48 protein-coding genes, 1 tRNA gene and 1 pseudogene (1 of these 50 cut by a window edge) are annotated in these 57,671 nt (G+C 62.5%); 32 read left to right on the forward strand and 18 right to left on the reverse strand.

Annotated elements, in window-relative coordinates; genetic code table 11:
• The first annotated feature begins 205 nt into the window (after positions 1-205).
• On the forward strand, positions 206-493 hold the full coding sequence (locus P3T25_RS14860) for a hypothetical protein (RefSeq protein WP_154566144.1): 288 nt from the start codon (positions 206-208) through the stop codon (positions 491-493).
• A gap of 127 nt (positions 494-620) precedes the next feature.
• Positions 621-697 (forward strand) — tRNA-Met (locus P3T25_RS14865).
• A gap of 92 nt (positions 698-789) precedes the next feature.
• On the opposite strand, the gene P3T25_RS14870 is transcribed toward P3T25_RS14865, so the two are convergent.
• Positions 790-1,488 carry an aspartate/glutamate racemase family protein gene (locus tag P3T25_RS14870; RefSeq protein WP_154566145.1) on the reverse strand — a complete coding sequence of 233 codons (699 nt, stop codon included), beginning with the start codon at positions 1,486-1,488 and terminating at the stop codon, positions 790-792.
• Positions 1,489-1,702: 214 nt separating this feature from the next.
• On the opposite strand from P3T25_RS14870, the gene P3T25_RS14875 reads away from it, so the two are divergent.
• Entirely contained in the window at positions 1,703-3,004 is a 1,302-nt protein-coding gene (locus P3T25_RS14875; protein ID WP_154566146.1) for an amidohydrolase family protein, read from the forward strand.
• Positions 3,005-3,179: 175 nt separating this feature from the next.
• Here the strand turns inward: P3T25_RS14875 and P3T25_RS14880 are convergent, their stop codons facing one another.
• On the reverse strand, positions 3,180-5,288 hold the full coding sequence (locus P3T25_RS14880; protein WP_429358317.1) for a M3 family metallopeptidase: 2,109 nt from the start codon (positions 5,286-5,288) through the stop codon (positions 3,180-3,182).
• A gap of 332 nt (positions 5,289-5,620) precedes the next feature.
• On the opposite strand from P3T25_RS14880, the gene P3T25_RS14885 reads away from it, so the two are divergent.
• The gene (locus tag P3T25_RS14885) at positions 5,621-6,721 is read left to right on the forward strand and encodes an acyltransferase family protein (protein ID WP_154566148.1); all 1,101 of its coding nucleotides are present in this window, start codon (positions 5,621-5,623) and stop codon (positions 6,719-6,721) included.
• A 112-nt stretch (positions 6,722-6,833) separates the two neighbouring features.
• On the opposite strand, the gene folD is transcribed toward P3T25_RS14885, so the two are convergent.
• The 5 genes and pseudogenes from folD to fixL all read right to left on the reverse strand — a co-directional run bounded on the left by folD (position 6,834) and on the right by fixL (position 13,867).
• Positions 6,834-7,694 (reverse strand): bifunctional methylenetetrahydrofolate dehydrogenase/methenyltetrahydrofolate cyclohydrolase FolD, encoded by an 861-nt coding sequence (gene folD, locus P3T25_RS14890; RefSeq protein WP_154566149.1) that lies wholly within the window; start codon positions 7,692-7,694, stop codon positions 6,834-6,836.
• Between the two features lie 243 nt (positions 7,695-7,937).
• Complete coding sequence (locus tag P3T25_RS14895) at positions 7,938-8,879, reverse strand: DUF2950 domain-containing protein (RefSeq protein ID WP_429358318.1); 942 nt, start codon at positions 8,877-8,879, stop codon at positions 7,938-7,940.
• 20 nt (positions 8,880-8,899) lie between these two features.
• Positions 8,900-10,211, reverse strand: a pseudogene (locus tag P3T25_RS14900) (DUF3300 domain-containing protein).
• 498 nt (positions 10,212-10,709) lie between these two features.
• Positions 10,710-11,354: an oxygen response regulator transcription factor FixJ gene (fixJ, locus tag P3T25_RS14905; RefSeq protein WP_011488992.1), complete on the reverse strand. Its 645-nt coding sequence runs from the start codon at positions 11,352-11,354 to the stop codon at positions 10,710-10,712.
• Positions 11,351-13,867, reverse strand: coding sequence for an oxygen sensor histidine kinase FixL (gene fixL, locus P3T25_RS14910; RefSeq protein ID WP_154566152.1), 2,517 nt, complete (start codon positions 13,865-13,867; stop codon positions 11,351-11,353). The genes fixJ and fixL overlap by 4 nt, the downstream gene beginning before the upstream one ends.
• A gap of 275 nt (positions 13,868-14,142) precedes the next feature.
• Here fixL and aceE point away from each other — a divergent pair, with 275 nt between their 5' ends.
• From aceE to lpdA, 3 genes are all read left to right on the forward strand, one after another.
• Positions 14,143-16,839 (forward strand): pyruvate dehydrogenase (acetyl-transferring), homodimeric type, encoded by a 2,697-nt coding sequence (gene aceE, locus P3T25_RS14915; protein WP_154566153.1) that lies wholly within the window; start codon positions 14,143-14,145, stop codon positions 16,837-16,839.
• An 86-nt stretch (positions 16,840-16,925) separates the two neighbouring features.
• Positions 16,926-18,578, forward strand: coding sequence for a dihydrolipoyllysine-residue acetyltransferase (gene aceF, locus P3T25_RS14920; RefSeq protein WP_429358319.1), 1,653 nt, complete (start codon positions 16,926-16,928; stop codon positions 18,576-18,578).
• Positions 18,579-18,847: 269 nt separating this feature from the next.
• Entirely contained in the window at positions 18,848-20,623 is a 1,776-nt protein-coding gene (gene lpdA, locus P3T25_RS14925; RefSeq protein WP_154566155.1) for a dihydrolipoyl dehydrogenase, read from the forward strand.
• A gap of 334 nt (positions 20,624-20,957) precedes the next feature.
• Here lpdA and P3T25_RS14930 read toward each other — a convergent pair whose 3' ends face one another.
• A complete protein-coding gene (locus P3T25_RS14930; protein ID WP_054038013.1) occupies positions 20,958-21,530 on the reverse strand; it encodes a phasin family protein in 573 nt (190 codons plus the stop codon).
• 404 nt (positions 21,531-21,934) lie between these two features.
• Between P3T25_RS14930 and P3T25_RS14935 the strand changes: the two genes are divergently transcribed.
• A complete protein-coding gene (locus tag P3T25_RS14935) occupies positions 21,935-22,222 on the forward strand; it encodes a hypothetical protein (RefSeq protein WP_154566156.1) in 288 nt (95 codons plus the stop codon).
• An 87-nt stretch (positions 22,223-22,309) separates the two neighbouring features.
• Positions 22,310-23,494 (forward strand): D-alanyl-D-alanine endopeptidase, encoded by a 1,185-nt coding sequence (pbpG, locus tag P3T25_RS14940; RefSeq protein ID WP_154566157.1) that lies wholly within the window; start codon positions 22,310-22,312, stop codon positions 23,492-23,494.
• 102 nt (positions 23,495-23,596) lie between these two features.
• On the opposite strand, the gene P3T25_RS14945 is transcribed toward pbpG, so the two are convergent.
• On the reverse strand, positions 23,597-24,403 hold the full coding sequence (locus P3T25_RS14945; RefSeq protein ID WP_097389715.1) for an IclR family transcriptional regulator: 807 nt from the start codon (positions 24,401-24,403) through the stop codon (positions 23,597-23,599).
• 180 nt (positions 24,404-24,583) lie between these two features.
• Between P3T25_RS14945 and P3T25_RS14950 the strand changes: the two genes are divergently transcribed.
• Both P3T25_RS14950 and P3T25_RS14955 read left to right on the forward strand, forming a co-directional pair.
• Positions 24,584-25,306 (forward strand): (Fe-S)-binding protein, encoded by a 723-nt coding sequence (locus tag P3T25_RS14950; RefSeq protein WP_154565449.1) that lies wholly within the window; start codon positions 24,584-24,586, stop codon positions 25,304-25,306.
• 157 nt (positions 25,307-25,463) lie between these two features.
• A complete protein-coding gene (locus tag P3T25_RS14955; RefSeq protein WP_154565450.1) occupies positions 25,464-26,879 on the forward strand; it encodes a lactate utilization protein B in 1,416 nt (471 codons plus the stop codon).
• An 88-nt stretch (positions 26,880-26,967) separates the two neighbouring features.
• On the opposite strand, the gene P3T25_RS14960 is transcribed toward P3T25_RS14955, so the two are convergent.
• Positions 26,968-27,531: a hypothetical protein gene (locus tag P3T25_RS14960; RefSeq protein WP_154565451.1), complete on the reverse strand. Its 564-nt coding sequence runs from the start codon at positions 27,529-27,531 to the stop codon at positions 26,968-26,970.
• Between the two features lie 275 nt (positions 27,532-27,806).
• On the opposite strand from P3T25_RS14960, the gene P3T25_RS14965 reads away from it, so the two are divergent.
• From P3T25_RS14965 to iscX, 10 genes are all read left to right on the forward strand, one after another.
• On the forward strand, positions 27,807-28,046 hold the full coding sequence (locus P3T25_RS14965; RefSeq protein ID WP_154565452.1) for a hypothetical protein: 240 nt from the start codon (positions 27,807-27,809) through the stop codon (positions 28,044-28,046).
• Positions 28,047-28,154: 108 nt separating this feature from the next.
• Positions 28,155-28,652, forward strand: coding sequence for a low molecular weight protein-tyrosine-phosphatase (locus tag P3T25_RS14970; protein WP_154565453.1), 498 nt, complete (start codon positions 28,155-28,157; stop codon positions 28,650-28,652).
• A 142-nt stretch (positions 28,653-28,794) separates the two neighbouring features.
• Positions 28,795-29,328, forward strand: a complete 534-nt coding sequence (gene iscR, locus P3T25_RS14975; protein ID WP_154565454.1) for a Fe-S cluster assembly transcriptional regulator IscR — start codon at positions 28,795-28,797, stop codon at positions 29,326-29,328.
• A gap of 74 nt (positions 29,329-29,402) precedes the next feature.
• A complete protein-coding gene (locus P3T25_RS14980; RefSeq protein WP_154565455.1) occupies positions 29,403-30,626 on the forward strand; it encodes an IscS subfamily cysteine desulfurase in 1,224 nt (407 codons plus the stop codon).
• A gap of 76 nt (positions 30,627-30,702) precedes the next feature.
• On the forward strand, positions 30,703-31,116 hold the full coding sequence (iscU, locus tag P3T25_RS14985; protein ID WP_097389708.1) for a Fe-S cluster assembly scaffold IscU: 414 nt from the start codon (positions 30,703-30,705) through the stop codon (positions 31,114-31,116).
• Positions 31,117-31,277: 161 nt separating this feature from the next.
• On the forward strand, positions 31,278-31,601 hold the full coding sequence (iscA, locus tag P3T25_RS14990; RefSeq protein WP_028199494.1) for an iron-sulfur cluster assembly protein IscA: 324 nt from the start codon (positions 31,278-31,280) through the stop codon (positions 31,599-31,601).
• A 201-nt stretch (positions 31,602-31,802) separates the two neighbouring features.
• Complete coding sequence (gene hscB, locus P3T25_RS14995; RefSeq protein ID WP_154565456.1) at positions 31,803-32,330, forward strand: Fe-S protein assembly co-chaperone HscB; 528 nt, start codon at positions 31,803-31,805, stop codon at positions 32,328-32,330.
• Between the two features lie 120 nt (positions 32,331-32,450).
• Positions 32,451-34,322 (forward strand): Fe-S protein assembly chaperone HscA, encoded by a 1,872-nt coding sequence (hscA, locus tag P3T25_RS15000; RefSeq protein WP_154565457.1) that lies wholly within the window; start codon positions 32,451-32,453, stop codon positions 34,320-34,322.
• 141 nt (positions 34,323-34,463) lie between these two features.
• Positions 34,464-34,805 (forward strand): ISC system 2Fe-2S type ferredoxin, encoded by a 342-nt coding sequence (gene fdx, locus P3T25_RS15005; RefSeq protein ID WP_097389705.1) that lies wholly within the window; start codon positions 34,464-34,466, stop codon positions 34,803-34,805.
• A gap of 15 nt (positions 34,806-34,820) precedes the next feature.
• Complete coding sequence (gene iscX, locus P3T25_RS15010; RefSeq protein WP_007181290.1) at positions 34,821-35,018, forward strand: Fe-S cluster assembly protein IscX; 198 nt, start codon at positions 34,821-34,823, stop codon at positions 35,016-35,018.
• 130 nt (positions 35,019-35,148) lie between these two features.
• Here the strand turns inward: iscX and P3T25_RS15015 are convergent, their stop codons facing one another.
• From P3T25_RS15015 to P3T25_RS15035, 5 genes are all read right to left on the reverse strand, one after another.
• Positions 35,149-35,901, reverse strand: coding sequence for a glycine zipper 2TM domain-containing protein (locus tag P3T25_RS15015; RefSeq protein ID WP_154565458.1), 753 nt, complete (start codon positions 35,899-35,901; stop codon positions 35,149-35,151).
• A gap of 318 nt (positions 35,902-36,219) precedes the next feature.
• Positions 36,220-37,761: a lysine--tRNA ligase gene (lysS, locus tag P3T25_RS15020; RefSeq protein WP_154565481.1), complete on the reverse strand. Its 1,542-nt coding sequence runs from the start codon at positions 37,759-37,761 to the stop codon at positions 36,220-36,222.
• Between the two features lie 132 nt (positions 37,762-37,893).
• Positions 37,894-38,998, reverse strand: a protein-coding gene (gene prfB, locus P3T25_RS15025; RefSeq protein ID WP_154565459.1) for a peptide chain release factor 2 whose coding sequence is annotated in 2 segments (ribosomal slippage) — positions 37,894-38,916 and positions 38,918-38,998 — 1,104 coding nt in all. Because the reading frame shifts where the segments join, the coding sequence is not laid out codon by codon here.
• Between the two features lie 228 nt (positions 38,999-39,226).
• Positions 39,227-40,933, reverse strand: a complete 1,707-nt coding sequence (gene recJ / locus P3T25_RS15030; RefSeq protein ID WP_266237071.1) for a single-stranded-DNA-specific exonuclease RecJ — start codon at positions 40,931-40,933, stop codon at positions 39,227-39,229.
• Between the two features lie 28 nt (positions 40,934-40,961).
• The gene (locus tag P3T25_RS15035; RefSeq protein WP_154565461.1) at positions 40,962-42,107 is read right to left on the reverse strand and encodes a regulator; all 1,146 of its coding nucleotides are present in this window, start codon (positions 42,105-42,107) and stop codon (positions 40,962-40,964) included.
• A 68-nt stretch (positions 42,108-42,175) separates the two neighbouring features.
• Here P3T25_RS15035 and P3T25_RS15040 point away from each other — a divergent pair, with 68 nt between their 5' ends.
• From P3T25_RS15040 to ftsB, 10 genes are all read left to right on the forward strand, one after another.
• Entirely contained in the window at positions 42,176-42,472 is a 297-nt protein-coding gene (locus P3T25_RS15040) for a hypothetical protein (protein ID WP_154565462.1), read from the forward strand.
• Positions 42,473-42,818: 346 nt separating this feature from the next.
• A complete protein-coding gene (locus P3T25_RS15045; protein WP_171925471.1) occupies positions 42,819-44,072 on the forward strand; it encodes a lipoprotein-releasing ABC transporter permease subunit in 1,254 nt (417 codons plus the stop codon).
• A complete protein-coding gene (gene lolD / locus P3T25_RS15050) occupies positions 44,065-44,808 on the forward strand; it encodes a lipoprotein-releasing ABC transporter ATP-binding protein LolD (protein WP_154565464.1) in 744 nt (247 codons plus the stop codon). Before P3T25_RS15045 ends, lolD begins: the two co-directional genes overlap by 8 nt.
• Before the next feature lie 56 nt (positions 44,809-44,864).
• Positions 44,865-45,653, forward strand: a complete 789-nt coding sequence (locus P3T25_RS15055; protein WP_171925472.1) for a TatD family hydrolase — start codon at positions 44,865-44,867, stop codon at positions 45,651-45,653.
• A 121-nt stretch (positions 45,654-45,774) separates the two neighbouring features.
• Positions 45,775-48,675, forward strand: a complete 2,901-nt coding sequence (locus P3T25_RS15060; RefSeq protein WP_429358320.1) for a DNA internalization-related competence protein ComEC/Rec2 — start codon at positions 45,775-45,777, stop codon at positions 48,673-48,675.
• 107 nt (positions 48,676-48,782) lie between these two features.
• On the forward strand, positions 48,783-49,586 hold the full coding sequence (locus P3T25_RS15065) for an alpha/beta fold hydrolase (protein ID WP_429358321.1): 804 nt from the start codon (positions 48,783-48,785) through the stop codon (positions 49,584-49,586).
• Between the two features lie 152 nt (positions 49,587-49,738).
• On the forward strand, positions 49,739-51,412 hold the full coding sequence (locus P3T25_RS15070) for a CTP synthase (RefSeq protein WP_154565468.1): 1,674 nt from the start codon (positions 49,739-49,741) through the stop codon (positions 51,410-51,412).
• Complete coding sequence (gene kdsA, locus P3T25_RS15075) at positions 51,409-52,263, forward strand: 3-deoxy-8-phosphooctulonate synthase (protein WP_097389693.1); 855 nt, start codon at positions 51,409-51,411, stop codon at positions 52,261-52,263. The genes P3T25_RS15070 and kdsA overlap by 4 nt, the downstream gene beginning before the upstream one ends.
• 254 nt (positions 52,264-52,517) lie before the next feature.
• A complete protein-coding gene (gene eno / locus P3T25_RS15080) occupies positions 52,518-53,801 on the forward strand; it encodes a phosphopyruvate hydratase (protein WP_054038196.1) in 1,284 nt (427 codons plus the stop codon).
• A 108-nt stretch (positions 53,802-53,909) separates the two neighbouring features.
• Entirely contained in the window at positions 53,910-54,341 is a 432-nt protein-coding gene (ftsB, locus tag P3T25_RS15085; RefSeq protein ID WP_171925474.1) for a cell division protein FtsB, read from the forward strand.
• 196 nt (positions 54,342-54,537) lie between these two features.
• Here the strand turns inward: ftsB and P3T25_RS15090 are convergent, their stop codons facing one another.
• From P3T25_RS15090 to P3T25_RS15100, 3 genes are all read right to left on the reverse strand, one after another.
• Complete coding sequence (locus P3T25_RS15090) at positions 54,538-54,918, reverse strand: hypothetical protein (RefSeq protein ID WP_266237062.1); 381 nt, start codon at positions 54,916-54,918, stop codon at positions 54,538-54,540.
• 169 nt (positions 54,919-55,087) lie between these two features.
• Complete coding sequence (gene hslO / locus P3T25_RS15095; protein WP_168435911.1) at positions 55,088-56,038, reverse strand: Hsp33 family molecular chaperone HslO; 951 nt, start codon at positions 56,036-56,038, stop codon at positions 55,088-55,090.
• Positions 56,039-56,101: 63 nt separating this feature from the next.
• Positions 56,102-56,626, reverse strand: coding sequence for a gamma carbonic anhydrase family protein (locus P3T25_RS15100; RefSeq protein ID WP_168435912.1), 525 nt, complete (start codon positions 56,624-56,626; stop codon positions 56,102-56,104).
• Positions 56,627-56,973: 347 nt separating this feature from the next.
• Between P3T25_RS15100 and P3T25_RS15105 the strand changes: the two genes are divergently transcribed.
• On the forward strand, positions 56,974-57,671 hold the 5' portion of the coding sequence (locus tag P3T25_RS15105) for a ferritin-like domain-containing protein (protein ID WP_233468712.1). The gene runs 187 nt beyond the window's last position; only the first 698 of its 885 coding nucleotides appear in the window; the start codon lies at positions 56,974-56,976; its stop codon lies beyond the right edge, outside the window.

A 57,671-nucleotide genomic window follows, 5' to 3' on the forward strand; every position in this document is an offset into this window, starting at 1 on the left:
TCCGCTTTGTTTTTGCTTCAGCGACGACCCGTCTGGCGACCCGGATTCGGATTGGCAGGATCGGGGCGATTCCGATAGTCCCGCATCTTATCGCGCGAGGCGAGCGACGGTGAAAATTGCCCCGGCGGCCGTCGAAAATAAAAGCCCGACGCCGTCATGCCGCGGCGTATAGTGGGATCACCTTTACGCGCATCGGGAATGCATCATGGCCCAACTATATCCAGCCCTTTATAAGGACTTCGAAGTGCATCCGCTGGTGTTTTCGCGGCAGTTCGACAAGTTCGACGGTCACAAGCGTCATGCCGAAGGTTACGACGTGGCGGTACGTGTATGCCGGCCGGGCGCGATCAGCGGCTCGAAGGCAAGCCGCGTGTTTCGTCTGGTGCTGCCGTCCACGTTCTCCGATTTCGGCGTGGCGAAACGCAGCGCGAGCCAGTACGGCGCGGACATCATCGACGGCAAAGTGGACGGCGCGACGGTCGAGGATCTCTGAGTCGCCTGCTCATGCGCCGCATTCACTTGCTGCACGAGTGTGGACACGCGACGGGCACCTCATTTGAAATTATTTGATCCGATTGTTTGACGTCTCGCGAACGGCCCTATATACTCTTTTTCTCTGACGCGGGGTGGAGCAGTCTGGCAGCTCGTCGGGCTCATAACCCGAAGGTCGTAGGTTCAAATCCTACCCCCGCAACCAAGCATTGTTGAAAGCCCGCTAGCGCAAGCTACGCGGGCTTTTTAACTTCTGCCGTCTGCTCACATGCGTGCATGCGCCACGCGCGCTTGCATTCACTCCGACTCGATCGCCCAGTCCACCGCCGCTTGCGCATGCAATGCGGTCGTGTCGAACACGGGTAGCGCCGAATCTTCCGGCTTGATCAGCAAGGTGATTTCCGTACAGCCGAGAATCACCGCCTGCGCACCCCGCGCGGCAAGTGCTTCGATCACACGTTGATATACCGCACGCGAGGCGTCATTCACTTTGCCGTGGCACAGTTCGTCGTAGATGATGCGGTGCACATCCGCGCGTTCGGCTTCATCGGGAATCAGCGTCTCGAGGTCGTAGCGTTCGCGTAAGCGCCCTGTGTAAAACGTCTGCTCCATCGTATAGCGCGTACCCAGTAAGCCCACCCGCGTGATTCCTGCGGCGCGCAGCGCGTTGCCGGTCGGATCGGCGATGTGCAGGAAGGGCACGCCGATCGCCTGTTCGATCGATTCATACACGCGATGCATGGTGTTGGTCGCCAGTATCACCAGGTCGGCGCCGCCGCGTTCGAGTTGGCGTGCGGCGTCGGCCAGCTGATCGCCGAGCGCGGTCCAGTTGCCGGCGCGCTGGTTGGCCTCGATCGGCGCGAAATCGACCGTCAGCATCAGGCTGCGGGCGTTGTGGTGGCCGCCGAGGCGCGCCTTGGCGTGGCGGTTCAGGAGCCTGTAGTACTCGGTGGACGACTCCCAACTCATTCCGCCGATCACGCCGATGGTTTTCATGGTCTTGCTCCGTTGGTGGATGATGCAGGCGGTTGCGTGTCGAATGCCGGGCATCGAACGTGTGGAAAGTCGAGTATAGGCGGGCGTTGTCATTCGTAGCCGGTACGGATTGCTTTCCGCCCGCCGGTACGGCGTCTTGCTAAAACGCCGGCACGCAATTTCTGACGCCGATAGAATCGCAATCAGTCAAAGAGCGGTCAACAGGGAGCGAATCATGGATCTGATCATCCGCCGAGCGATGCTGCCGCCGGGCGCCACATCACAGCACAAGCAGCACAAACAGCCGGTCGACATCGGCATCGAAGCGGGCCGTATCGTCGCCGTCGAACCGAATCTGGCCGCGAGCGCGCACGAAGAAATAGACGCCGCCGGGTCACTCGTCACGCCGCCATTCGTCGATCCGCATTTCCACATGGACGCGACGCTGTCGTACGGTCTGCCGCGCGTGAACGCGTCGGGCACTTTGCTGGAAGGCATCGCGCTGTGGGGCGAACTGAAGCCGGACCTCACGCAGGAGGCGCTGATCGAGCGCGCGCTGCAGTACTGCGATTGGGCTGTCGCGCGCGGTCTGCTGGCGATTCGCAGCCACGTGGATGTGTGCGATCCGCGCTTGCTCGCGGTCGAGGCGCTGCTCGAAGTGAAGCGTCGCGTCGCGCCTTATCTCGATCTGCAACTGGTCGCGTTTCCGCAGGACGGCGTCTTGCGCAGCGCCGGCGCATTCGAGAATCTCAAGCGTGCGATTGCGATGGGCGTCGACGTGGTCGGCGGGATTCCGCATTTCGAACGCACGATGGCCGACGGCGCGCAGTCCGTGCGCATGTTGTGCGAGTTCGCGGCGGAGCAGGGCTTGCGCGTCGATATGCATTGCGACGAATCGGACGATCCGATGTCGCGCCATATCGAAACGCTCGCAGCCGAAACGCACCGGCTCGGCTTGCATGGGCGCGTCGCCGGTTCGCACCTGACTTCGATGCATTCGATGGACAACTACTACGTCAGCAAGCTCTTACCACTGATGCGCGAGTCGGGCGTCGCGGCGATCGCCAATCCGTTGATCAACATCACGCTGCAGGGTCGCAGCGACACGTATCCGAAACGGCGCGGCATGACACGTGTGCCGGAGATGATGGCAGCGGGCATCAACGTCGCGTTCGGCCACGACTGCGTGATGGATCCGTGGTACAGCCTCGGCTCGGGCGACATGCTCGAAGTTGCGCACATGGGTTTGCATGTTGCGCAGATGACGGGCGTCGACGGTATGCATGCGTGTTTCGACGCGGTCACGGTGAATGCCGCGCGTATTCTCGGACTGGAAGGCTACGGCGTCACGCCGGGTTGCGCGGCGAATCTCGTGCTGCTCGACGCACGCGACCCGGTCGAAGCGATCCGCTTGCGCGCCGCGCGGCTCGCGGTGGTGAGTCGCGGCAAGGTGGTGAGCCGCGCGCCTGCTGCGCGCGCGGCGTTGTCGCTGGAAGGGCGTCCTGCCGAGGTGGATTTCAAATTGCATCGCGGTTAGCCGCCGTGCACCGTTCGCGACATACGCGCGAATGGAAAATGCAGGTGCTTGCTCATGAAAAAACACCCCGCATCGTTGGACGGGTATCCAACGATGCGGGGTGCAGTTCAATCACCGGATTTTTAGCCGATGTCGGCGTTTATCTACAACGCCGCCGAATGCTTCAACGCAAGATTCAATGCGTCGCAGCAGGCGTCATGCCATTGTGGCGTAGCAGCGCATCGATACTCGGCTCGCGGCCGCGGAACGCCTTGAACGATTCCATCGCGGGACGGCTACCGCCCACTTCCAGAATCTCCTTGCGATAACGCATGCCGGTTGCCTGATCGAGCACACTGCCGCTCGCGGCTTGTGCGGCTTCTTCGAACGCGGCATACGCATCGGCGGACAGCACTTCAGCCCACTTGTAGCTGTAGTAGCCCGCTGCATAACCGCCCGCGAAAATATGGCTGAACGTATTCGGCCAACGCGAGAACGAAGCTTGCGGCACCACGTGGAAACGCTCGTTGATCTCGCTCGCGAGTTCAGTCGCGTTCTTCGTGCCGGACGCATCGAAACCGGTGTGCAGTTGCATGTCGAACATCGAGAACACGATCTGGCGCAGCGTACCTAGACCGCTCTGGAAATTCTTCGCTGCGAGCATCTTGTCGAACAGATCACGCGGCAGTGGCTTGGCGGTGTCGACGTGTGAGGTCATGTCGCTCAATACGTCCCACTCCCAGCAGAAGTTCTCCATGAATTGCGACGGCAGTTCGACCGCGTCCCACTCGACGCCGTTGATGCCCGACAGGCCCAGTTCATCCACACGCGTGAGCATGTGATGCAACCCGTGGCCGAACTCGTGGAACAGCGTGATCACTTCATCATGCGTGAAGCAGGCGGTCTTGCCGCCGACCGGCGCTGAGAAGTTGCAGGTCAGATACGCCACCGGCGTTTGCACGCTGCCGTGCGTGTGCTTGTGACGGCCACGCGCATCGTCCATCCATGCGCCGCCGCGTTTGCCTTCGCGTGCATACAGATCGAGATAGAACTGGGCGACGAGGCCGCCGTCCTGATTCTCGACGCGGAAAAAGCGCACGTCCGGGTGCCACACGGCTGCTTCGTCGCGACGGATGCGCACGCCGAACAGCGTTTCGGTGACCTTGAAGAGACCCTTGAAGACGGTGTCTTCCGGGAAGTACTGTTTGACTTCGTTCTCGGAGAACGAATAGCGCTTCTGACGCAGACGTTCAGCGGCAAACGTCATGTCCCACGGTTGCAGGTCGGCCATGCCGAGTTCGTTCGCTGCAAATTCGCGCAGTTCCTTCCAGTCCTGTTCAGCGTGCGGGCGTGCGCGCGTGGCGAGGTCTTCGAGGAAGGCCATGACCTGCGCCGGCGACTCGGCCATCTTCGGCGCGAGCGAGACTTCGGCGAAGTTGTTGTAGCCGAGCATGTGCGCTTCTTCGGCGCGCAGCTTCAACTGATCGGCGAGCACGGCCGTGTTGTCCCATTCCGGCTTGCCGTTGCCATATTGCGGGCCGAGTTCCGACGCGCGCGTCACATACGCGCGGTATATCGTTTCGCGCATCGCGCGATTTTCCGAGTACTGCATGATCGGGAAATACGATGGGAAGTGCAGGGTGAATTTGTAGCCGGTTTTGCCCTCGCGTTCGGCCGCTTCCTTCGCGGCTTCGATCACGTCTTCCGGCAGGCCGGCCAGTTGCGCTTCATCGCCGGCTTCGACGATATAGGCGTAAGCGTTGGTCGCATCGAGCACGTGATCCGAAAACGCTTTCGACAACCCCGCCTGCTTTTCCTGCAATTCGGCGAAATGCGGCTTCTGGTCTTCCGGCAATTCCGCGCCCGAGAGGCGGAAATCGCGCAGCGCATTGCCGAGGATCTTCTTGCGCTCGCCGGTCAGCGACGAAAAATCGCTGCTGGCGTGCAGTGCCTTGTACTTCTCATAGAGCGCGAGATTCTGGCCGACGCTCGACCAGAACTCGGTGACGCGCGGCAGATTCTCGCCGTACACGGCGCGCAGTTCCGGCGTATCCGCCACGGCGTTCAGATGGCCGACCACGCCCCAGGCGCGCGACAGCGGTTCGGTTGCGCGTTCGACCGGCTCGACCACATCGGCCCAAGACGCGGGCGTAATGGGCTGGGCGGCGCGTTCGACCGCGGCGGCCGCATCGGTGAGCAGGATATCGAGGGCGGGTGTGACGTGTTCGGGGCGGATTTCGCCAAAGCGCGGCAGGTCGGAGAAATCGAGGAGCGGATTGTCGTGCTTCGAGGGGGTAGTGGACATAAGGCTTCCTGTCTGACGCGGGTGAACGGGTAATCGGTGCATCGACGGGCGCGCGATGGCGCCCCAATGACACTCCATAGGGACATTATTGGGGCAGGGCGCGCCGATTCCAATCCGTCGGTAGACAAATTATCAGATGTCGCGTGACTGTGCCCGGAGGAGCGAATCCGGAATGCGGTTCAGACGGTGGCAATGCGCTAGCTGGTTGCCGCTGCTTGAACCGCTCCCGCTGTGCCGCGACGCTCTGTGGGAAAGCGAACGGTGCAAATTGCTGCCATGCCGCATTCTGGCGTGTCTGCACCCGTTAGTGACGCTTTCTGTAAGAGGTATCGATGAACCCGCTTTCGCACGCTCTATCGCGCAACGGTAACAACTTCGATCTCGTGCGGCTCCTTGCCGCCATCGCCGTGGTGTATGGCCATTCGTATCTGCTGCAGGCACCCGACGGCACGACGGATTGGGTCCAGAATGCGCTCGGCTTCGATGGTTTCGGCGCACTCGGCGTCTATGCGTTTTTTCTGCTGAGCGGCATGCTGGTGACCGCCAGTTTCGACCGGCAACGTTCGGTGCCTCGTTTCGCCGCGTTGCGCATCGCGCGCCTGTGGCCGGCGGTGGCGGGCGGCTCGCTGGTGACGGTGTTCATCCTCGGGCCGCTGTTGACGACGCTGCCGCTGCGCGACTATTTCGCCTCCGGCATGACGTGGGCCAACCTCGACAACTTTTCCACCATCGTGCTGAAAACCGGCTGGGCGCTGCCTGGCGTGTTTGAACACAACCGCTTTCCCGTCGACGTCTGCGCGCCGCTGTGGACGTTGCCGCTCGAAGTGCGCTGCTATCTGATCGTGATGGTGACCGGCATGCTGGGGTTGCTGTCTAGCGCGCGCGGCGTGGCGCTGGCGGCGGCGCTCGGGTGCGCTGCCTTCGTTCTGCGCGTGCATCTGCCGCATCTGCAGATCGGCCTGCGCGACTTCAGCGAAACGCCCGGCGGCTATTCGTTCTGGCCGGAACCGTTTTTCATGCTGGGAATGCTGCTGTACGGCTGGCGCGAACGGCTCGATATCAACGGCCTGACCGCGCTCGCGCTGGCGATGGTGTTTCTGGTGTTCCGCGACACGGCGGGCGCTCAACCGCTGTTCTATCTGGCTTTCGCATACGGCGTGCTGTGGGTGGGCGCGACGCCGCTCCTGCGGCGCTTCGTGCCGCGTCACGACTACTCGTATGGGATTTATCTGTACGGCTTCATGGTGCAGCAATGCGTCGCGAATATCGCGCCGCAGTTGAGCCATGTGACGGCGGTGCTGATCGCCGCGCCGTTCATCGTGCTGTGCGCGGCGCTGTCGTGGCACTTCGTTGAGCGGCCGGTGCTGAGGTGGTGCCGCGAGCGTCTTGCGCGCCGGTCAACGACGCTTGGCGCGGGGATAGCGACGCGGTGAGTGTCCTGTTTGGCGCCGATGTCTGCCACCGGCACTTGCTGCCCTGGTTTGACGCCGGAGTTTGAAGGTTTGCATGCCGGCGAAATCACTTCGCCGGCATGAGCCATCAGCGTTACGCCTTTGCTGCCGCTTCGCGCTCGGCGGCTTCGATCGTGTTGACCAGCAGCATCGTGATGGTCATCGGACCGACGCCGCCCGGCACCGGCGTGATGTAGCCGGCCACTTCCTTGACGCCTGCGAAATCGACGTCGCCGCACAGCTTGCCGGCTTCGTCGCGATTCATGCCGACGTCGATCACAGCCGCACCCGGTTTCACCATGTCTGCCGTGAGAATGTTGCGCAGGCCCGTGGCGGCGACCACCACGTCGGCGTTGCGGGTATGGGCAGCCAGATCGCGCGTCTTGCTATGGCAGATCGTGACGGTCGCGCCCGCTTCGAGCAGCAGCAGCGCCATCGGCTTGCCGACGATGTTCGAGCGGCCGATCACCACCGCATTCGCGCCTTGCAGCGGAATCTCGTAGGCCGCCAGCATTTTCATCACGCCGTACGGCGTGCACGGGCGGAACAGCGGGCGGCCGGTCATCAGCGCACCGGCGTTGGCAACGTGAAAACCGTCGACATCTTTTTCCGGGGCGATCGCCTCGATCACCTTGTGGCTGTCGATATGCGGCGGCAACGGAAGTTGCACCAGAATGCCGTGAATCCGCGGATCGTGGTTCAGTTCGTCGATGCGTGCCAGCAGTTCGGCTTCCGGCAGATCGGCCGGATAGCGGTCGAACGACGAACCGAGGCCGTTGTCATTACACGCCTTGACCTTGTTGCGCACATAGACTTCGCTCGCTGGATTGTCGCCGACCAGCACCACGGCGAGGCCCGGCTGATGCCCGCGGGCGGTGAGGGCTGCGGCGCGCGTGGCGACTTCGGCGCGCAGGGACTTGGAAAGGGCTAGGCCGTCGATCAGTTTGGCAGTCATGGTCGGTCGAGATGGGCGGTTTGGAAAGCGGAGCAGGGCGCAGGCGCGCGTGCGCGGCACGTGCGATGGCGCTTTTCACCGGAAACGGGTCGGCACGTGAAAAGCGTGCGGCGCGAATCAGAGATAAGCAGCGCTGCAAAGTCCGACATTATACCGGCCCGGCATGGCGTGCCATGTACGGATTCCGGGTGAGCGGGCGCGCCGGAATCCGCGATGCCTCCAACCGTCGAGCGACTTCTCCCGCTACTCCTGCACCGGCTGCCAGCTATCGTCCGGGTCGAACGATTTAATGGCGGCCGCGGCACGCGCGGTTTGCGACCCGAGGTTCTTCTGATAGACCTGACCGTCCTGATTGACGATAAAGCTCATCACGCCGGTCTTGCCGTACTCGGCCGGCGAGGCGATCAGACCAAACCCTTTGGTCAGCACGCCGTTTTCGACGTAGTTCTGCGCGCCCCCCTTCGCGTGCGCACCTTGCGCCGTCAGGATCCGGTAGTGATAGCCGTGGTAGGCCTCTTTCGGCAGGGTGCCGTTGGGCATGGTGGCGGCGAGCGGTCCGAGCGGGCTTTCCGTTTCGCCGGGCGCCGTCGCCCAATACAGGCCGTCATGCTGGCCCTGCGTACTGACGAAGCGCTGTGCGTAGTGCTGGGTCAGGTTGTGGTAATCGTTTTGTGCGTCGAGGTAGGCGAGCGAGGTGAGGATCGCCGCGTGTTCGTTGCGTCCGATGCGGCGTGTCAGCATCTCGTCCTGCGCGGCGGGCGGATCGAAACGCCAACCCTTGCCAGCTTGCACGAGCGGAATCGGCAAGATCCAGCCACTGTCGCCGACCGCCAGATGCGCGGTTGCGCGACCCTTGCTCTTCGCTGGGTCCTCGATGATCTGATGCCCCTTCGACCAAGCGCCGAGGAACTGGTAGATGTCGTCCTCGCCGATTCCTTCGGAAGGAATGTAGCGATGAAAATCGTTGCCGAGTACGTGTTTGAGCGCACCTTCGTCGTTGCGGGCCAAGGCGTCGACGAACGCACTGGCTGCTTCGTCGGCAGTGGGATAGATCGCCTGCGCGTGGGCGGCGGTCGTGCCGAGCAGCAATACCGGCGCCACCAGCAGGGTGCCGGTCGTGCCGAGGGCGACGGCGAGTGTCAGAACGTGGGCGCGCAAGGCGCCGCGTGGGAATAAGCGAATCATCAGGGACTCCTCTTGATCGTTCAACGGTTGCGGCCGAGGGGGCGCTCACCGCCGCCACCGCCCAGTCTGCCGCCACCAGCGCCGCCACCGCCGCCGCGCTGGACTCCGCCGCCGTTTGCACTGAGACTGGCGCCCGTGCGTTGCTGACCGCCGCCGTTGGCGCCGAGGCCGCCGTTGCTGGAACGGTTCGCGGCCGCGTTGCGGCTCGCCTCGCCGCGCTGCGTGTCCTGCCGCGCGGTGTTCCCGTCACCGGCCCCGCGTAACGCGTTATCGCGGTTGGCGTTCTGCGCGCGGTTTTGCAGATCGGCGTTCTGCGTGCCGCCCTGGTGGATCCCTTGCACGCGCTGGCTCGCGCTGCCGCTCAGGTTCTGGCCGGTGCGGTTCTGCAAGGTCTGCTGCGCCTGGGCGCGGGCGGCGTCGTCACGGCCGCGATAGGCATCGTGCTGCGCACTGCCGAGGTTGTTGTTGACGTTGCGGTTGACGTTCGTGTTGTTGACGTTGCGGTTGACGTTGGTGTTGCGGTTCCAGTTCGTCGTGCTGCTATTCACGTTGATCTGGTTGTTCACATTGATGTTGTTGTAATGGTTCACGTTGATGTTGACGTCGTGCGTGTTCCAGTTGAAGCCACCCCACAGCGAATTGGCAACCGCGACACCGGCGCCGAACGCAAGGCCGGTAGCGAAACCGGTAGCGATTGCATAACCGGGCGGCGGCGGCACATACACGGGCGGGTAGGCCGGATAGGGCCATGTCCCATAGACGACAGTCGGGTTATAGGTACGGCACGTACACCACTTGCGGATTGGCCGGCACGATCTGAATCGTGCTTTCCTCGACCACGACCTTCTGCTGCGAGCTCGTCTTCAGATTGCCCGCGGCCTGCGCCTGTTTGCGCAGGCGTTGCACGGAGTCCATCACGTCATTCGACTGACCCAGAAAGGCCGTGCCGAGTTGCGAGACCCAATCGGGTTTCGACGCCATCGTCGCGAGAACCTGAGGGAAGGCGACGAGTGACTGCACGCTCGGGTCCCAAGGCTCCGACGCGACCGCTTTGACGGCGTCGTCGCCTTGCAATTTCGAGTTTGCTTTCGACCATGCGGCCGCGGCCTGCACGTCTTGTGGGAAGGTGGCGGCCATCAGCACCTGCGCAAGCAGTGCGTCGGGATAGAGCGCGATGGGCGCGGTCAGCGAATCGAGTTGCTGGTTCGACATCTTCGCGGCGCTTTGCGCATAGACCGCGCTCGGCATGGCCAGACCGGCGAAGAGTGGCGCGCCCACAAGTGCGGCGCAAACAAGCAACACACGCGAACGGTGTGTTCCGGATCGTTTCACGATGAAATCCTCCCGGCTGCGTTAGACGCGCGAAGTCGATGAGCAGCGCATGCTGCGTTGCTTCGGCGCGATGGAATGGAGAAGGAAGCGAATAAAGGTCGGCTCAGCTTCGCTTGAACCGTTCGATACGACAGATGCCTCAGCAATGCGGCCGAACCGCTTTAACTGATTTGCGCCGCACGGCGACGCCGCATACGACAACGACAGCACACTTGTTCTGCGTTCATCGGGCATCAAAGATTCCTGTTGAGGAGTTCTTTGTAAATTAAGGGGCGCAGCGAAGCTTGTCAATCTTGTCAGAGGAAAGAAGTTATTGCTGCGCAGCGTAAGCGTTTGCTGAGTAATGCGTAATGATTAGCGGATGTGCCGAGCCATGCCGCGCGTCGCTGTCGCGAAGCGGGAGAAGGGAGGAGAGGGGAATGGAACAGACCGGACTAGTCGACAGTCCGGCCGTTGAACCGCAATAGCGAGCCGCGGGCTGTGCCGCGGTCGTTAAGTTTATTGCGCCGGTTGCGGCTTGTTCGACAGCGCAAGTCGCAGCAGGTCGGCGACCGTGTTGACGTTGAGTTTTTCCATGATGTTCGCGCGGTGCGCTTCAACCGTCTTGATGCTGATGCCGAGGTCGTCGGCGATCTGCTTGTTCAGGCGGCCGGCGATGATGCGTTCGAGCACCTGATGTTCACGCGCGGTCAGCTTGCCGAGACGTTCTGCCGCAGCGCGTTGCTGCTGCACGCTGGTGCTTTCGCTGCGCGCCTTGTCGAGCATGCGCTCGACAAGCTTGCGCAGTTCGGCTTCGTCGAACGGTTTTTCGATGAAGTCCATGGCGCCTTTTTTCATCGTCGACACAGCCATCGGCACATCGCCGTGGCCCGTCACGAAGATGATCGGCAGCGACGCGTTGTCGGCGATCAGGCGTTCCTGCAACTCGAGCCCGCTCATGCCGGACATCCGCACATCGAGAATCAGACAAGCGATCTGGCCCGGATGCGTATGCGGCTGCCATGCGTCGATAAACTGCTCGGCGCTGGAGAAGCATTGCACGCGGTAGCCGTTCGCCTCCAGCAGCCAGCGCAGCGAATCTCGCACGGCCTCGTCGTCGTCGACGACAAAGACAGTTTCCTGTGTGGTGACTGGGCTGTTCATAGCTCTCCCGTAACGGTTTGTGGTGTCGGCGCCTCTGACCCGCCGTTGCTCGGGCCGTCAGGCTCTCCAATAGGCAGACTGCAATGGAACGTGGCGCCTGTGATGTGGCCGTCAGATTCGACGTTGTTGACCACCCACAGACGGCCGCGGTGCGATTCGATAATCGAACGGCAAATATTCAGCCCCATGCCCATACCATCGGACTTGGTGCTGTAAAACGGTTCAAACAGACGCTCGGCTGTCGCTTCGTCGACACCCGGTCCCTGGTCGACGACGCTGATGCAGACAAACCCGCTTTCCAGTCGCACGACGACGCGAATCACGGGGTCGACCGCATTCGGACGCGCATCGTGCATGGCCTCGACGCCGTTCTTCAGCAGGTTGACCAGCACCTGCTCGATCAGCACCGGGTCGACGTAAATCACCGGCAGGCGCGAGCGCAGATCGGTCACGATGCGAATCTTGCGCTTGCGCGCTTCGAGTTCGGCGAGACCCACGGCATCGGCGACGATATCGGCCACGCGCGTAGCCTGGCGTTTCGGCTCGCTGCGTTTCACGAACTCGCGAATGCGCTTGATGATCATGCCAGCCCGCACTGCCTGTTGGGCGGTTTTCTCGAGCACGGGCAGAAGATTGTCAGGCGTCGTTCGACCGGATTTAACCAGTGCCACGGTTCCAGAGCAATAGTTATTGATCGCGGCGAGCGGCTGATTCAGTTCGTGCGCGAGCGACGAGGCCATTTCGCCCATCGTCATCAGGCGGCTGGTGAACTGCAGCTTCTCATCCTGCTGGCGCGAGAGTTCCTGAGCCTGCTTGCGGGTGGTGATGTCGGTCGCGATCTGCATTTGCGCGAGGTGGCCGTCCACCCACTGGATGTACTGGCGGCGTACTTCGAACCATTTCTGAATGCTTTGCACGTAGACTTCCTGCGCGTCGGCGGTGCTTTCGGTCAACGCGGCAGCCGGCAGACCCGCATAGGCATCCACCATATCGATCGAATCGGACGACGCCTGTGCGCTATCGAACCCGCCGCCCGCCAATTCCAGATGGCCGTCCGGGCGAATGCCGAACAGGTGGCGGTAGTAGCGGTTGGCGAACAGCAATTCGGCTTCGTCGGCGGCCAGCACGGACACGGCGGCGTCGAGACTTTCCAGCACGGTCGTGAAGCGTTCGTGTGCGGCGGCGAGCTCTTCGCGCGCGCGCTTCGGTTCGGTGATGTCGGTCATCGACGACATCCAGCCAGTCTGGCGGCCCGAGCTGTCGATCAGCGGCGACACATAGAGGCGCGCATGGAAGAGCGAACCGTCCTTGCGGCGCACCCGCAATTCGAAGCCCGAAGAGGGGGCTTTGCCGCGCAGCGTCATGTCGAGCTGGCGTTGCATCTCAGGGTAGGCGTCGCGCGGCCAGTAAGCGAACGGCGCGTTCTTGCCGACCAGATCGCTTTCGTCCCAACCGGTCATGCGGCAAAAGGCCGGATTGACGTGAGTGATGCGGCCGTGCATGTCGAGCACGCGCATACCGATCAGCACCGAGTTTTCCATCGCGCGCCGGAAGAAGGCTTCGGCGTAGAGCGCCTGCTGCGCCTCGAAACGTTGCCGCGTGTGCTTCCACAAACTCCACAGACTCCACAACACGAAGCACGACAGGCCGGCCACCAGCCAGACCAGCGTGTTGTTGGTGAAGTTGGTCATCTGCGGGAACGCGTAGACGCGTACCGAGACGCCCTGGCCCGGCGGGTCGAGCGGCAGATCGTAGAACATGTCGCGCGGCAGGCGCGGGCGGGTCGACGTGGTGGTCAACTCGCGGTTGTTCACGTCGATGATCGAGATTTTGTATTTCGCCGACAACTCGGGCGGAATGTCGTGCTTCAGGATGCCTTCCACGGAGAACACGGCGGCAATCGTGCCGAGGAAGTCGCGGTCGCGGTAGACCGGCGTCTGCAGCGTGATGTAGCCGTTGCCGAGGTCGTCGTAGATCAGCGGCGAGTACACCTGGCGGCGCGTATTGCGCGCCTCGTTGAAGGCGGCTTTGACGGCCTCGTCCATCTGCGCGTCGTTCGGCTTGGCGAGACGCTGGCCGAACACGGGGAGTGCGGTATTGGGCCAGCGCGGCTGCTGCAGGCTCGTGTACCAGTTCATGTAGAGGATCTCGGGATGCCCCTGCATGATGTCCGTGGTGGACACCTGGAATGAATGCGGATCGGCGTGGCCGGCGACGAGATCGCGGGCGAGGGCCTGAATCTGTTCCTGCGCGCCCGTCATGGACAGGCGGATCTGCTGCTGCGCCCACGCGACGTTACGGTAGAGCGTGTCTTCCTGTTGCTGCTGTTCGCGCCGGTTCAGGCTCCACAGAATCAGGCTCATGACGACCAGGAAAACCAGGATCGACAGCAGCGGCGTGAGCAAATAGGAGTTCGACCACCACGGTCCGTGGTGCCAGCGGGAGGACGGCGTCGAATCCGCCGGCGAACCAGCGGTGCGCGCCGAGCGAGCGAAAAGCCGTTCGGTCAACATGCGTGGCATTGTAGCGCAGCGAGTCACTAGCAAATGGCGCAAAAAAGCGCTGAAAGAACCGTTATTCGGCGCAAACTAGCCGACGTATCCGTCGATCGGCAGTCAAATCAGGTTGCGCCGCAACAATTTTCCGCATTATGAGAATCGATCTCGTAATTCGAAAATTTTGTTGCGCGGACGTCGGGACCCCTTTTACAATCGGCCGAAGCTGCCGCGGTCGTGCTTCGTCCGCGTCGTCTGTTCAAAGAGCGTTCCTCTATATCCAGGAGACGAGCATGTCCGCTGTACCCGACGAAGTCATGAAATATGTCGCTGCTGAAAAAGACGACGATCCCCAGGAAACCGGCGAATGGCTGGAAGCGCTGGATGGCGTGATTTCTGCTGTGGGCCCCGATCGCGCTCACTACCTCATCGAGAAACAGATCGAATTCGCCCGCGTACATGGCGAACATCTGCCGTTCTCTGCAAATACCCCCTACATCAATACGATTCCTGTTTCGCGTCAGGCGCCGATTCCCGGTGACCAGGACCTCGAACACCGGATTCGCTCGTACACGCGCTGGAACGCCATCGCCATGGTGCTGCGCGCGGGCAAGGACACGAACGTCGGCGGCCACATCGCCTCGTTCGCGTCGGCCGCCACGCTGTACGACGTCGGCTACAACCACTTCTGGCACGCACCGTCCGCTGAACATGGTGGTGACCTCGTGTTCGTGCAGGGCCATTCGTCGCCGGGTGTGTACTCGCGCGCGTTCCTGCTCGGCCGTCTGACCGAGAACCAGCTCGACAACTTCCGTCAGGAAGTGGGCGGCGAGGGCATCTCGTCGTACCCGCACCCGTGGCTGATGCCGGACTTCTGGCAATTCCCGACCGTCTCGATGGGTCTCGGCCCGATCATGGCGATCTATCAGGCGCGCTTCATGAAGTACCTGCAGGCGCGCGGCATTGCGAAGACCGAAGGCCGCAAGGTCTGGGCCTTCCTCGGCGACGGCGAAACGGATGAACCGGAATCGCTCGGCGCAATCGGCATGGCCGGTCGCGAACGCCTCGACAACCTCGTGTTCGTGATCAACTGCAATCTGCAGCGCCTCGACGGTCCGGTGCGCGGTAACGGCAAGATCATCCAGGAACTCGAAAGCGAATTCCGCGGCGCCGGCTGGAACGTCATCAAGGTCGTCTGGGGCAGCCGCTGGGATGCGCTGTTCCAACGCGACAAGTCGGGCGCACTGATGCGCCGGATGATGGAAGTCGTCGACGGCGAATATCAGACGTACAAGTCGGAGTCGGGCGCGTATGTTCGCGAACACTTCTTCAATACGCCTGAATTGAAGGCGCTGGTTGCCGAGTGGTCCGATGAAGACATCTGGAACCTGAACCGCGGCGGCCACGATCCGCACAAGATCTACGCAGCGTTCTCGGAAGCTTCGAACTCGCAGGGCCAGCCGACCGTCATCCTCGCGAAGACGATCAAGGGCTACGGCATGGGCGAAGCCGGCCAGGCGATGAACATCACCCACCAGCAGAAGAAGCTGCATGTCGATCAGCTGAAGAAATTCCGCGATCAGTTCCGTCTGCCGATCCCCGACGAAGACCTCGTCAACGTGCCGTACCTCAAGTTCGAAGAAGGTTCGAAGGAACTCGAGTACATGCGCGCTCGCCGTCAGGACCTCGGCGGCTATCTGCCGGCGCGTCGTCAGAAAGCCGAGTCGCTGCCGGTGCCGGCGCTCGACGCGTTCGAGCCGCTGCTGAAGGGCACGGGCGAAGGCCGTGAGATCTCCACGACGATGGCGTTCGTGCGGATCCTGAACATCTTGCTGAAAGACAAGGCGCTCGGTAAGCGCATCGTGCCGATCGTGCCGGACGAGTCGCGTACCTTCGGTATGGAAGGCCTGTTCCGCCAGATCGGTATCTGGAATCAGGAAGGCCAGAAGTATGTGCCGGAAGATTCCGACCAACTGATGTTCTACCGCGAATCGGAAACCGGCCAGATCCTGCAGGAAGGGATCAACGAAGCTGGCGGTATGTGTGACTGGATCGCAGCCGCGACGTCGTACTCGACGCACGGCGAGATCATGATCCCGTTCTACATCTTCTACTCGATGTTCGGCTTCCAGCGTATCGGCGATCTGGCATGGGCGGCGGGCGACATGCGTTCGCGCGGCTTCCTGCTGGGCGGCACGGCTGGCCGCACGACGCTGAACGGCGAAGGTCTGCAACACGAAGACGGCCACTCGCTCCTGTGGGCGGCATCGGTGCCGAACTGCATCAGCTACGACCCGACGTTCGGTTATGAACTTGCAGTCATCATGCAGGACGGTCTGCGTCGCATGGTTGCTGACCAGGAAGACGTGTACTACTACATCACGGTGATGAACGAGAACTACGAGCACCCGGCGATTCCGCAGGGCGATGCCGTAGCGGCCGACATCATCAAGGGTATGTACTCGTTCAGGAAGGCCGATGCTGATAAGAAGGCACCGCGCGTTCAACTGATGGGTGCAGGCACGATCTTTAACGAAGTGATCGCCGCTGCTGATCTGCTGAAGAACGACTGGGGCGTCGCTGCCGACCTGTGGAGCGTGCCGAGTTTCACCGAACTGGCTCGCGAAGGTCACGAAGTGCAGCGCTGGAACCTGCTGCATCCGACGGAAGAGAAGAAGGTCTCGCACGTCGAGAAGCTGCTGAAGGATGCACAAGGTCCGGTCATCGCTTCGACCGACTATGTGCGCGCGCTGACCGAGCAGATCCGCGCGTTCGTGCCGCAGAAGTTCGTCGTGCTGGGCACGGATGGCTACGGCCGTTCGGACACGCGCGAAAAGCTGCGTCACTTCTTCGAAGTCGACCGCTACTGGGTCACGGTTGCCGCGTTGAATGCACTGGCAGATGAAGGCACGATCGAACGCAAGGTCGTCGCCGAGGCGCTCAAGAAGTACAACCTTGATCCCGCCAAACCCAACCCGATGACCGTCTAAGGCATCATTCCCCGTGTGCCACGGCGTGCGCGCCTGCTCCTGATCGACAGGAGCGGGCGGCGTGCGCGGCCCAGGAGACACTAACAATGAGTCAAGCGATCGAAGTCAAGGTGCCGGACATCGGCGATTACAAGGACATTCCTGTGATCGAGGTGCTGGTGAAGGCGGGTGACACCGTCGAGAAAGAGCAGTCGCTCGTTACGCTGGAATCCGACAAGGCGACCATGGACGTGCCGAGCTCGGCCGCCGGCGTCGTCAAGGAAGTGAAGGTCAAGGTTGGCGACAACGTGTCGGAAGGCTCGCTGATCGTCGTGCTGGATGGCGCGGGCGCGGCTGCTCCGGCTCCGGCGCCTGCCGCTGCACCGGCTCCCGCAGCGGCCCCGGCTGCTGCGCCTGCCTCGGCGCCGGCTGCGAGCGGCGGTGGTCTGCAAGAAGTCAAAGTGCCGGATATCGGCGACTACAAAGACATCCCCGTGATCGAAGTCGCGGTGAAGGTCGGCGATCGCGTCGAGAAAGAGCAGTCGCTGGTGACGCTCGAATCCGACAAGGCGACCATGGACGTGCCGAGCTCGGCCGCCGGCGTCGTCAAGGAAGTGAAGGTCAAGGTCGGCGATAACGTGTCGGAAGGCTCGGTCATCGTCGTGCTGGAAGCGGATGGCGCGGCTGCACCGGCTGCGGCTGCCGCACCTGCTGCCAAGCAGGAAGTGCTCGAGAAGCCGTCGGATGCGCCGGCTGCTCCTTCGCCCGCGCCGGCTTCGCCGTCAGCGCTTGCACAAGCGCCGCTGATCCAGGCTGGTGAGGGTGGCGCTCGCCGTGCGAGCCACGCTTCGCCGTCCGTGCGCAAGTTTGCGCGCGAACTCGGCGTCGACGTGACGCAGGTGCAGGGCACGGGGCCGAAGGGCCGTATTACGCAAGCGGACGTGACCGGCTTCATCAAGGGTGTGATGACGGGTCAACGCGCTGCACCGGCAGGTGCTGCTGCGCCGGCTGCCGCGGGTGGCGGCGAATTGAATCTGCTGCCGTGGCCGAAGGTCGACTTCACCAAGTTCGGCCCAGTCGATCCGAAGCCGTTGTCGCGCATCAAGAAGATCTCGGGTGCGAACCTGCATCGCAACTGGGTCATGATTCCGCACGTCACGAACAACGACGAAGCGGACATCACCGATCTCGAAGCGCTGCGCGTGCAGTTGAACAAGGAAAACGAAAAGGCCGGTGTGAAGTTCACGATGCTGGCGTTCGTGATCAAGGCGGTGGTTGCTGCCTTGAAGCAGTTCCCGACGTTCAATGCGAGCCTCGACGGTGACAACCTGGTGTTCAAGCAGTACTTCCATATTGGATTTGCTGCCGATACGCCGAATGGTCTGGTCGTCCCGGTGATTCGCGATGCGGACAAGAAGGGTTTGATCGATATCGCGAAGGAAATGACCGAGTTGTCGAAGGCGGCGCGTGACGGCAAGCTGAAGCCGGATCAGATGCAAGGCGGCTGCTTCTCGATTTCTTCTCTTGGCGGTATTGGCGGTACGAACTTCACGCCGATTATCAATGCGCCTGAAGTCGCTATTCTCGGTTTGTCGCGTGGCGCGATGAAGCCGGTTTGGGATGGCAAGCAGTTTGTGCCGCGTCTGATTCTGCCGCTGTCGTTGTCGTATGACCATCGGGTGATTGATGGTGCTGCGGCGGCGCGGTTCAATGCGTATCTGGGTGCGATTCTTGCCGATTTTCGGCGTGTGATTCTTTGATCGGATGACGGTTGCGCGGGGCGCGGGTTTGGTTCGTTTTGTCTGTTATCCGCGTCCTTCTGTAGAACCTGCTTTCTTAGTGGTCTATTAGCGTTGCCCCTGTGCGGGGCGGCACCTACTTTTCTTTGTCTTCCAAAGAACAGTAGGCAAAAGAAAGGCGCGTCCTTGGGCGGACAGCAAAGGAAGTTTCTGTTCGCCGCGTTGCCGGCTTTTAGGCTGCTTTTTTTTGGTTCTTCGTCTCATCACGATCAATAAGAGAAGGGGACACTATGAGTCTCGTCGAAGTAAAAGTGCCGGATATCGGTGACTTCAAGGACGTCGATGTCATCGAAGTCAATATCAAACCGGGCGATGTCATCGAGAAGGAGCAGGCGCTGATGACGCTCGAGTCCGATAAGGCCTCCATCGAAGTGCCGAGCGATACCGCCGGCACCGTCAAGGAAGTACGCGTCAAAGCCGGCGACAAAGTCTCGCAAGGTACGCTCATCGCGCTAGTTGAAACGTCTGCGGACGCAGCGCCGGCTAAGGCGCCTGAGAAGGCGCCCGCTCCGGCAGCAGCGCCTGCACCGGCGCCTGCGCCTGCGTCCAAAGCGGCAGCGCCCGCGCCGCAAGCCGGTAGCTTCTCCGGCAACGCGGATATCGAGTGTGACATGCTCGTGCTCGGTTCGGGTCCCGGCGGTTACTCGGCTGCGTTCCGCTCGGCCGACCTCGGCATGAAGACGGTGCTCGTCGAACGCTATTCCACGCTCGGCGGTGTCTGTCTGAATGTCGGTTGTATTCCCTCGAAGGCGCTGCTGCACACGGCGCTCGTTATCGACGAAGCGGAAGCGCTCGGCGCGCATGGCATCACGTTCGGCAAGCCGCAAATCGATCTCGACAAGCTGCGAGACTTCAAGTCGGGTGTCGTCAAGAAGCTCACCGGCGGTCTCGCCGGCATGGCCAAGATGCGCAAGGTCGAAGTCGTGACGGGTACCGGCTCGTTCGTCGATCCGTATCACATGGAAGTGCAGACCGAAGGCGGCAAGAAGGTCGTCAAGTTCAAGCAGGCGATCATCGCCGCAGGCTCGGAAGCGGTGAAGCTGCCGTTCATTCCGGAAGATCCGCGTGTGGTCGATTCGACCGGCGCGCTCGAACTGCGTCAGATTCCGCAGCGCATGCTGGTGGTCGGCGGCGGCATCATCGGGCTCGAAATGGCGACGGTCTACGCCACGCTCGGCGCACAGATCGACGTGGTCGAAATGCTCGACGGTCTGATGGCCGGCGCGGATCGCGATCTGGTCAAGGTCTGGGAGAAGTACAACAGCAAGCGTTTTGCCAACGTCATGCTGAAGACCAAAACCACCGCGGCGGAAGCGAAAGACGACGGCATCTACGTGTCGTTCGAAGGCGAAAAGGCCCCGGCCGAAGCGCAACGCTATGACCTCGTGCTGGTCGCCGTCGGCCGGTCGCCGAATGGCAAGAAGATCGGCGCGGACAAGGCAGGCGTGGCTGTAACGGATCGCGGCTTCATCGACGTCGACAAGCAGATGCGCACCAACGTGCCGCATATCTTCGCGATCGGCGATATCGTCGGTCAGCCGATGCTCGCGCACAAAGCAGTGCACGAAGCTCACGTCGCCGCTGAAGTGGCTCACGGCGAGAAGGCGTACTTCGATGCGCTGCAGATTCCGTCGGTGGCCTACACCGATCCGGAAGTGGCGTGGGCCGGCAAGACGGAGGATCAGCTAAAGGCCGAGGGCGTCAAGTACGGCAAGGCGGTGTTCCCGTGGGCAGCGTCAGGCCGCGCGATCGCCAACGGCCGCGACGAAGGCTTCACCAAGCTGCTGTTCGACGAAGAAACGCACCGCGTGATCGGCGGCGGGATCGTCGGTTTGAACGCCGGCGACCTGATCAGCGAAGTGTGCCTCGCAGTCGAAATGGGGGCGGACGCAACGGATATCGGTAAGACGATTCACCCGCATCCGACGCTCGGCGAATCGATCGGTATGGCCGCAGAGTTGTACGAAGGCGTCTGCACCGACTTGCCGCCGCAGAAAAAGAAGTAATGCTGCTGAACCCGCCTGCATGCAGGCGGGTTCGAGGAAGCGGATGCAAAAAAACGGCGCGCCCCGCAAAGGGCGCGCCGTTTTTCTTATGCAGCAAGCAGCGTAGAGCGTTTGACGCGAAGCAACGCATGCGACATGCGCCGCGCGTCTCAGGCGGCGGGAAAAAAAATCCCGGCCTTTCGCCGGGCAAACGATACGCTATTCAACGTATCGGAGCGTTCGGCCAGATGAAACCGTGTGAGCGGCAACGGCACGACGCTGTTGCTTGCATGTTGTTGCTGCAATCGCGCCAGCCCTGCCGTGAGGCGGGCCGGCGTGATGTGCGGCTTGAAACTTAGACTGCCTTCTTTGCCGAGCGCGATGCTTGTGCAGCGGCTTGCGATGCTGCCTTCGATGCGGCCGTTGCGGCTGCATTGAAGTTGCTTTCGGCGATTTCGACAGCTTGCTTGGTTGCCTTGTGGACCGTTTCGTACGTGGTGTTGGCGGCGGTGATTGCCGACTTCAGCACGGCGACGGCGGTTTCCGAACCGGCCGGGGCATTCTTCGCAACGTTTTCGACGAGCGACTGGACCTTGCGGTTTTGCTCTTCGAATTGGGCTTCTGCGACGCGGGTGAATTCACCTTGCGTTGCCGAAACGATCTCATACACGTGACGGCCGTACGACAGCGCCTTTTCAGCCACCGGCTGTGCGAGGCTAGCTTGCAGTGCCAGCAGTTCCTGCGCGTCCTTCACTGACAGTGCGCGTTGGGCATTTTCCTGGCTTTCCGCGAGCGTCGATTTCACGACTTGCAGGTTCAGTTCAACCAGCTTTTCGACGCCTTCAAATGCTTTGGTCGTCAGGCCGAACAGCGTTTCAAAGTTGGCTTTCTGGGCTGCAGCGAATTGCTCAGGGGTCAGCAGAGTCATGGTTTACGCTCCTGGATCGCGGTCTGTCTGTGCGGACCGCATTGGGTTGGTGGCGAGACGCTCTCAGATCGTCTCCCCGGACCGCGATGTTTTGTGCATCGCAGCAATGGTTCCCATTTTAGGATGGTGTTAACGAATGTCAAGTGTTTTTTGTGCGTCGCACAATGTTAAGAAATTACTGATAAAACAATATGTTATGCAGTGGGCATGACATTCGTTTGACGCAAGTTGATTTGTCTGTCGCACCGCACTGGTGCAGGATAAATCCGCATTTGTTACCGATTTCAGGAGAGATTTTGACCGCGCGATGAGGTCCGGCGCGGGTGGAAGGGCAAATCGACATTTGACAAAAAACCCGTCGATTGCCCATTCCGATGTAAACCAGAAAGTGTCACGGAACGTTAATGCTCTATGCCGGTCGAATGCGCGTTGGCGGTCTCCAGCAGGTGTTTAACAGCCCGCAGCAGTACCCGCTCGACGTTCCGGTGCGCCGGCAAGGCTTTACATGCCTGCGCTCTGACCGTATTTCCCCTGATCAAGGTTGTCTCGAAATTGCCGTTATGCTGAAAGAATCGGTTCGATTCCTGCAATTGGCGGCAAAGGCGAGGCGAAGCGCGTTGGCGATCGTTTTTTTCGATCGAAACGCGGCACTTATTTGTGTTTTTGCGATCGGAGCTTACAAGCCGGTTTAAGGAGCGCGTATAAGTGCTTCAAATTGCTAATTTTTCGTTGTTTTACTACACTTGCGGAAACCTCTCGCCGCTCCCTACTGAACACCCATGAAAACCGACATGTTTTCGTCGCTAAAAGTGATCCACGGCGCGGCTCGCAGCACCGCTCTGTCGGTGGCCGCCTCCATGGTCATCGCAGCGGCGTTCGCCACGCCTGTCATCACTTTTGCCGCCACGCCCGCCACCACGGCAAAAACCTCCAAACACGCGAAAGCGGCCAAAAAGCCCGCCGCGGCCCCCGCTGACAAAGTGTCGAGCAAGAAGGCCGCCAACGGCGCTGCTGCGAACGTGGCCGCTGCCGCCGGTGACGACGCGCCGCGCACGAGCGTCAAGCGCAAGCGCGTGACGTACTCGTCGAACGGCCGTCACCACTCGGTGATGCGCCGCGTCGCGTACGAACCGCGTCCGCCTACCGTCGGCCAGGCTTTCGGTCTGCATGACACGCCGGACGCGCTGATGCTGCGTTCAAGCGTTGCCTATGTGATCGATCAGAACACCGGCGAATCGCTGTTCGACAAGAATTCGCGCGCCGTGGTGCCGATCGCGTCGATCACCAAGCTGATGACCGCGATGGTCGTGCTCGATTCGAAAGAGCCGATGACCGACCAGATCGAAGTCACCGACGAAGACCGCGACTACGAGAAGAACACCGGCTCGCGTCTGTCAGTGGGCTCGGTGCTCTCGCGTGAAGACATGCTGCATATCGCGCTGATGGCCTCGGAAAACCGCGCAGCCGCGGCGATGTCGCGTTATTTCCCGGGCGGCCGTCCGGCGTTCCTCGCGGCAATGAACGCGAAGGCCAAGCAACTCGGCATGACCGACACGCACTTTGAAAACCCCACGGGTTTGACGAGCCAGAACGTCTCGAGCGCACGCGACCTCGTGAAGATGGTCAATGCGGCGTATCAGTATCCGATGATCCGCAAGTTCTCGACCGACCACAGCTACGAGGTGTACACCGGCAAGCGTTCGCTGGCGTACAACAGCACGAATGCATTGGTGCGTAACCCGACGTGGGACATCGGTCTGCAAAAGACCGGGTTTATCAACGAAGCGGGCGAGTGTCTCGTGATGCAGGCGACCATTCACGGTCGCCCGATGATCATCGTGCTGCTTGACTCGTCGGGTAAGTACTCGCGCTTTGCGGACGCGACGCGTCTGCGCACGTGGCTCGATAACGGTGGCGATCAACCGCGGATTACCAGCGCGGATGCCAGCGGCGCGGGCACCTGAAGCGCGCTAGCTTACTCTGCCGGCCGGTTTTCGAACCGGCCAGAAAAAAGCCTCGCAGATGCGAGGCTTTTTTATTGAGTCGGGGGACGCGCGACCACCCGCTTAGGCGTGCTGGGGATGCGTATGCTCCTGCGGCGTCTGAGGGCGATAACCCAGCGACTCGGAAATCAGCAGCGCCGTTTGGCTGAGCTGCCCCAACCACGAGTCCTGCAAGCGATCCGCCGGTGCTGACAGCGACAGGCCCGCAACCAGCTTGCCGGTGTCGTCGTAAATCCCCGCTGCGATGCACCGCACGCCCAACTCCAGTTCTTCGTTATCGCGCGCACAGGCCTGCTGGCGCACGTGCGACAACTCGCGTTCGAGCTTGGTCAGATCGGTGATGCTGTTCTGCGTGTGGCCGGACAGCCCGGTGCGCGTGGCATAGGCCCGCACGCGGGTCGATTCGTCCGCGGCGAGGAAGAGCTTGCCCACCGAGGTCAGATGCAGCGGCGCCCGCCCGCCAATCGCCCGCACCACCTGCATGCCGGAGCGCTCGGAGTAGGCGCGTTCTATATAGACGATCTCGTCGCCCTGGCGCACCGACAGGTTCACTGTCTGCCCGGTTTGGCGGTGCAGTTCGCGCATCGGCGTGAGCGCCGCGTCGCGCACCGACAGCCGCGCCTTCACCAGATTACCCAGTTCGAGCAGGCGCATACCGAGGCGGTAAGTGCCGGGGTCCGACCGGTCGACCAGCCGGCACATCACCATGTCGTTCAGGATGCGGTGCGCGGTGGACGGGTGCAGCTCCGTGCGGATGGCGAGTTCTTTCAGGCTGACCGGGTCGCTATGCGCAGCGAGTGCATCGAGCAAGCGCATCATGCGTTCGATCACCTGGATCGACGTTTTGGGATCCGGGTTCGTATCGCTCATGGGGAGGAATCGGTTGACGCGTCAAACAGCGGAGATTGATTGTATCCCGTATTGTGAAAAGATGGAAAGCAGTTGGAACGCCTATTCCAATTTAACGTGGCATTCGTCCTATGCCTTCCGGCCGTTGGTATTGTGCGGCAAACAGCGGATAATCAGGGACGTTTTCCCGAAGGAGGGCTCATGCGAGTCGGATTGTTCGTCACCTGCCTGATCGACCTGATGCGCCCGGAGATCGGTTTTTCGGTCATCAAGCTGATCGAAGGCGCCGGTTTCGAGGTGGTGGTGCCGCCCGCGCAAACCTGTTGCGGGCAGCCCGCGTACAACTCGGGGGAGCGGCGCATCGCGCGCGATCTGGCCGAGAAAACCCTGCGTGAATTCGAACAGTTCGACTATGTCGTGGTGCCGTCCGGTTCGTGCGGCGGCATGATCCGCGCGCATTACGGCGACCTGTTTGCCGACGATCCGGAGTTGATGAACCGCTTCGGCCGGTTGCGCGCCAAAGTGTTCGAGTTGACTGATTTCCTTGTCAATGTGGCCAAGGTTCAATTGCAGCCGGGTGAGTTCACGGGCCAGGTGACGTACCACGATTCCTGTTCGGGGCTGCGCGAACTTGGCGTCAAAACGCAGCCGCGCGCGCTGCTGGCGCAGGTGGGCGTGGCGGTGACTGAAATGAAGGATTGCGAGCGCTGCTGCGGCTTCGGGGGCACCTTCGCGATCAAGTACGGCGACATCTCCACGGCAATCGTCGACGAGAAATGCGCGAATATCGGCGCGAGCGGCGCCGGCACGGTGGTGCTCGGCGACCTCGGCTGCATGCTCAATATCGAAGGCCGCTTGCGGCGCACCGGCGATACCGCCACGCGCGTGCTGCACATTGCCCAGGTGCTGGCCGGCGACGCGTAACGATTTTCGCAGCGCTCAAACCGCGCAGTGGATTCGGTGCCCGCCATTTCGCGCGCTTCACTCGTTCATTTGATTCGCTTTTAGCTCGCGCACTTCAACAGCGCATTTCACTCGCGTTTTTCATTCGCGCTTTCATCCGAATACGCTCAAGGCCGCCATGCAAGTCCAATCGATGCATTTCAAGGCCCGCGCGGGCCAGAAACTCGCTGACCAGCGTCTGCAGCGGAACCTGACCAAGCTGTCGACCAAGTTCGTGTCGGCCCGCGCCGCGGCCATGACCGCGATCGATTTTCCCGCCACCCGCGCCGCGCTGAAGGAGCGCCGCAATCGCGCGCTGGAAAATCTCGACGTCTGGCTCGAAACCTTCGAACGTGAGGCGACCCGGCGCGGCGTCACGGTCCTGTTCGCCGAGACGACGCAGGAGGCCGCGCGTCTCGTCGGCGATATTGCGCGCCGGCACGAGGTGAAGAAGGTGATCAAGACCAAGTCGATGGTCACCGAGGAAATGCGTCTGAACGAGGTGCTGGGGCAGATGGGCGTGCAATCGATCGAGACCGATCTGGGCGAATACATTCTCCAGATCAACGACAACGAGCCGCCCAGCCACATCATCGCGCCGGTCGTCCATAAGGATAAGGACGAGATTGCCGACCTGTTCGCGAAGACGCATGGCCGGCCGCGTCTGACCGAGATCACCGACATGACCCGCGAAGCGCGCGAGATGCTGCGTCCGCACTTCATGACGGCGGACATGGGTGTGACCGGCGGCAACTTCGTAGTGGCGGAGACGGGTTCGGTCGTGCTGGTCACGAACGAGGGCAACGAGGGCATGTGCACCGTGATGCCACGCGTGCATGTGGCGGTGACCGGCATCGAAAAGGTGTTGCCCACGCTGGAAGATCTCGCGACGGCAATGCGTCTGCTGCCGCGCTCGGCAACCGGTCAGGCGACGTCCAACTATTTTTCGGTGCTGACCGGGCCGCGCGGCGCGGGCGATCAGGACGGTCCCGAGCATATGTACGTGGTGCTGGTCGACGGCGGGCGCACGGGGCTGATCGGCGGCGACTTTCAGGAGATGCTGCGCTGTATCCGTTGCGGCGCTTGCATGAATCACTGCCCGGTGTATCAGAAGGTGGGCGGTCATGCCTACGGGTGGGTTTATCCGGGGCCGATGGGATCGGTGCTGACGCCGAGCTACGTCGGGATCGACAAGGCGCTGGACCTGCCTCAGGCGGCGACGTTGTGCGGCGAGTGCAACAGCGTGTGTCCGGTCGGCATTCCGTTATCCGATCTGCTGCGCAAGCTCCGCGAGAAGCAGGTCGAGCGGCATCTGAGGCCGTGGCGCGAGCGGGCAGGGCTCGCAGTGTGGGGTTTCCTCGCGTTGCACCCGGATGCTTATGCGCTCTTCACCAAGCTGGCGGTTCGCGTGCTGGAAAGAATGGGCGGGCGAAATCGTTCGATTGCCAGGTTGCCACTAGGTGGAGCGGGCTGGACCAATACGCGCGATATGCCGGCACCGGTCGGCCGCACGTTCAGGGAGTTGTACGCCGCGCAACGCAGCCATATTGGTTGAGCGAGCGGCACAGTCGTTGTGGTTTGCGCGGCTGATGCGGGAGGCGTAACGCGAGACTGCGCCTACGTTCACGCCATTCCCTGCCGGATCAATGATCCGTCATCCCTGGCTGGCGGCCGTTATTGCTTCTGGCCTGCGCATTGCCACCATTGCCGCGTCCACCGCTGTTGCCTGCCTGCTGTGGCGGAGGGGGCGGCGGGCTGCCTGCTCCTGGCCGTGGCGCGTTAGATCCACTCGGCCCTCTCGGCCCGCCAACCGCACCTTGAGGCGGCGGTCCCCCATGTTGCCCGCCGCCGTTCGGCTGACCATGCCAGCCACCGTTGTCTCCCCGGTTACCGTTGTTTCCATCGTTGCCGTTATTCGGCCGTCCCCGGTCCGGATAGCCTGGGTAGCCGCGATAGCCGGGCCCCGGCCCGTAATAGCGGCCCGGCCCGTTGTAGTAACCCGGACCCCAGTCATTGCCGTAACCCATGTAGACGTTGGTTTGCGGCACAACCGGCACGCCGGTGGCATAGCCGTCGTAACCGTCATAGCCGCTATAACCGCCGCCATAGCCGTTGCCGACCATTGGAGTGCCGTCCGGATAGACCGCGCAGCCGCCAAGCAATGCAGCAACGACCGTGAAGCCGACGAGGGGAGCAATACGTTTCATTGGAAGGACCAGTGCGAAGATTTCATGTCTGTAAGACAGCTATTATCGCTAACCGTCGCGCCGGCTTTGTATGTGTTTGTAAGGATTTCTTTTTCATGCCATGACGCAGGTCAGCGTCGTGCGCGGCAGAGGCAGACCAGTTAATGGACTGTTCCATCCAGCGCAACGCTGTATCTCGCGCCAGCCCGTTTTTCCCGATTGTAAATTCCTATAGCATTTGGACTGGGCATAGTGGGTCACGAACTCATAAGCCCCTAATCGGAAGAAACCACATCATGAAAAAGACAATATCGGTGTACTGGCCCCTCGCCATCGTCGTGCCGCTTGCTGCGGCAGCCTATCTGCACATTTGTGGCGACGCGGCTTCGCGCTCCTCGCAGGCCCCGCTCGCTGCTGATCAACTGACCGCGGAACTGGCGCGCGCCGTCTCGTATGGCATGGTCGACAACACGACGACGTTGCCGGCCAAACCCATGCACGCCGTGACGGCAATGCCTGTGGCCGAAGCATCTTAAGCGTCTTAAGCGCGCGTAGCCTCCGGCGCGATCTGGTCGACCTTTGTATAATCGCGCCACCGTTTCCTAACTGCCGATCCGCGGGCGTTGAGCGTCCGAAAGCCTCTGATGAAAACCGTGTCCGTCTGCTTTGTCTGCCTTGGGAACATCTGCCGTTCCCCGACCGCGGAAGGCGTGATGCGCCGTCTGGTCGACGAGGCGATGCTGGCGGAGCGCATTCTGATCGATTCCGCCGGCACGGGCGACTGGCACATCGGCCAACCGCCTGACGACCGCGCGCAGCATGCGGCCGAACAGCGGGGTTACGAGTTGGCCGCCTTGCGCGGACGCCAGGTCGCGGCAGCCGACTTCGAGCGTTTCGATCTGCTGATCGCAATGGACGACAAAAACGTCGCCGCGCTGCGCCAGATTTGTCCGGCGGAGCAGCGTGACAAAATCCGTCTGCTGATGGAATTCGTGCCTGAGGCGGACGGGCGCTGGGGCGGTGCCCGCGAAGTCGTCGACCCCTATTTCGGCGGCGCCGAAGGGTTCGAACAGGTACTGGATCAATGTGAAGCAGCCTGCCGCGGACTGATCGCAGCGCTGCGTCCCCAATTGATTACGTAAGACCGGCGGGTCATCGGCGAGGTTTGGGCCGGCTTATCCAGCAATTAAGCAAATGACCCAAATCACGGTAGGGATACTTGACTAATTCAGTCATGTATTTATACTTGACCAAACTTGTCGAGAATTGCGGTTCCCACACCATATGAGACTCACCACGAAAGGCCGTTTCGCCGTCACGGCGATGATTGACCTGGCACTGCGCCAGGAGCAGGGCCCGGTGACGCTTGCGGGTATCAGCCAGCGCCAACATATCTCCCTGTCTTATCTCGAGCAGCTATTTGGCAAGCTGCGTCGTCACGAAATCGTCGAGTCCGTGCGCGGACCGGGCGGCGGCTACAATCTGGCCCGCCGCGCTGAAGACGTGACCGTCGCCGACATCATCATCGCGGTCGACGAACCGCTCGACGCCACCCAATGCGGCGGCAAGGGCTCGTGCGAGGGCACCAAACAGCACGACGGCCACTGCATGACGCACGAATTGTGGTCCACGCTGAACCAGAAAATGGTCGAGTACCTCGACTCGGTGTCCCTGAAAGATCTGGTCGATCAGCAGCGTTCGCGCGAAGGTGCTGCGCCGGCGGTGTTGCGCGACCGGCGCAACGAGGCGCCGGCGGTCGAACCCGCCCGCGTCGTGCCGAAAGGGCCGAATTCTGTTTTCAACATGGCCGGTTCCTAGGCGCGGCAATCTGAACGCACCGCAGCCTGATCAGGAAACCAGAAGCCAGAGCAATGACGTCCCCGGAGCAATTGATGAACAACGACACTCTCCACCTGCCCATTTACATGGACTACAGCGCGACGACCCCGGTCGATCCGCGCGTGGTGGACAAAATGATTCCGTACTTGCGCGAGCAGTTCGGCAACCCCGCATCGCGTAGCCACTCGTATGGCTGGGACGCGGAGCGTGCGGTCGAAGAGGCGCGCGAGAACGTCGCCGCGCTGGTGAATGCCGATCCGCGCGAAATCATCTGGACCTCGGGCGCAACGGAGTCGGACAACCTCGCGATCAAGGGTGCGGCGCACTTCTACAAGAGTAAGGGCAAGCACGTCATCACGGTGAAGACCGAGCACAAGGCTGTGCTCGACACCTGCCGTGAACTCGAACGCGAAGGCTTCGAAGTCACGTATCTGGATGTGAAGGACGACGGTCTGATCGACCTCGAGAAGTTCAAGGCCGCGCTGCGCCCGGATACGATTCTGGTCTCGGTCATGTCGGTGAACAACGAGATCGGCGTGATCCAGGACATCGAGGCGATCGGTGAGATCACCCGTGAAAAGGGCATCATTTTCCACGTTGACGCCGCGCAGGCTACCGGCAAGGTGGAGATCGACCTGCAGAAGCTGAAGGTCGACCTGATGTCGTTCTCGGCACACAAGACGTATGGTCCGAAGGGCATCGGCGCGCTGTACGTGCGCCGCAAGCCGCGTATCCGTATCGAAGCGCAGATGCACGGCGGCGGCCACGAGCGCGGCATGCGTTCGGGCACGCTGGCCACGCATCAGATCGTCGGCATGGGCGAAGCATTCCGCATCGCACGCGAAGAAATGGCAACGGAAAACGAGCGCATTCGCATGCTGCGCGACCGTCTGCTGCGCGGCCTGCAGGACATGGAAGAAACCTACGTGAACGGCGACATGGAACAGCGTGTGCCGCACAACCTGAACATCAGCTTCAACTTCGTCGAAGGCGAGTCGCTGATCATGGCAGTGAAGGACGTGGCGGTGTCGTCGGGTTCGGCGTGTACGTCGGCTTCGCTGGAACCGTCGTACGTGCTGCGCGCACTGGGCCGTAACGACGAACTGGCGCATAGCTCGATCCGTTTTACCGTCGGCCGTTTTACGACGGAGCAGGATGTCGATTACGTGATCAACCTGTTGAAGACCAAAATTTCGAAGCTGCGCGATCTGTCGCCGCTGTGGGAAATGCACCAGGACGGGATCGATATTTCGACGATCAAGTGGGCTGCGCACTGACGCGCCAACGCTTAGCGTCGCGCTTATCGTCGAAAACGCAACGAATGCAGGTTGAAACGAAACAAGGAGTGTAATCATGTCTTACAGCGCAAAGGTTCTGGACCACTACGAAAATCCGCGCAACGTCGGTTCCTTCGAGAAAGACGACGATGCGGTCGGTACGGGCATGGTCGGCGCGCCGGCTTGCGGCGACGTGATGAAGCTGCAGATCCGCGTGGGCGCGGACGGCATCATCGAAGACGCGAAGTTCAAGACGTACGGCTGCGGTTCGGCGATTGCGTCGAGTTCGCTCGTTACCGAATGGGTGAAGGGCAAGACGCTTGACCAGGCCATGTCGATCAAGAACACGCAGATCGCCGAAGAATTGGCGCTGCCGCCGGTGAAGATCCACTGCTCGATCCTCGCGGAAGACGCGATCAAGGCAGCGGTCGCCGACTACAAGCAACGCCATGGTGAAGCAGTCGTCGAAGGCGACAAGCAACACGCGTAAGCGGCAGTCGAGCGCGCGGTTGAGTGCTCATTTGGGTGAGTCGAAGCGGGCGGTGCGGGCAAGAAACACCGTCCGGCATGAGCGATATTTGAAGCAGGCAGGGTAGCAGCGCGTCAGTAGGCACAGGAGTGACGAACGCGCGCGGCGCAATGAGAAACGCTATGGCAATTACGTTGACCGAAAAGGCAGCACAGCACGTCCAGAAGTATCTGACTCGCCGCGGCAAGGGGGTCGGGCTGCGCGTGGGCGTGCGCACCACGGGTTGCTCGGGTTTGGCCTACAAGCTCGAGTACGTGGATGAACTCGCGCCCGAAGACGAAGTGTTCGATTGCAACGGCGTGAAGATCATTGTCGACCCGAAGAGCCTCGCCTATATCGACGGCACCGAACTCGACTTTGCACGCGAAGGGTTGAACGAAGGCTTCAAGTTCAACAACCCGAACGTGAAGGACGAGTGCGGTTGCGGCGAATCGTTCCGCGTGTAAATCGGCTCACTCCGCGTGCAGCGGATCAAAGGCGGCGCGTGCCGCCTTTTTAGTTTGATCCGCGCGTCCGGGTTGGCACTTTTCGGCTGATTTAGTCGCTGAATGCGCCGCTAAATCCGCCGGTGAGTCTCCACGGCGCTTTCGATCCGCGTTTTTAGCCTGCACTCCGGTGCGCTTTCCTGAACGGACTCCTTTTATCCGATGGCCTCGCTGAACGACAGCCACTTCGACCTGTTCGATCTGCCGGCGCAATTCGCGCTCGACGCAGCGGCACTCGATCACGCCTACCGCACCGTGCAGGCGCAAGTGCATCCGGACCGCTTTGCGGCGGCCGGCGACGCGCAAAAGCGCATCGCGATGCAATGGGCGACGCGTACGAACGAGGCCTATCAGACGCTGCGCGATCCGTTGAAGCGCGCGACCTATCTGTTACATCTGCGCGGCATCGACGTCGGCGCGCAGAACAATACGGCGATGGAGCCGGCGTTCCTGATGCAGCAGATGGAGTGGCGCGAAGGCATTGAAGACGCGGCCGCGGCGAAGAACGTCGACGCGCTCGACGCCTTGCTCGCTGAACTGCGCGACGAAGAGCGGATGCGTTTCGACAAGCTTGGCGCGCTGCTCGACAGCGGCGCGAATCAGGCGGCGGGCGAGGCGGTGCGGCAGTTGATGTTCATCGAGCGGGTGGCGTCGGAAATCGGCACGCAGATCGAGCGGCTCGAGAACTAGCGGTCCGGCGTAGCGGCGCGAGTCGGCGCCGTGCATGAACAGGTAGCGATAGCAGCCGTAGCATTACATCCAGCAACGCGAAAATTCAGGACGGGGCCCAGCGGCCCCGAGAAGATCCAGATGGCCTTACTGCAAATCTCCGAACCCGGCATGGCGCCGGCGCCCCATCAGCGGCGTCTGGCGGTCGGTATCGATCTCGGCACCACCAATTCCCTTGTCGCCGCCGTGCGCAGCGGCGTGCCTGACGTGCTGCCCGACGAAGACGGCTATGCGCTGCTGCCGTCGGTTGTCCGTTACCTGGAAAAGGGCGGCCGCCGTATCGGCCGCACGGCCAAGGCTGAAGCCGCGATCGATCCGCGCAACACGATCGTGTCGGTCAAGCGCTTCATGGGCCGCGGCAAGGCGGAAGTGGAAGGCGCCGAAAACGCGCCGTACGATTTCATCGACGCGCCCGGCATGGTGCAGATCCGTACCGTCGACGGCGTGAAGAGCCCAGTCGAAGTGTCGGCGGAAATTCTTGCGACGCTGCGCCAGCGTGCCGAAGACACGCTCGGCGACGAACTGGTCGGCGCAGTCATTACCGTGCCTGCGTATTTCGACGAAGCGCAGCGCCAGGCGACCAAAGACGCCGCGCGTCTGGCCGGCCTGAACGTGCTGCGTCTCCTGAACGAGCCGACTGCGGCCGCGATCGCCTACGGCCTCGATAACGGTTCCGAAGGTCTCTACGCGGTCTACGACCTCGGTGGCGGCACCTTCGATCTGTCGATTCTGAAGCTCACCAAGGGTGTGTTCGAAGTGCTCGCGGCGGGCGGCGATTCCGCGCTCGGCGGCGACGATTTCGACCATGCCCTGTATCGCCACGTGCTGGAGCAGGCGGGCATCGCGCCGCAAACACTCGCACCGGAAGACGTCCGCCTGCTGCTCGACAGCGTACGCGTGTCCAAGGAGGCGTTGTCCGGCGCGCCGAATGCGAAGGTACAGGCAACGCTCTCGAACGGCACTCAGATCGATCTGACGGTCGACGAGGCCACTTTCGAGGCCATCACTCAGGCGCTGGTTCAACGGACGCTTGGGCCCACGAAGAAAGCGCTGCGCGACGCCAAGGTTGCGACCAAGGACATTGAAGGCGTGGTGCTGGTCGGCGGCGCGACGCGCATGCCGGTGATCCGCCGTGCGGTCGAGTCGTTCTTCGGCCAGCCGCCTTTGATCAACCTCGACCCGGATCAGGTCGTCGCGCTCGGTGCGGCGATCCAGGCCGATCTGCTCGCGGGCAACCGTGGCGCCGACGGCGACGACTGGCTGCTGCTCGACGTGATTCCGCTGTCGCTGGGCGTTGAAACGATGGGTGGTTTGACCGAGAAGATCATCCCGCGCAATTCGACGATTCCGGTCGCCCGCGCGCAGGATTTCACGACCTTCAAGGACGGCCAGACGGCCATGGCGATCCACGTCGTGCAAGGCGAGCGCGAGCTCGTCAACGATTGCCGTTCGCTCGCGCGGTTCGAGCTGCGCGGCATTCCGCCGATGGCCGCCGGTGCGGCGCGGATTCGCGTCACGTATCAGGTCGACGCGGACGGCCTGCTGTCCGTGTTCGCACGTGAACAGGGCTCGGGCGTGGAAGCGTCGGTGGTGGTCAAACCGTCCTACGGTCTCGCCGACGACGACATCGCCAGAATGCTCGAAGAGAGCTTTTCGACCGCCGAAGTCGACATGCGCGCGCGTGCGCTGCGTGAAGCGCAAGTCGAAGCGCGCCGTCTCGTCGAAGCCACCGACGCGGCGCTCGCCGCCGACGCCGAATTGCTCGACGATAGCGAACGCGCCGAACTCGACACGCTGCTCACCGCCTTGCGCAACATCGCGGCAAGCGACGACGCCGACGCGATCGAAGCCGCGACCAAAGCGCTCGCCGAAGGCACCGACGAATTTGCCGCCCGCCGCATGAACAAAGGCATTCGCCGTGCGCTGGCCGGCCGCAAGCTCGACGAGATCTGAGCGTCTTGCGGCGTGGCTGCGCGATGCGCGCCAGCCGGCAATGAATCGCGCTGCGCGGACTTAAAAAGTCCGCGCAGCGCCAGTAAAAATGGTACGGAGCCTGTTTGCGGCCGCCGTGCCGCAGACCCAAACGGAAAATGTATGCCTCAAATCGTTGTGCTGCCCCACGTCGAACTGTGCCCGGAAGGCGCGGTGATCGATGCCGTGCCCGGCAAGAGCATCTGCGACAGCCTGCTCGAACACGGCATCGAAATCGAACACGCGTGCGAGAAGTCTTGCGCGTGCACGACTTGTCACGTGATCGTGCGTGAGGGTTTCGCCGCCTTGACGCCGTCCGAGGAAGACGAGGACGATCTGCTGGACAAGGCGTGGGGGCTCGAACCGGCCTCGCGTCTGTCGTGCCAGGCGATGGTGCCGGCCGAGCAGGATCTGGTTGTCGAGATCCCGCGCTACTCGATCAATCACGCGAAGGAAAATCACTAACTGGAGGATGCAGCCATGAAGTGGACCGATACGCAAGACATCGCGATGGCCCTGACTGACAAGCACCAGGACATCGATCCGCAACAGGTGCGCTTCACCGATTTGCACCGTTGGGTCACCGAGCTGGAAGGTTTCGACGACGATCCTAACCGGTCGAACGAAAAGATCCTCGAAGCGATTCAGGCTGCATGGATTGAAGACGCGGATTACTGAGCGAGCAGTATGCCCGGTTGTTCGCTGGCGGCGGGGCGAGATTGATTCCGCTCCGGCTGCGGCAAAGAAAAAGGCGATTCCATTGGAATCGCCTTTTTTAACGCCTGGAGAATCTTCAGGCTGTCAGCGGTCAGCTTGCTACGAGCGTGCCGTTTTCGACCCGCACGCGCTGGCCTTGCTGGAACGGCGGCGCTTCGTGATACGTGAAGTAGCGCGTCTTGCCGTTTTCCATCCGCACCCGCACGGAATAGGACGTCGTGCTGCGAATGTGCTTTTCAACCGAGTTACCGGCCAGGCCGCCACCGAGGGCGCCCAGCACCGTCATCGCGGTGCGGCCGTTGCCGCTGCCGAACTGGTTGCCGACTACGCCACCGGCCACTGCGCCGCCGACCGCACCGATACCCGTGCCATGGCCTTCCTGACGTACCGCCGAGATGCCTTCGACTGTGCCGCAGGTCGAGCAGTAGGCAGGTTGCGACGGCTGTTGCTGGGCGTACTGCGGTGCCGGTCGGGCCTGTTGCTGCTGGGCGTACTGAGGTGCCGGTTGCGCCTGTTGCTGCTGAGCGTACTGTTGTTGCTGCGTTGGCGCCGGGGCGCGTTGAGGCGCCTGTTGCTGCGCTGCCTGCTGTTGCGCTTCGGCCTGCGCGGCTGCCTGTTGAGCGGCCGGGTTTGCCGGCGCCGCTGAATCGACCACGCCCGGTTGGGTGGCCACTTGCGCAGCCTGGGTCTGATCGGTTTGCGCGCCGCTGCTCGACGCGCTCGGGAACAGGCCCGTGACGGCCGCTGTCGCGGCGAGGCTGGCGATGATTACTGCGCCCGCGGCAGTAGCGACGAGCGGATGAAGACGACGTTGTTGCGTGGGTTTGGTATCTGGATTGTCCATATTGGCCTCCGTCTGGAGCAGAGTCGACTGTTATTGAGACTGAGTGTCGGGCAATTCGATCCCGGAAGGGTTTCAATTTGTAACCATTTTCGGGCAATCATCGCGGCGCTTTCGCGTCAAAGCGCGCGCAGCGCGGCGGGGTGCCTGATTTCTTGCGGGTCCACAGCAACTTAAGAAAACCGCGGCCCGGCGGCGAATATGCGCCTTTTACCGATGGTTACAAACCGTCAGATTACAGCAGGCGGTGTTTTTCACGCACCGAAAGAAAAAACGCCCAACATCGAGCCAGGCGTTTTTCTTTTGCAAACCACGCAACGATCAGTCTTCGCGGCGCAGATGCGGGAACAGAATTACGTCGCGAATGCTCGGGCTGTCGGTCAGCATCATGACCAGACGGTCGATGCCGATGCCGCAACCGCCGGCCGGCGGCATGCCGTACTCCAGCGCGCGGATGTAGTCGGCGTCGTAGAACATCGCTTCTTCGTCGCCGGCGTCTTTCTGGTCAACCTGCTTCTTGAAGCGGGCGGCCTGGTCTTCCGGATCGTTCAGCTCCGAGAAACCGTTGGCGATTTCACGGCCCGTGATGAACAGCTCGAAACGCTCGGTGATGCCGTTGAACTTGTCCGACGCGCGCGCCAACGGCGACACTTCGATCGGGTAGTCGATGATGAAAGTCGGCTCCCACAATTGCGCTTCAGCGGTCTCTTCGAACAGCGCCAGTTGCAAGGCGCCGACGCCGGCGTTCAGGAACTGCGGCTGCGACGCATCCACGCCGAACTTCTTCAGTTCCGTGCGCAGGAATGCGTCGTCGCCGAGTTGTGCGTCCGTGTACTGCGGCGCGTACTTCTGGATCGCCTGGCTGATCGTCAAACGATGGAAAGGCTTGGCCAGATCCAGTTCACGACCCTGGTAGCTGATCGTCGCGCTACCGAGCGCATCGACCGCCGCCTGGCGGATCAGCTGCTCGGTGAAGTCCATGATCCACTTGTAATCGGTGTACGCCGCGTAGAACTCGATCATCGTGAATTCCGGATTGTGGCGGACCGACACGCCCTCATTGCGGAAGTTACGGTTGATCTCGAACACACGCTCGAAGCCGCCGACCACGAGGCGCTTCAGATACAGTTCCGGCGCGATGCGCAGGAACATTTGCATATCGAGCGCGTTGTGGTGCGTTTTGAACGGCTTGGCCGCCGCGCCGCCTGGAATCGGGTGCAGCATCGGCGTTTCGACTTCCATGAAGTCGGCGTCCGACATGAACTTGCGGATCGACGAAATTGCCTTGGTGCGCGCGACGAAGGTCTTGCGCGTTTCCGGCGTGACGATCAGGTCGACGTAGCGCTGGCGGTACTTCATTTCCTGGTCGGCGAGACCATGGAACTTGTCCGGCAGCGGACGCAGCGACTTCGACAGCAAACGTAGTTCGGTGCAACGCACCGAGAGTTCGCCCTTGTTGGTGCGGAACAGCACGCCGCGTGCCGCGACGATGTCACCCATGTCCCACTTCTTGAAGGCGTCGTACGTTTCCTGACCGACGTCGGCGGGCGTAATGAAGAACTGGATCTGACCCGAACCGTCGCGCACGGTTGCAAAGCTCGCCTTGCCCATCACGCGCTTGAGCATCATGCGGCCGGCGATCGCGACTTCGAGCGGATTGACTTCGAGCGCTTCCTTGTCGGTTTCGGCGTATTTCGATTGCAGATCTTCGGCGTGATGCGTGGGGCGGAAATCGTTCGGATAGGCGACGCCTTGCTCACGCAGTTCGCGCAGCTTTTCGCGGCGTTCGGCCATGATCTTGTTGTCGTCTACCTCGGGCGTGACATTAGGCTGGGCCGCATTCGGCTGGGTCGGTTCGGTCATGATGGTTTGGTATTCGGTGGCCCGCACCAGGATGGTCCGCATGCGGGTGGCCAGTCAGTAAAAACCTCAGGCGCTATAACAAAGGTGCAAAGATACGGCGCGACGATGTCAGGCATGCCGCGCCGGTTGCGCTTAGACGCCCTGTTTCAGGCTGGCGCTGATGAACGGATCGAGGTCGCCGTCGAGCACGCTCTTGGTATTGCTGATTTCGACGTTGGTACGCAGATCCTTGATACGGCTGTTGTCCAGCACGTACGAGCGGATCTGGTGACCCCAGCCCACATCGGTCTTGCCGGCTTCGAGCTTGTCCTGCTCGGCCTGACGCTTGCGGATTTCCGCTTCGTACAGGCGCGATTTCAGCATGGCCATGGCTTCGGCGCGGTTGCGGTGCTGTGAACGATCGTTCTGGCACTGCACGACGATGCCCGACGGCATGTGCGTAATCCGCACGGCCGAATCGGTCTTGTTGATGTGCTGACCGCCCGCACCGGACGCGCGGTACGTGTCGATGCGCAGATCGGCCGGATTGATGTCGACTTCGATCGAATCGTCGATTTCCGGATACACGAACACCGACGAGAACGATGTATGGCGGCCACCCGACGAATCGAACGGCGACTTGCGCACGAGGCGGTGCACGCCGGTTTCGGTGCGCAAAAAGCCATAGGCGTATTCGCCTTCGATCTTGATCGTGGCGTTCTTGATGCCCGCGACGTCGCCTTCGGTCTGTTCCAGCACTTCGGTCTTGAAGCCCTTGCGCTCGCAGTAGCGCAGGTACTGGCGCAGCAGCATGGACGCCCAGTCGCACGCTTCGGTACCGCCGGCGCCGGCTTGAATGTCGAGGAAGGCGTTGTTCGGGTCGGCCGGATTCGCGAACATCCGGCGGAATTCCATGTCGGCGACGCGCTGCTCGAGCCCTTGGGCATCCGTTTCGCACGAGATGAGGGTTTCCTCGTCGTCTTCTTCGCGGGCCATTTCGAACAGGTCCTGCGCGTCGCGCAGGTCGTTGTCGAGCGACGTAAGCTTGCCGACGACGTCGTCGAGCAGTTTCTTTTCCCGGCCGAGGGCCTGGGCGTGCTTCGAGTCGTTCCAGACGTCCGGGTCTTCGAGTTCCCGGTTGACTTCGATTAGACGCAGTGCTTTGTCGTCGTAGTCAAAGATACCCCCGTAGCGAGTCTGCGCGCGTGCGCAGGTCCGCCAGAGAGGCTTCGATCGCGTTGAGACGTTCCGCTTCCATGTCGATCTTTTATAGCTTCGTAAAAAGGGGAAATTATAGCCGATCGGCGCCCCGCGCCGGAGGCTTGTGAGCGATCCGGCGCGGGTTTGGGGTTGATTTTGCGGTGATTTTCGGTGCTTTCGAGCGATGCCGGGCAAGCTGCGGTACACGCGGCCATGGGTAGCCGGCGCAAGCATTGCGCGCAAATTTCGCGGCGTGGACCCGAGGCGGCGACGGCCCGTGCGCGCTTCAGCTCGCCGCGTGCTCGACGATCAATTGCACCCGCGATACGCCATTCCACGTGTCGCTGGCGAGCCGGTAGGCGACGGTGGTGCGCGCGGGCAGCGTGTCCGTATGGTTGAACCAGATCGCGTTGAAACGCTGGCGGCCGCGCACCAACTGCAGTTTCAGATGCTTGTCTTTCACCAGCGCCTGCGAGGCGATGTCGAACTCGCCGGAAAACACTGGCGCCGGGAAGCCTTGGCCCCATACGGCGGCGTCGAGCATTTCGACGAATTGCGGCGTGAAATAGGCGTCTTCGAGTTCGCCGTCGGTTTCGACCGTGCGCGAAAGCGCCTCTTCGGAGAGCCATTCGCGGCCCACTGCCTCGAACGCGGCGGTGAAGCGCGGCACGTCGGCGGCGGCCATCGTCAGACCCGCTGCCATCGCGTGGCCGCCGAATTTGACGATCAGGCCCGGCTCGCGCTTCGAGATCAGATCGAGCGCGTCACGCAGATGGAAACCCGAGATCGAACGGCCCGAGCCTTTGACGAGCTGGCCGCTGTCGTCGGCAAGCGCGAACGTGAACGACGGCCGGTGGAATTTCTCCTTCAACCGTCCGGCGACGATGCCGATCACGCCCTGGTGCCAACTCGGATTGAACAGCGTGATGGTGGTCGCGCCCTCAGGATTGATCGCCGAGAGGTCCTCGAGCGCCTGCTGCTGCATGCCGGCTTCGATTTCGCGGCGCTCGCGGTTCATCGTGTCGAGCTGCTGCGCGAGATCCCATGCGCGGCCGATGTCGTCGGTGGTCAGGCACTCGATCCCGAGCGACATGTCCGACAGGCGGCCGGCCGCGTTCAGGCGCGGCCCGAGCGCGAAACCGAGGTCGAAGCCCGATGCACTGCGGGCGTCGCGCGCGGCCGCGCGAAAGAGGGCGGCGATGCCCGGCTGCATCTTGCCTTTGCGGATCCGCTGCAGTCCTTGCGCGACCAGCACGCGGTTATTGCCGTCGAGCTTGACCACGTCGGCCACCGTCCCGAGCGCGACCAGATCGAGCAGGCCGTCCAGCCGCGGCTCGGGGAAATCGTCGTTGAAGGCGCCGCGGCGGCGCAATTCCGCGCGCAATGCCAGCAGCACATAAAACATCACGCCGACGCCCGCGATGCACTTGCTCGGGAACGTGCAGCCCGGCTGGTTCGGATTGACGATCGCGCGGGCCGCCGGCAGTTCGTCGCCGGGAAGGTGGTGATCGGTGACCAGCACGTCGATGCCGAGCGCGTTCGCCGCTTCCACACCATCGACGCTGGCGATGCCGTTATCGACCGTAATCAGCAGTTCCGGCTTGCCCGACGCGCTGCGGGCGGCCAGTGCGACGATCTCAGGCGTGAGGCCATAGCCGTATTCGAAGCGGTTCGGCACCAGATATTCGATCTGACCACCGAACATGCGCAGGCCGCGTACCGCGACCGCGCAGGCGGTGGCGCCGTCGCAGTCGTAGTCGGCGACCACCAGCATGCGGCGTTTGTTCTGGATCGCGTCCGCGAGCAGCACGGCGGCGCCTTCGCAGTCTTTGAGCCCGGCGGGCGGCACGAGCCGCGCGAGACCGGTTTCGATTTCATCGGGCATGCACACGCCGCGCGCGGCGTACAGGCGCGCGAGCACCGGATGCAGGCCGTGGCGGGTGAGGACTTCGGCGTCGACGGGTGACGAGGCGCGCGTAACGATTCGAGTCATTCGGAAAGGCCGTGGATCATTCGATAGGTCATTCGATAAACAGCGACGCGAACACGCGCCGTCGCCAGAATTTGCGCAGATCGCCGCGCGTGACCGTGAGCGTCACCGAACCGGTGTCGCCGCACAGCGTCAGGGCGAGTTCGTTCAAATGGCCGGATTGCAGCGCTTGCAATGCGGGTTCGAACCAGTCGGCTTGCAATGCGGCGAAAGCGTCGTTCCAGCGCGCCCAGTCCTGCTCGATGTAGGGCGCGGAGAAAGGATCGAGTTCGACCAGCGTGGCGCCGTCGGCATGTGTCTCGGCGGACGCGCCAACCGACGCGTTGCCTGACGCGCCGTTCGCCGCAGTAGCGGCCTGGAACGCCGCAAACGACGCCGGCGGCGCCGCGGTCTGGACGCCAGACGTCATGGCGAGGCCACGCGTGGCCGCCGCGTCGGAAAACACCCGCGCGAACGGGCTCCTGACCGGCTGCGCCGCGCCTTGCGCGTGAAACCAGATCGAGTTGACAGCCGGCAGGCCGCGCGCCTCGCGCGCTTCATTGACGGGATGCTCGAACCACGCCATCTGGACTTCGTTCTGCAGCTTCATCCAGGCGCGTGAACGGTCGCCGGAATGCGCTTCGTGCGGCAGCCAGATTTCGATGTTGCGGCCGCTCGCGCGCAACGGCGACGCCCCTGCCAGCGTGCCGAAGCCGTCGCCCGACAAGTACCAGCGCGCGGGCTTCGGCGCTTCGATGCGCACACCGAGTTCCTCGATCAACGGCCGGGCGACCGCCAGCAGCACGCTGGCTTCGTCGTCGGACAGTTCGAGCGAGGCCGGATCGATCAGCACCAGATGGTCGTGCGCGATGCGCACGTGCACCGGTTGTACGCAGGCCCACGTCGCAGTGCCGGGCTCGCCACCGTCGGCGCGCAGCATGTACGGGGCAAGCGGCGCTTCGTCCGCGGCCGCCGCGCCGCTCGGCAGCGCGCCGAACTGGCGCGCCACCCAGCGCTCGTGCGGCAGCGTGCGCTGAAAATCTTCACCGATCACCCGTTCGACCAGCGTCGCGCGGGCGATCAGCCGGTCGAGAGCCGGACTCTGGATGTCGTGCAGGGCGGTGGAGGCGTCCGCTGCGGCGGGCAGCGCGAAGGGCAGGAGAAGATGAAGACGGTTGGCGTGCATGATGCTGCGCATTGTAGGGCAAAGAGTGCGAGTATTCAGACCATATCGGCGGATTCGGGCACCCCATCCGAGCCTTGCCGATGGCAGCAGCCGCGCGCGGCGGCACCGCGCCCATGACGAGGGAGACCGACATGTCGCGTGAACTGAAAACCGAGCAGGAACTGCTTGCATTGGTCGTGCAGGCGCTCGACGCCAATCCGGCCACGGCCGGCTGGATCCCGACCGGTTTCCACGAGACCGTCGAGGACGAGGACGGCTGCAACTGGGATATCACCCATCTGCATCGCGACCGTAAGGATGCGGAAGTGCGCGACGTTGCAGCCAGCGAGGCGGCCGGGATCATCAACGATCTGCGCCGCCGCTACAACCTGAGTTAGGGCGAGTGTCTGCGCAAGACGGCGGGCGGGCAGCGTTGCGCCGTGAGGCCGCTGCGTCTGCCGTGAGCCCAGCGTGCAAGGCCTTTGCGTGGGTTCGCGGCATTGTATGGCAAACTTCGCGCTTGATTGACGGTAGTGGCGGCAGGGACGGGGCGATGGCTTCGGTGGCGGGGGAGGACCTGGCGCACAGGAGCGCACCGGAACGTCATACCGGAACCATCCGGGTTGCGGCGACACCAATGATCACGACGCTCGGGCCGCATGACAGGCGCGACAGCCGCAAGCTGCCGCCGCCATGCGCGGCACAAGGCCCGCGAGCAGACGAAGAACGCAGAAAAGGATTCGCTTGAAATTTCCCTACGAATGGCAGATTGGCTGGCGCTACACCCGCGCCGGCAAACGCACGACCGGTAACGGCTTCATTTCCTTCATCGCGCTCGTGTCGATGTCGGGCATCGCGCTCGGCGTCGCGGCGCTGATCGTCGTGTTGTCCGTGATGAACGGTTTCCAGAAAGAGGTGCGCGACCGGATGTTATCGGTGCTGGCGCACGTCGAAATCTTTTCGCCGACCGGTTCGATGCCCAACTGGCAATTGACCGCCCAGGAAGCGCGCCAGAACAAGGAAGTGATCGGCGCGGCGCCGTATGTCGAAGCACAGGCGTTGCTCACGCGTCAGGACGCGGTGAGCGGCGTGGCGCTGCGTGGCGTCGAGCCGACGCTCGAGCCTGAAGTGTCCGACATCGGCAAGGAGATGAAGGGCGGCAAGCTGACCGACCTCGTGGCGGGCGACTTCGGCATCGTACTGGGCGCGGACCTCGCCACCAATCTCGGCGTGACGGTCAACGACAAGATCACGCTGGTCGCGCCCGAAGGCACCATCACGCCCGCCGGCATGCTGCCTCGGCTGAAACAGTTCACGGTGGTGGGCATCTTCGAGTCGGGGCATTACGAGTACGACAGCACGCTCGCGCTGATCAACATCAAGGACGCGCAGGCGCTGTTCCGGCTATCGGCGCCGACCGGCGTGCGGCTGCGCCTGACCGATATGCAGCGGGCGCCGGAGGTCGCGCACCAACTGGCGCGCAGCCTGTCCGGCGATTTGTATATTCGCGACTGGACCCAGCAGAACAAGACCTGGTTCTCGGCGGTGCAGATCGAAAAACGCATGATGTTCATCATCCTCACGCTGATCATCGCGGTCGCGGCGTTCAATCTGGTGTCGTCGCTGGTGATGACGGTGACCAACAAGCAGGCTGACATCGCGATTCTGCGCACGCTCGGGGCGCAGCCCGGCTCGATCATGAAGATTTTCGTGGTGCAGGGCGTGACGATCGGCTTTATCGGCACGGCGACCGGGGTCGCGCTCGGCTGCCTGATTGCGTGGAGCATTCCGTGGCTCGTGCCGATGATCGAGCATCTGCTCGGCGTGCAGTTCCTGCCGCCGTCCGTGTATTTCATCAGCGAACTGCCGTCTGAACTGATTCCCGCCGACGTGGCGCGGATCGGCATCATCGCGTTTGCGATGTCGGCGCTGGCGACCCTCTATCCGAGCTGGCGTGGTGCGAAAGTCCGTCCTGCGGAGGCACTGCGCTATGAATGACCGTTCCACTAGCGTATCCATGGCCCCTGAAGACACCGCGCTGCATCCCTATGTGCTCGAAGCGACCGGCATTTCGAAGTCGTTCGTGCAGGGCGGCCTCAATGTGCAGGTCCTCAACAACGCGCAACTGAATGTCCGGCGCGGCGAAAAGCTGGCGATTGTCGGCGCGTCGGGTTCCGGTAAGAGCACGCTGCTGCATGTGCTCGGCGGCCTCGACGATCCGAGTGCCGGTCATGTTTCGGTGATGGGCAAGCCTTTTACGAAGCTCTCCGAGCGCGAGCGCAACGACCTGCGCAATCGCGCGCTCGGTTTCGTGTATCAGTTTCACCATCTGCTGCCGGAATTCACCGCGCTCGACAACGTCGCCATGCCGCTGCGGATTCGCCGCATGACGACCGAGGCCGCGCGGCGCGAAGCGCTCGCGGTGCTGGAGCGCGTCGGCATGGGGCATCGGGCGAAGCATCGTCCGGGTGAACTGTCGGGCGGCGAGCGTCAACGTGTCGCGATTGCGCGGGCGTTGGTGACGAAGCCCGCCTGCGTACTCGCTGATGAACCCACCGGCAATCTGGACGGCGGCACCGCCGACACGGTGTTCAACCTGATGCTCGAACTGTCGCAAACGCTCGACACGAGCTTCGTGATTGTCACGCACGATCCGGAACTGGCCGGACGTTGCGACCGGATCATGCGGTTGCGCGACGGCGTATTGCACGAAGAGCCGCCGGTGCCGGTTTAAGCACCGCGCGGAACGTGAGCGATGCTCCGCCACCTCTGTCACTAGCGAGGCGCGCCATGTGGATCGATACGCACTGCCATCTCGACGCTTCGGAATTCAACGCCGACCGCGCCGAAGTCGCCGATGCGGCGCGTCAAGCCGGCGTAGGGCGTATCGTGATTCCCGCGATCGGTCGCGAGAACTTCACGACGGTGCGTGAACTCGCGCACCGCATCGACGGTGGCGCGTATGCGCTGGGCATCCATCCGCTCTTCACGCCGGGTGCTGAGGAGCGCGATCTCGACCTGCTGCGCATGGAAATCGAGGCGAGTCTCGACGATCCGCTGTTCGTTGGCATCGGCGAGATTGGCCTCGATTATTTCGTCGAAGGTCTCGACGATGCGCGCCAGCAGTTCTTCTACAACGGTCAACTTCAACTGGCGCGCGAATTCGATCTGCCGGTGATTTGCCATGTGCGCAAATCGCAGGATCAGGTGATCAAAGGGCTGCGGCGGCATCAGATTCATCGCGGCATCGCACACGCTTTCAACGGTAGTTTCCAGCAGGCTCAGGCGTATATCGACCAGGGCATGCATCTCGGTTTCGGCGGCAATCTGACCTTCGAGCGGGCGCGGCAAATCCGCCGTCTTGCTGAGCAATTGCCGTTCGACGCGCTGGTCGTCGAGACCGACGCGCCGGACATCGCCCCTTCCTGGATGTACAAACAGCGCAACTCGCCGGATCAGATTCCGGCCATCGGCGCGGGGCTCGCGCAACTGCGCGGCATGACCGCCGACGAAGCCGCCCTAGGCACAACGGCTAACGCGCTCGCCGCGCTGCCGCGGCTCGCACTTTCCTCTGCATAATTGAACGCGATGGTTTGAGTGATTCGCGCCGGGCGGAACACATGCCTGGCGGGCTTGCTGACGTCTGCTCGCCGTGCGTTGCGCCGTTCGGCGATGGCTGGTCGGAAGGGGCGGAGGGCGGATGCGGGCATGGTGGTGCGGGTTTGCGTTGGGCGTGATCTGGCTGCAGCGGCAGGCGGTGTTGCCGGATTGGGGTGGGTGGTGCGCGCTGGTGCTGTTGGCGAGCGTTGCGATACTTATAGCGGCGTGGGGATTGCGCCGCGGCTCTGCTGGCAAAGGGGGCGGCGGTTCTTCGGAGGGAGTGTGCGGCGGTTCCTCAGGGGAAGTGCGCGGCTACTCTCCCTACAGTGTTTGTGGCAACTCGCCGGGCGGGGTGTGCTGCGATTCCTCGAGCGAAGTGTGCAGCGGTCCTTCGGGCGGATTGCGCTGCGGTGCTTCTGTGATTGCGGACACGCGTGCGGCGGTTGCAAATTCGCGCGTGAGACGCGTCTTGTTCAGCGCACGCTTTCGTTCGGGCGTCGGCTGGGGCGCGGTGTGGATTGCGGCTTTATGTGTGGGCTTCGGCTACGCCGCCTGGCGCGCTGAGACCCGGCTCGCGGTGAGCTTGCCGAGCGCCTGGGAAGGGCGCGATATCGATGTCGTCGGCAGTATCAAGGGTCTGCCGTCACGCGATGAAAAGGGCGCGCGTTTCCTCTTCGAAGTCGAGTCGGTTGATGTGCCGATCGCCGCTTTTCCTCGCGTGATTCAACTTTCGTGGATTGCCGAAGATGCGCCTGCGCCGTCGCTCGAACCGGGCGCGCGCTGGCGTCTGACTGTGCGGCTCAAACGGCCGCATGGCAATGCGAACTTCGGCGTGCGCGATGCCGAAGCCAGCTTGCTGGCGCGCAATGTACGCGCCACCGGCTATGTGAGCGCACCGGCTCACGCCGCGCGTTTGCCGGGCAACGCGCGTGGCGTAGGCGTGACGGTCGATCGCTGGCGCGCCGCGCTGCGGGCGCGCATCGGCACGGTGCTCGCCGACGCGCCACATCGTGGGATCGTAGTGGCGCTCGCCATCGGCGCGCAGGACGAAGTTAGCGCGGCCGACTGGCTGTTGATGCGCGGCACCGGCACAAGTCACCTGGTGGCGATTTCTGGCTTGCATATTGGCTTTGTCGCGGGCCTCGCGGCGTGGCTCGCCGGTGCGGTGTGGCGGCGTTCGGGGTTCATCGGCCGCAACTGGCCCTTGCTGGTACCCGCGCAGGTCGTCGCGGTGACGGGCGGCGCGTTGTTCGCCGGGCTGCATGCGGCGTTGGCCGGTTTCAATGTGCCGGCGCAGCGAGCATTGTGGATGGCTGGCGTGGTGGCGCTCGCGTTTATCAGCGGGCGCAACGTCGCACGATCGGTGGTGTTGGCGTGGGCGTTGGGGTTGGTGCTGCTGATCGATCCGTGGGCGGTGGTGTCGGCGGGATTCTGGCTGTCGTTCTGCGCGGTGGCGGCAATTTTGTTCGCGATGTCGGGACGGCCCCGTGTGCAGGATCATGAGCAGCGCCGTGACGAAGAGGGGGAAGGGGCCGTGACGCCGACAAGGCTCTCGCGCCTTTGGTCCGGTCTGTGTCGTCGCGTTCGCGCTTTCGGTGAGCGCCTGCGCAGCGCGGCGCATGTGCAGTTCGCGGTGACGGTCGCGCTTGCACCGCTCACCGTCTACTGGTTCGCGCAGATTCCACTGATCGGCCCGCTTGCGAATGCCTTCGCGATTCCATGGGTGAGTCTGCTGGTGACGCCGGCGGTATTGGCGGGCGTCGCGTTGCCCGAGCCATTCGATGCCTACGCCTTTCGCGCCGCGCACACCTTGCTCGATCTGCTCGCCGCAGGCCTGCAGATGCTGTCCGGCCCGGCATGGACGCTCTGGCGATTGCCGCAGCCGGACGCGTGGACCCTTGCCGCGGCGGCGGTCGGCGTTCTCTGGTGTCTGGCGCCGCACGGCTGGCCTCTGCGCTGGGCTGCACCGCTCACCTGGCTGCCGCTGCTGCTGCCTGCGCCGCCCGGTCCGCCGCATGGCAGCTTCCGTCTGACGGCGCTCGACGTCGGTCAAGGCACCTCGGTGCTGGTCGAAACGGCGCACCATGCGCTGCTGTTCGACGCCGGGCCGGGGCCGGAATCGACGCATGCGGGAGAACGGGTTGTCGTGCCGTTTTTGCAGGCGCATGGCGTCACGGCGCTCGATACGCTGGTCATCAGCCACGCCGACTCCGACCACTCGGGCGGCGCGCCGGCTGTGCTGGACGCGATCGAGGTGCGTCAAATGGTGGCGGCATTGGCGCCGGCGAATCCGTTGTGGTCGAACGCAAGGCAACACGGCACTGATACGTTGCCCTGTGCGGCGGGGCAGCGCTGGCAGTGGGACGGTGTCGAGTTCGCAATGCTCTGGCCGGATGCCGGGCCGCTGCAGGGTAAGCCGAATGCGCATTGCTGCGTGTTGCGGGTGAGCACGGTGCCTGCTGCGGAGAGCGCGTCGGCCGGAAATGTTAAACCGACGCCATTGCGCATGACGGCCTTGCTGACGGCCGACATCGAAGCGCCGGTCGAACGCATCCTGCTCGCGCGCGATCGCGACGCGTTGCGCGCCCAGGTGCTGGTCGTGCCGCATCATGGGAGTAAGACGTCGTCGACCGAGCCGTTCCTCGACTCTATCGACCCGCTCGTCGCGCTATTTCAGGTAGGCTATCGCAACCGATTTCATCATCCGAACGCGGGTGTGTTCGAGCGTTACAAGGCACGGCACATCGAGCTTGGACGCAGCGATGCGGACGGCGCGGTGCGCGTTGATGTCAGCCCGGATTTCGACTCGGGTCTCAACCCGGGCATCGGACCCGAGGGACGCATGGGGATCAGTGCGGGCATCGGGCCCGAGGAAAGCGCGGGAGCCAGTGCGGGTGTCAGCCCGGGAAGCAACCCAAGAGGCGGCCGAGGCCTGAACGGCGCCGCACTGACGCTCGAACGCTATCGCGACACGCAGCGCCGCTACTGGATGGATCGCTGATGGATTGCCTGCCGTACAGATAGAACAAACGCGCCGCGGGGTCTGGAGCCTGCACGAAAAGTCAGGAGCCAATCCGGCGCGCCAAAACAGAACGGAGATCGCCGCAGTTGAAAAACATCATCCACTTCTCGCACGCGAACGGTTTTCCGGCGTCGACCTACCGGACGATCTTCGCCGAACTCGCCGACGACTATGAACTGCGCTCGATCGAGCGCATCGGTCACGACGCGCGATATCCCGTCACGCAGGATTGGCCGCATCTGGTCGAGCAACTGCTCGACGACGTCGGCCGGTCGTACGAGCAGCCGGTGTGGCTGATCGGCCATTCGTTGGGCGGCTATCTGTCGCTGATGGCCGCACTGAAAAAGCCACAGTGGGTGAGGGGCGTGGTGATGCTCGATTCGCCGGTAATCGCGGGCTGGCGCAGCAGCATGCTGCGCGTGTCGCAATGGACCGGACTCGACGAGCGCCTGTCGCCCGCGGCGGCCACCCGCACGCGCCGCACGCAGTGGGCGAGCCGCGAGGAAGCATGGCGGCATTTCCACTCAAAGCCGGCGTTCGCGCGCTGGGACGAGCGCATGCTGTCCGACTACATCGACTTCGGCATCCCGCAGAGTTCGCTCGACGGCGGCCGTTCGCTCGCTTTCGACCGGCGCACCGAGTATCAGATCTACAAGACGTTGCCGCATACGCTCGGCCCTCGCCTTGCGCGCGGCGCCCCGGTGCCGGTGGGATTCATCGCCGGCACGCGTTCAAAGGAGGTGCGCCAGGCGGGTCTGGACGCCACTCGCCGCGCGACCGGCGGTCATGTGGAATGGATCGAAGGCAGCCATCTGTATCCGATGGAAAAACCGCTCGAAACCGCGCGCGCGGTGCAGCGGATGCTGCGCGAACTGGAGCGGCTCGCCTGACCGCACGCCTTGCCGGGGCAAATAAACGGTGCATGATCGGCGCGCGGCAATCGCTGCCGCCGTAGCATCGGCGCGTACAGATGTCGCTCGGATTTTGCTGGGTTGAGACCCTGCTTTACGGTATAATCCGTTTTTCCCGCGAGCATCCAGCGATGACCAAATATGTTTTCGTCACCGGCGGCGTAGTATCTTCCCTCGGCAAGGGTATTGCCGCCGCTTCCCTCGCCGCGATCCTCGAATCGCGCGGTCTTAAAGTCACCCTCCTCAAGCTCGATCCCTACATCAACGTCGACCCCGGCACGATGAGCCCGTTTCAACACGGCGAAGTGTTCGTGACGGAAGATGGAGCGGAGACTGACCTCGACCTTGGCCACTATGAGCGCTTCATCAGCACGAAGATGCGCAAGGCCAACAACTTCACCACGGGCCAGATTTACGAATCGGTGATCCGCAAGGAACGCCGCGGCGATTATCTTGGCAAGACGGTGCAGGTCATTCCGCATATCACGAACGAAATCCAGGCGTTCATCGAACGCGGCGCGGCTTCTGCGACGTGCGGTGAGCCGGACGTCGCCATCGTCGAAGTGGGCGGCACCGTGGGCGACATCGAATCGCTGCCGTTCCTCGAGGCCGCACGTCAGATGAGCCTGCGCATGGGCCGCAACAGCGCGTGCTTCGTGCACCTCACGCTGGTGCCCTGGGTCGCCACCGCAGGCGAGCTGAAAACCAAGCCTACCCAACATAGCGTGCAGAAGCTGCGTGAAATCGGCATCTCGCCGCACGTGCTGCTGTGCCGCGCCGACCGCCGCATTCCGGACGACGAGCGCGCGAAGATTTCGATGTTCTCGAACGTGCCGGAAGATGCGGTGATTTCCGTGTGGGACGCCGACAGCATCTACAAGATTCCGCAGATGCTGCACGACCAGGGTCTGGACGCGATCATCTGCGAAGAGCTCAAGCTCACGCCGAAGCCGGCCGATCTGACGATGTGGTCCGACCTCGTCGAAAAGCTCGAGAACCCGAAGCACGAAGTCACGATCGGCATGGTCGGCAAGTATGTCGATCTGACCGAATCGTACAAATCGCTGATCGAAGCGTTGCGCCATGCGTCGATGCATACGTCGACCAAGGTCAACATCGAGTACATCGATTCGGAAGAGATCGAGACGCAAGGCGTCGAGAGCCTCAAGCATCTGGATGCGGTGCTCGTGCCGGGTGGCTTCGGCCGTCGCGGTACCGAAGGCAAGATGGCCGCGATCCGCTATGCACGCGAAGCGAAGGTGCCGTATCTCGGCATCTGCCTCGGCATGCAACTGGCCGTGATCGAATTCGCCCGCGACGTGGTCGGCCTGAAAGATGCGAACAGCACCGAGTTCGATCAGGACACCGAGAACCGCGTGGTCGCACTGATCACCGAGTGGTACGACCGTGAAGGGAAGGTCGAGAAGCGCACCGAAGAATCGGATCTGGGCGGCACGATGCGCCTCGGTTCGCAACGTTGCCCGATCAAACCCGGCACGATGGCCGAAGAGATCTATGGCAAGGATGTGAACGAACGCCATCGTCACCGTTATGAAGTCAATAACCGCTTCGTGCCCCAGCTCGAAGCCGGTGGCCTTATCATCAGCGCCCGTACCCCGAGTGAAGATCTGCCGGAAATGATGGAATTGCCGCGCAGCATGCACCCGTGGTTCGTCGGCGTGCAGTTCCACCCGGAATTCACGTCCACGCCGCGTGACGGCCATCCGCTGTTCAAGTCGTTCGTCGAAGCGGCGCTCGCGCATCAGCAGCCGCGCGTGGCGGCGGAAGTTGGGGAGAAAGCATGAAACTGGGCGATTTCGAAATCGGGCTCGACAAGCCGTTTTTCCTGATCGCGGGCACCTGTGTCGTCGAATCCGAACAGATGACGATCGACACGGCGGGCCGGCTGAAGGAAATCTGCGCGAAGCTGAACATTCCGTTCATCTACAAATCGTCGTACGACAAGGCCAACCGCAGCAGCGGCAAGTCGTTCCGCGGTCTGGGCATGGACGAAGGTTTGCGCATTCTGTCGGAAGTGAAGCGTCAGCTCGGTTTGCCGGTGCTGACCGACGTGCACGCCGAGCACGAGATCGAGCAGGTTGCGTCGGTGGTCGACGTCCTGCAAACGCCTGCTTTCCTGTGCCGTCAAACGGACTTCATCCACGCTTGCGCGCGTTCGGGCAAACCGGTCAACATCAAGAAAGGCCAGTTTCTCGCGCCGCACGACATGAAGAACGTGATCGACAAGGCGCGTGATGCGGCGCGTGAAGCCGGCCTCTCGGAAGACCGCTTCATGGCGTGCGAACGCGGCGTGTCGTTCGGCTATAACAACCTCGTGTCGGACATGCGATCGCTTGCGATCATGCGCGAAACCAACGCGCCGGTCGTGTTCGACGCCACCCACTCGGTGCAGTTGCCGGGCGGGCAGGGCACGAGCTCGGGCGGTCAGCGCGAATTCGTGCCGGTGCTGGCGCGTGCCGCCGTGGCGACGGGCGTGGCGGGTCTCTTCATGGAAACCCATCCGAAGCCTTCGGAAGCCAAGTCGGACGGCCCGAACGCGGTGCCGTTGCATCGCATGGCCGATCTGCTCGAAACGCTGGTTACGCTCGATCAGGCCGTCAAGCGCGCGCCGTTCCTCGAAAGCGATTTCAACTGATTCAGGCGTTCGCGGGGTGTCACGATTGGTGCGCATAATTGGCCCGGTCGGCTCAGTCGGCACGCGGCGAATGCACGCAATGGTCGTCGAAAGCATCGGGGTGCGTGTAGTTTGCTGGGGAGTGCTCTGCATGGGACCAGAGTAGCGCGCTAAAGCGCTAACTCTGGTCGACAGCTAAAGCGCTAACTCCGGATCGACACAGCGCCCGGTGCAGTTTCACAGTAAAGAATTCAACGTCATTTCTTGAGGAAACCATGAGTGCTATCGTAGATATCATCGGTCGAGAGATTCTCGATTCGCGAGGCAACCCCACTGTCGAATGCGACGTGCTGCTCGAGTCGGGCACGATGGGCCGCGCTGCGGTGCCGTCGGGTGCATCGACGGGCTCGCGCGAAGCGATCGAGTTGCGCGACGGCGAAGCCGGCCGTTACGGCGGCAAGGGCGTGCTGAAGGCTGTCGAGCACATCAACACCGAAATCTCCGAAGCGATCATGGGCCTCGACGCTTCCGAGCAGGCCTTCCTCGACAAGACCCTGCTGGAACTCGACGGCACGGACAACAAGTCGCGCCTCGGCGCGAACGCGATGCTGGCTGTGTCGATGGCTGTCGCGAAGGCCGCTGCTGAAGAAGCCGGCCTGCCGCTGTACCGCTACTTCGGTGGCTCAGGCGCGATGCAACTGCCGGTGCCGATGATGAACATCGTCAACGGCGGCGCGCACGCGAACAACAGCCTGGACATCCAGGAATTCATGATCGTACCGGTCAGCCAGCCGACGTTCCGCGAAGCACTGCGCTGCGGCGCTGAAGTGTTCCACGCGCTGAAGAAGATCCTGAGCGACCGCGGCATGAGCACGGCCGTGGGCGACGAAGGCGGTTTCGCGCCGAATTTCGGCAGCAACGACGAATGCCTGTCGACCATCCTGCAAGCTATCGAAAAGGCTGGCTACCGCGCCGGTGAAGACGTGCTGCTCGCGCTCGACTGCGCAGCGAGCGAGTTCTACCACGACGGCAAGTACCAGTTGGCTGGCGAAGGCCTGCAACTGTCGTCGACGGAATTTGCTGACTACCTGGCGAACCTCGCCGACAAGTTCCCGATCGTTTCGATCGAAGACGGCATGCACGAAAGCGATTGGGCCGGCTGGAAGATCCTGACCGACAAGCTCGGCAAGAAGGTGCAACTGGTGGGCGACGACCTGTTCGTCACCAACACGCGCATCCTGAAGGAAGGCATCGAGAAGGGCATCGCCAACTCTATCCTGATCAAGATCAACCAGATCGGTACGCTGACGGAAACCTTCGCGGCTATCGAAATGGCGAAGCGCGCCGGCTACACGGCCGTGATCTCGCACCGCTCGGGTGAAACCGAAGATTCGACGATTGCGGACATCGCAGTCGGCCTGAATGCCGGTCAGATCAAGACGGGTTCGCTGTCGCGTTCGGACCGCATCTCGAAGTACAACCAGTTGCTGCGCATCGAAGAAGACCTTGGTGATATCGCCAGCTACCCGGGCAAGTCGGCGTTCTACAATCTGCGCTAAATGGATTGTTCGCTAGCGCCGACCGATGAACCGGTTACCTTTCGTTTCTGATTGACCCCGCCGCCCTGCGTATAGCGCAGGGCGGCGTGTATTTATTGTGCTTACTTCATGCGGCTTGTCACTGCTGTCCTGATCGTTCTGCTGGCGCTGATCCAGTACCCGCTCTGGTGGGGGCACGGCGGCTGGTTGCGCGTGCACGAGTTGCAGCAGCAACTGGCGCAGCAACTGCAGAAGAATACCGACTCGAAGCTGCGCAACGAGCGTATCCAGGGCGAGGTCCAGGATTTGCAGAGCGGTACGGCCGCGGTGGAAGAGCGGGCGCGTTACGAAATGGGCATGGTGAAGGACAGCGAAGTGTTCGTGCAGTTCGTTGCGCCGAACGCGCCGTTGCCGAACGCGAACACGCCGTCGGTCACAACGTCTACGCGCGGCGAGATGTCGGCGGCACCGTTGCATGTGGTGCCGAATCCGGAGTCGCGTGCGAAGCCGGATCGCAAGCATGGCGGCAAGGTGGCGACGGAGAAGAAGCCGGCACACTGAGTTTATTCGGGCTGGTTGGACTCGCAGGCCGACGCGAAACTGAACGCAGAAACGAACGGAAAAGCGAACGCAAAAGCGCGTAGAAAGACAAAAAAGCCGCCCGTGGGGCGGCTTTTTTATCGGCGCTGCAATAGGAACGGCATCCCTCTCAATCGCCGTATCGTTGAGCCTCTCCTTGGGGCGTGCCCGTTTCGGCTTACCAGCCCCAATACGGCGAGTAGCCTACGCCGACACCCGTACCCCAGCCGTGCCCCCAACCCCCGCCGTAATAGCTGCCGTAGACGCTGACAGGCGGCGAGTAATAACGTGAGTACGCCTGAGCCGCGTTCTCGGCAGCAATGGCCTGATTCTGATCGGACAGCACCTGACGGTCGATCGCATCATAGCGCTCGCGTTCTTCAGGCGTGAGCGGCCGGGCGGTGCTGGTCATGCCAGACTGGTCGGCCGGCAGGCGGCTATAAATCGGTGATGGACCCGGCGGGTCCATCACGCAACCCGTAAGCGCGACGCTACCGGCGATGACCGTCAGCACGGCGAACGAGCGCATGCAATGCTTTAGCGAAGTAGGGGTGTTCATTTTTTGATCTCCATCGGTCGGATGCCTAAGCAAAACATGCGCAACGCGCACCGCCCGAGATCCAACACAACGATCGACGATAACGCGCCGCCCAAGCCCCGGAAAAGCAGCAGGCGACGCGTCATTTTACTGCTGTAACGCAGCTGCAATGCGCTGCCGCCCGGCCGCTTCAGTGCCGCTGGTCGGCCGCCGGCGTCACGCCTTGTGAGAGCGCATTCGCGACAAAAAGTTGCGTTACATCGACCGGATCGAATTCGTACCGTTGATTACAGAATTCGCAATGAATCTCGACGTGACCGCGCTCTTCGATCACACCATCCACTTCTTCGCGGCCCAGCATCTTCAGCATGGCGCCGACTTTTTCGCGCGAACAACTGCATTCGAAGCGCGTTGTTGCCGGTTCGAAATGCTGCACATTCTCCTGCCAGAACAGACGGCGGAAAATCGTTGCCGGCTCTTCCTTCAGCAGCTCGTCTTGCGACATCGTGCCGCCGAGCGTGCAGACGCGCTCCCACGTGTCGGCATCCAGATCGCCCGGATGCGGGACGATGCCGCCGTCGCCCGGCAGCTTTTGCAGCAGCATGCCGACTGCGCGTTCGGTGTTCGCCGCGAGCCACAGGCGCGTGTCGAGCTGCTCCGAGTGATGCATGTAGTGCTCGAGCACTTCGGACATCGACTTGAGCGGGCCGTCCACGCCCGACAGCGGCACGATACTTTGATACGGCTGCTGGCCGGGCTGCTTGTCGCGTGGGTCGAGCGTGATCACGCAACGGCCATGGCCGCTCGCGTTGACCAGTTCGATCATCGAGGTGGTGTCGTCGATCGTATTGCCCGCTTCGCCGGAGAGCTTGGCGGTGGCGCGCATCGACAGGTCGGAGCTGCACTGCACCACCAGCATCTTGGCCGGTCCGTCGCCGAAAATCTGCATGACGAGCGTGCCGTCGAACTTGAGGTTCGCGGAAAGCAGCGCGCACGCGGCCATCATTTCGCCCAGAATCGTCCGCACGGGCGCCGGATAGTCCCGGCGCGTCAGCACTTCCTGCCACGTATTGCGCAGCGAAACGATCTCGCCGCGCACCGGCGCCGCGCTGAACATGAATTTTTGCAACTGGTCGCTCACAACTTTTCCTCGGTCGAATGACGCAGCCTGATGCTGCGCCGTGCGCGCCGCGCGCCCGGCTGACTAGCCGATACGCACGAGCTGCGCCTTGAAATATTCGCGGCGCTCGGCATAACTTGCCGCGCCGCGCTGCATATTGGCGATATCCGTCTCGGTCAGTTCGCGCACCACTTTGGCGGGCGCGCCGAGAATCAGCGAATTGTCGGGAAATACTTTGCCTTCGGTGACGATGGCGCCCGCTCCGACCAGACAGTTGCGGCCGATTACCGCTCCATTCAAGACCACGGCCTGAATTCCGATCAAAGAGCCTTCCTTGATCGTGCAGCCGTGCAGCATGACCTGGTGGCCGATCGTCACATTCGGCTCGATCGTCAGCGGGAAGCCCGGGTCGGTGTGCAGCACCGCGTTTTCCTGGACGTTGCTGCCGGCGCCAAGGGTGATTGGCTCGTTGTCGCCGCGAAGCGTCGCGCCGAACCAGACGCTCGAATTTTCCTCGAGCGTCACATTGCCGATAATGTTCGCCGAATCCGCGACGAACACGCTTTCATGGATGGTCGGGGCTGCTTCGCCAAGCTTGTAAATTGTCACGCTGTCTCCTCTTGATCGGTCGCTACACGCTGTGCGGGCGGGCCGGGGCTGCGAAACCGGTTACGAAATGGGGCAGCTAATTGAGGGCGCTAAAGCCAAACGCCAAAGAAGCGCCCGAAAAAGCCCTGGTGAACCGGGTTGTCCTGCCGGCCCCGCGCCATAGGCGCGCGAGATGGTCGAATCGAGTATTGTAAACGGTTGTGTGCTTGGGCCGCTCGACGGTGCCGTAAGCCGTCCGGCGCCCAGCTTTGGCAACCGTCGCGCCTTCCGTCCTGCCTGTTGCTGTTCTCTTTGCCAATCTGGTTGCCATGATTTCCGCTGCTCCGTCTGTTCTGCCCGCTCTGCCGATGTCGACGAATCCTGAGCATTGCCCGAATCGCGCGAACTGCGCGCGCACCGCAGCGCTGGCCGCATTGCGCGAAGTCGACCCGGCAACCAAGGCAGCCGCGGCACGCGCGTTATACGCTGCGGTGTTCGAAGGCAGCCTCGCATGCTCCGCAGACCTCGAACTCGCCGAGCCGACCGACCTGCCGGGTCGTCCCGCCCGTCCCGAACTGGTCGATCCGCGCAAACTGAAGCGCCGCAGCATGCAATCGCCCGAAGGGCGGGCTGTCTTACTGCACGCGCTGGCGCACATCGAATTCAACGCCATCAACCTCGCGCTCGACGCCGTCTGGCGCTTTGCCGGCATGCCCGCCGCGTTCTACACCGACTGGCTCAAAGTCGCCGCCGAAGAGGCCCATCACTTCTCGCTACTGGTCGCGCGGCTTGCGGAATTCGGCCACGTCTACGGCGATTTTCCCGCGCACGACGGCCTCTGGGACATGTGCGAGCGCACCCGTGCCGACGTGCTGGCGCGCATGGCACTGGTGCCGCGCACCCTCGAAGCACGCGGCCTCGACGCCTCGCCGCCGATCCGCGCCCGCCTGCAGCAGGCGGGCGACCAGGCGTCCGCAGCGATTCTCGACGTGATCCTGCGCGACGAAATCGGTCATGTGCTGATCGGCAACCGCTGGTTCCGCCATCTGTGCGACGCTGGCGGCCT

Source organism: Paraburkholderia sp. GAS32 (assembly GCF_050434225.1).
Classification (GTDB): domain Bacteria; phylum Pseudomonadota; class Gammaproteobacteria; order Burkholderiales; family Burkholderiaceae; genus Paraburkholderia; species Paraburkholderia madseniana.

Bases quoted from the DNA above. Each gene is read 5' to 3' on its own strand.
- P3T25_RS14860 (WP_154566144.1), top strand. From the start codon at position 206: ATGGCCCAACTATATCCAGCCCTTTATAAGGACTTCGAAGTGCATCCG.
- P3T25_RS14870 (WP_154566145.1), bottom strand. From the start codon at position 1,488: ATGAAAACCATCGGCGTGATCGGCGGAATGAGTTGGGAGTCGTCCACC.
- P3T25_RS14875 (WP_154566146.1), top strand. From the start codon at position 1,703: ATGGATCTGATCATCCGCCGAGCGATGCTGCCGCCGGGCGCCACATCA.
- P3T25_RS14880 (WP_429358317.1), bottom strand. From the start codon at position 5,288: ATGTCCACTACCCCCTCGAAGCACGACAATCCGCTCCTCGATTTCTCC.
- P3T25_RS14885 (WP_154566148.1), top strand. From the start codon at position 5,621: ATGAACCCGCTTTCGCACGCTCTATCGCGCAACGGTAACAACTTCGAT.
- folD (WP_154566149.1), bottom strand. From the start codon at position 7,694: ATGACTGCCAAACTGATCGACGGCCTAGCCCTTTCCAAGTCCCTGCGC.
- P3T25_RS14895 (WP_429358318.1), bottom strand. From the start codon at position 8,879: ATGATTCGCTTATTCCCACGCGGCGCCTTGCGCGCCCACGTTCTGACA.
- fixJ (WP_011488992.1), bottom strand. From the start codon at position 11,354: ATGAACAGCCCAGTCACCACACAGGAAACTGTCTTTGTCGTCGACGAC.
- fixL (WP_154566152.1), bottom strand. From the start codon at position 13,867: ATGTTGACCGAACGGCTTTTCGCTCGCTCGGCGCGCACCGCTGGTTCG.
- aceE (WP_154566153.1), top strand. From the start codon at position 14,143: ATGTCCGCTGTACCCGACGAAGTCATGAAATATGTCGCTGCTGAAAAA.
- aceF (WP_429358319.1), top strand. From the start codon at position 16,926: ATGAGTCAAGCGATCGAAGTCAAGGTGCCGGACATCGGCGATTACAAG.
- lpdA (WP_154566155.1), top strand. From the start codon at position 18,848: ATGAGTCTCGTCGAAGTAAAAGTGCCGGATATCGGTGACTTCAAGGAC.
- P3T25_RS14930 (WP_054038013.1), bottom strand. From the start codon at position 21,530: ATGACTCTGCTGACCCCTGAGCAATTCGCTGCAGCCCAGAAAGCCAAC.
- P3T25_RS14935 (WP_154566156.1), top strand. From the start codon at position 21,935: ATGCTCTATGCCGGTCGAATGCGCGTTGGCGGTCTCCAGCAGGTGTTT.
- pbpG (WP_154566157.1), top strand. From the start codon at position 22,310: ATGAAAACCGACATGTTTTCGTCGCTAAAAGTGATCCACGGCGCGGCT.
- P3T25_RS14945 (WP_097389715.1), bottom strand. From the start codon at position 24,403: ATGAGCGATACGAACCCGGATCCCAAAACGTCGATCCAGGTGATCGAA.
- P3T25_RS14950 (WP_154565449.1), top strand. From the start codon at position 24,584: ATGCGAGTCGGATTGTTCGTCACCTGCCTGATCGACCTGATGCGCCCG.
- P3T25_RS14955 (WP_154565450.1), top strand. From the start codon at position 25,464: ATGCAAGTCCAATCGATGCATTTCAAGGCCCGCGCGGGCCAGAAACTC.
- P3T25_RS14960 (WP_154565451.1), bottom strand. From the start codon at position 27,531: ATGAAACGTATTGCTCCCCTCGTCGGCTTCACGGTCGTTGCTGCATTG.
- P3T25_RS14965 (WP_154565452.1), top strand. From the start codon at position 27,807: ATGAAAAAGACAATATCGGTGTACTGGCCCCTCGCCATCGTCGTGCCG.
- P3T25_RS14970 (WP_154565453.1), top strand. From the start codon at position 28,155: ATGAAAACCGTGTCCGTCTGCTTTGTCTGCCTTGGGAACATCTGCCGT.
- iscR (WP_154565454.1), top strand. From the start codon at position 28,795: ATGAGACTCACCACGAAAGGCCGTTTCGCCGTCACGGCGATGATTGAC.
- P3T25_RS14980 (WP_154565455.1), top strand. From the start codon at position 29,403: ATGAACAACGACACTCTCCACCTGCCCATTTACATGGACTACAGCGCG.
- iscU (WP_097389708.1), top strand. From the start codon at position 30,703: ATGTCTTACAGCGCAAAGGTTCTGGACCACTACGAAAATCCGCGCAAC.
- iscA (WP_028199494.1), top strand. From the start codon at position 31,278: ATGGCAATTACGTTGACCGAAAAGGCAGCACAGCACGTCCAGAAGTAT.
- hscB (WP_154565456.1), top strand. From the start codon at position 31,803: ATGGCCTCGCTGAACGACAGCCACTTCGACCTGTTCGATCTGCCGGCG.
- hscA (WP_154565457.1), top strand. From the start codon at position 32,451: ATGGCCTTACTGCAAATCTCCGAACCCGGCATGGCGCCGGCGCCCCAT.
- fdx (WP_097389705.1), top strand. From the start codon at position 34,464: ATGCCTCAAATCGTTGTGCTGCCCCACGTCGAACTGTGCCCGGAAGGC.
- iscX (WP_007181290.1), top strand. From the start codon at position 34,821: ATGAAGTGGACCGATACGCAAGACATCGCGATGGCCCTGACTGACAAG.
- P3T25_RS15015 (WP_154565458.1), bottom strand. From the start codon at position 35,901: ATGGACAATCCAGATACCAAACCCACGCAACAACGTCGTCTTCATCCG.
- lysS (WP_154565481.1), bottom strand. From the start codon at position 37,761: ATGACCGAACCGACCCAGCCGAATGCGGCCCAGCCTAATGTCACGCCC.
- recJ (WP_266237071.1), bottom strand. From the start codon at position 40,933: ATGACTCGAATCGTTACGCGCGCCTCGTCACCCGTCGACGCCGAAGTC.
- P3T25_RS15035 (WP_154565461.1), bottom strand. From the start codon at position 42,107: ATGCGCAGCATCATGCACGCCAACCGTCTTCATCTTCTCCTGCCCTTC.
- P3T25_RS15040 (WP_154565462.1), top strand. From the start codon at position 42,176: ATGGCAGCAGCCGCGCGCGGCGGCACCGCGCCCATGACGAGGGAGACC.
- lolD (WP_154565464.1), top strand. From the start codon at position 44,065: ATGAATGACCGTTCCACTAGCGTATCCATGGCCCCTGAAGACACCGCG.
- P3T25_RS15055 (WP_171925472.1), top strand. From the start codon at position 44,865: ATGTGGATCGATACGCACTGCCATCTCGACGCTTCGGAATTCAACGCC.
- P3T25_RS15060 (WP_429358320.1), top strand. From the start codon at position 45,775: ATGCGGGCATGGTGGTGCGGGTTTGCGTTGGGCGTGATCTGGCTGCAG.
- P3T25_RS15070 (WP_154565468.1), top strand. From the start codon at position 49,739: ATGACCAAATATGTTTTCGTCACCGGCGGCGTAGTATCTTCCCTCGGC.
- kdsA (WP_097389693.1), top strand. From the start codon at position 51,409: ATGAAACTGGGCGATTTCGAAATCGGGCTCGACAAGCCGTTTTTCCTG.
- eno (WP_054038196.1), top strand. From the start codon at position 52,518: ATGAGTGCTATCGTAGATATCATCGGTCGAGAGATTCTCGATTCGCGA.
- ftsB (WP_171925474.1), top strand. From the start codon at position 53,910: ATGCGGCTTGTCACTGCTGTCCTGATCGTTCTGCTGGCGCTGATCCAG.
- P3T25_RS15090 (WP_266237062.1), bottom strand. From the start codon at position 54,918: ATGAACACCCCTACTTCGCTAAAGCATTGCATGCGCTCGTTCGCCGTG.